Origin of the sequence: Spirosoma sp. 48-14, assembly GCF_001898575.1 — a bacterium.
Classification (GTDB): domain Bacteria; phylum Bacteroidota; class Bacteroidia; order Cytophagales; family Spirosomataceae; genus Spirosoma.
In genome coordinates this window covers 60,636-113,900 of record NZ_MKUD01000042.1, presented here as the reverse complement: position 1 = coordinate 113,900, position 53,265 = coordinate 60,636, and the positions used below count along the sequence as shown (strand labels likewise).

The window sequence follows — 53,265 nt, the reverse complement described above, 5'->3', positions numbered from 1 at the left end:
ATATGGAGAAACTTGTCGAATCTTGAAAAAATTATACCATTTTTCTTGCATGGAAAGACAGTACCACGAAACACGACCACTACGGTATTGGCTGTCTGATCCACCCAACATTAATGATTATGTAAAACCTGTTGCTTGATATCGCGAATACGGTCGTTGAAGTTCAGATTTGGGAAGTCGATGTGCGGCACCAGAATGGTCTGGAGAAGTTCGGTGACCCGTTCGTCGTGTGGAATACGCTTCCCCGTTAGCACACTGACGTATTTCGACGTCACCCAGAGCACATTCTTGAGCTGCGTTTTCCCATCGTCGGTCATGATGTACTCCGTAACGGTAGTATCTTCATTGAAATAAATGAGCCGCGACATGATTCGAATCCATTCACTCACCAACGCTGGACGGATATACGCAATCTGGTGCTGATAAACAACCCAGCTCGTTTTCAACTCCCGAAACAACTGGCCTGGACTAAAATCATATAGTTTGGCGACCTGATCTTCCCGCGCATTAAAGTAATAGTCGAAATATTTGGCATTGTTGAGGTGTTGAAGCGGATCGCAGTCCTGAAACCGAATAATCACCCGCGATTCGGTTTCGGTTGGGTAGCTGCGATTGGGGTCACGATGAAACATAGTCTAAATAGCACCGGCCACCCGGCGTGATTGAGCAGATTGATGAATGAAAACAGATTTTGCTTTCTGCAAAAGCCCTGTTTCGTACAGGCAGGTTAAGCAAAATCCTGTAAATCTAAAAATCCGTTGAATCCCGCTTCAGAATTTTTCTGCAATATTTACGTTAGTACAGCAAAAAACACGGATTTCATCAATTCCTAAACACATATGAAGCGTATGCGTTCTCTTCTGTCACTGGCCATACTGGTATTCAGTCTCACTGCTTTTACCTCTGCCGACGATTCGGATGCGGTAGTTGGCACGTGGCTCAATGGCACAAAAAAAGGGCATGTTCAGATCTATAAACAGGGTGGTACTTATTTTGGTAAGCTTGTCTGGCTGGGGCAACCTACCGATCCAGCTACCGGCAAACCTCGCACGGACGAGAAAAACACGGATGCCTCCAAACGCTCTCGCCCGTTGATGAATATGGTCTTAATGTACAATTTCAAATACGATGGCGGTAATGTCTGGGCCGACGGCAAAATTTATAACCCCGAAGATGGCAAAGAGTACAACTGCAAAATGACCCTTCAGGACCCTAACACACTGCTGGTTCGCGGGTATGTGGGTATTTCATTATTGGGCAAAACCCAAACCTGGACACGGATAAAATAGATTGATTGTCATTTGCTTCGCGTCATTCGTAATCAGCTTGCCTGAATAGTTTACGGCGGATGTCGACCAATGACGCGAAGCAAATAACCAAGCCAGACGTAAAGCAAATGGCCACAACTACGCTTATCATTGGTGCAGGCCCGGCTGGGTTAGCCATTGCCGGTCGGCTGGCGCAAAAGGGGCTGCCGTTTACGATACTGGAAGCCAGCGACCATATCGGGTTTTCGTGGCGAAACCACTATGATCGGCTGCATCTGCATACGGTCAAGGAGTATTCAGCTCTCCCACACGTCCCATATCCTGCTAGTTATCCAACCTATGTTTCGCGGCTGGACTTTGTGGAATACCTCGAACAATATGCCGAACGGTTTTCCATAAAGCCGCTCTTTAATCAGAAAGTTGTCAGTGTCCGACGGGGCACATCGCCCGATGGGAGTTGGCATGTTCAGACCGAAACGCATACGTTTACGGCCGATCGTGTGATTGTAGCAACGGGCTACAACCGCTCCCCCAACATCCCCGATCTGCCGGGGCAACGCAATTTCCGGGGAATCATTTGGCATAGTCATGAATACCGGAACGGTGCCGCCTTTCGGAATGAGCAGGTACTGGTGGTGGGTATGGGCAATACGGGTGCCGAACTGGCGCTGGACTTACTCGAACACGACGCACATCCATCCATTTCGGTACGTAGCCCCATCAACATCATCCGACGCGATATGTTCGGTCGTCCAGCGCAGAATACGGCTATTTTACTTAGCAAACTTCCCAATTGGCTCTGCGATCTGATTGCAGGCTTTACCCAAAAACTGACTGTCGGTGATATGTCGGCCTATGGTTTAGGCAAACCCAGGCACCCACCTACTTATGATAACCGACGCGGGAAAACGCCTGTCATTGATATTGGTACCATCGACCAGATAAAAGCCGGGAGAATCAGGGTTGTACCAGGTATCGAACGGATCAATGCCAAAACAGTCACCTTCACCGATGGCCAGGAACTCCCGTTCGATGCAATTATTCTGGCAACCGGCTACCGGCCTGGCCTGGCCACGTTTCTGGATAAATCCATTACAAATCTCGTTCTCAATGAGCGGGGTTACCCCAAAAGCCTGTGGTTCAACGATTCGGCATTGAATGGCCTTTATTTTCTAGGCTTTACAACACCCCGATCAGGCGTTCTTTTCCATCTGAATGTCGACTCCGAGCGGATAGCAGAACACATTACGCAGAACAATTCCCTTCCAGTGTAGTTTATAGACTAGATACAGAGTTGGAGAACATAACGCTGATACATCCTTGATGTAGTTAACAGGTATGAATCTCTACCACTCGGTGTTTCATCCATTTTTACAACGTTATAACCACTACAATCATGAACGAGACTACATTGAAAGGTGCCTGGAACGAAATGAAAGGTAAAATTAAACAGGCTTATGGCGACCTTACCGATGATGACCTAGCCTACGAAGAAGGTCAGGAAGACGAAATGTGGGGTAAAATCCAGCAAAAAACGGGTAAGACGAAAGATGAAGTCAAAAAAGCTGTAGCCGATCTGTAATTCATACCGTTTTACTTTACTTCCCAACCGAATCGGGTTAACGAAGCTTTTTTCTATAGCAGCCAGCAGGACAGTTATCATGTGTCCTGCTGGCTGCTGGTTTTTAAGGGTAACAAATTTGGTTTTTCTTCAAAAAACAGCGCCTATGTAGTAACTTGTCACACCAAAAAGCCGCTATTGTAGTGGCCTTCTATTCCTACACATAAGCTAACATAGCCTGTTGGATACACCTGTTGTACTAATTATCTATAACCGTCCAGATAAAACTAAACGCTCATTCGAGGCTATTCGCGCTGTCAGGCCATCCTGTTTGTACGTTATTGCCGATGGCCCTAAAGACGAACAGGATGCTTCACGCGTTCGGCAGGCTCGGGAAATTACCGAACAAGTTGACTGGAGCTGTCAGGTTCGCCGAATATATGCTCCAGATAACCTTGGCTGTGGCAATCGGGTAGCGAGTGGTCTTGATCTTGTGTTCAGTGAATGCGATAAAGCCATCATTCTGGAAGATGATATTGTAGCAACGCCCGCCTTTTTCACATTTTGTGAACACATGCTAACCCGCTATGAGCACGACTCCCGCATCATGTCGATAGCCGGCTGGAATGGGCTCATCTCCTATCAGGCAGCTACTTGTGATGCTTTTCTTAGCCAGTATTCGAGTATTTGGGGATGGGCTACCTGGCGACGTGCCTGGGCATTGTATCAATTTGAACCAGGCTGGCCAATTGAGGAGTTCGACGCCCGTATACAAGCTTACTACTCTGACTCCTTTCGGCCCAAGCTCCAGCGGCATAAATACGTACATCAATTCTGGAAACAGTATAAATCCTGGGACCTGCAATGGGCCATGACAATCTCTATGTATTATGGTCTAATAATTACCTCAACGGTTAACCTGTGCCAGAACATCGGCTTCGACGGTGAAGCCACTAACTTAACCTCATTTAACATCCGGGGATTATTCCCGGCTTTTAATCCAGCAATCGAAGAAAGCTCGTTGATTGTCGATGAGAAACATGGCCCAGTACAGGACTGGTACGATTATAGCGTGCTGCTGTTAACCCTCTTTAGCCAGTATCAGGATATTCGGAAGTTGGCATTGCTGCATAAACACCCGCAGTTCTTTCCCAAACATCAGAACCGGGTAGGCTGGGAAAGTTCGTTGCAGCCTTTCAACGAACCAGGGCGATGTATGCAGATCATAAACCATTTAGAACACTTTATCACGCACCCTGAATTAACCAAATGTAAGGACGTATTTCAACGACTTATTTAGTCTACATGGTCATCTCAACCCTACTTATTTGTCGAAATGCCCGACCGTTTATAGAATCCTGCCTGGCCAGTATCAGACAGCAAACGCATGCCCCCGACGAAATCCTTGTTGTTGATGGGAACTCGCAGGACGGCACCCTGGAGTGGTTACGTCAACAACCCGATATCAGGGTTATTTCCCAAATGGGGAATGGCATAGCCAACGCACGGAACACGGGTATTTTGGCTGCCAGTGGTGATTTCATTGCTTTTCTGGATGCCGACGATAGCTGGAAGCCCGAAAAGCTAGCCCGCCAATACACGCTTTTGAGCCAAAAGCCAAACCTTCAGGCTGTGACTACCTTCTTAACTAAATCAAATGATTCCGATGGAGCCGAATGGGTCGCAATGACGCCCGGTGGCTTTCTATTCAAGCGAACCGTCTTTGACCAGTTCGGACTTTTCAACGAAGAATGGACCGTAGCTTCTGATCATGAGTGGTTTATGCGTGCTATCCGGCAAGGTTTTTTGTATGAAGTTATCCCGGCCATCCTTCTTCTGAAAGGTATTCACGACCAAAACCTGTCAATTACCAAACGGAAGCACTACCGCACCGAAATGATGGCCATTATGCGGCAGCAACAATCGTTATGAAGCTCCTTTACGTCATTCCCCGAATGACATACGGGGGAGGTATGCCGGTCATTCTTACCGAGCTAAAAACCATGCGATGGCTTGGTGTTGATGTGTCGGCCACCGTTATCGTTCTGGAAAAAGGAGTAAGTACTCAGTTTATGACCGAAGCGGTGGCCAATGGTGTGAAAGTGCTGTTGGCTCCATCGTCGGTGCTTGCTGGCAAACTCATCAGTCAGGCCGATCTAACAGTTGTTCATTACTGGAATTGCCCTTCCCTGTTTCGTTTTTTTCGATTTCTTGCCGACACGCAGGTTCCTCACAGGCTCTGCCTGAGTGTACGGGTCAATGGGCTTACCTTACCTCAGGTTGTACCGCAGTGGGTCTATGCCAATGCCGATGCCCTGGTTCGCCTTCATCCTCGCACGCCAACAACAGACCTTCGGCCGGGTATAGAATCCCTCATTCTACCCAGCCTGATCCGGCTCCCCGATCTCGATGCTCCCCCACCCGCACCCGATTTTAGCACCTTCAGGCTATTTCATGCCGGTACGCTCAATTATTTTAAGACTCATCCTCAGCTAATCGCCCTGCACGAAGGTCTGGCAATCAATTCGTACGGCTTCGATATTTGGGGCAGTGGAATGGATAGATTGTTTGAGAACGATCTGGCGGTGGCCCAACACGCTGTATACCGGGGTTTTTCGACCAATCTGTACGCCGACATGGCACCTTATCATGTACTTTGCAATCCGCAAACCGCCCTCTCCTACGGCTCATACGATAAAATCATGTGCGAAAGCCAATGGATGGGAAAGCCCGTGATTGCCCTGAAAAACAGCCACATAGCCGATCATATCCATACGAATATCAATGGTATAGTTGCCGACGACGAATACCAGTACCGGGTCATTCTTGAAATGCTATCGGCTAAACCCGAAGTTTATAAAAAGCTGTCGCAAAGTACGTTTGAGTATACACGAAACCATTATAAGCTTACCGACTATGTAGCAGCACTTGTCAGGCTTTATCAGCGAATGATTCAATTGCTGCCTAAAGCAGCTAATACAGCCTGTATTCCTCACCAACCGCTCGAAGCAGCATTAGATGGTCTGGGAAACTGGAAACAGCGACTGACTGATACTCCAGGACTCCTTTCTCAGGAAGAGATTATGTATGCACTGCGCTGTGAAGGGGGCCTGATTCATTACTATAAAGACTATCCTGACGATTCGGCACTACGTACGCAGATTGCTCAACTGCTGGCGCTTGAAAACTCCCTAGCTTCATGAACATTGCTCTCCGTTTCTGGAAACAGTACACACACCTTCAACTAGTTAATTCAGTAGCATTAGTATCGATGGGTGTTACGCAGGCGATCATTCTATACCACCTCATCAACCAAAGCGACAGTACTTATAAAGGTATATTCCTCAGAGGTATTTCGTTAATCATACTCCCTTTTGCTTCCACGTATTTTGCTAGCCGAATGGCTTCGTATAATACTGATCGGCTACAAATGACCTTACTAAATAATTTTTCCCGTACACGGACCAATGATCTGGAACAGGTTCATGCCAACGCTTTTAGCAAAGCCATGGTCAGTGACATGGATCACTTGTTTCAGTTCTGGCGCGAGCTCTTTATCAACATCGGTCTGAATGTACCGATTCTGCTTTATCTGGTATGGGCTTTACTATCAAAGAGCCGACTTACTGAGCTTATTAGCGTCTCGGCTTTTGCGATGGCCTTATTCGGATTCGCGTACCTGATAAACCGATGGGTGAAAATCCGCCAACGTCAACATAGCCAGGCTTATCTTACAGTACTGGACCGCATACAGAATTATGTTGACAATGCGTTGCAGTTTCGACTTTACCACAGCGAAGCTCAATACCTCAACGGCCTTCGAAATAGCCTCTCACAGTTCGGTCAATTAACGGCCCAATTGAGTCAATATCGTCAGATGTACACCACAACTGTTGCCTCTATATTACTTGCGACTATTTGGGGAGGGCTTTGGCTACTCCAAACCAAAGCTGACTTATCGGCGGCCGATCTGGCTATTGCCACACTGATACTACTGGAAATCAAGCGGATCAGTGCGGAAGTGCTCAATATTCTTTACACCTATCAGAAAGCGAACGAAGGTGCCGAACGAATCAGTAACTGGTTGAATACGCCACTACCGGAAGACGCCACCACCGCACAACCGATGCTATTCAAACCCGTTCGCATCGAAAATCTGACATTTACCTACCAGGGTCAGGCACATGCCATTCGGTACCCGGACCTTGCTATTGACATCGGCGACAAAGTATGGCTACAAGGCTATAACGGCCAGGGAAAATCGACGCTATGGAAAATCCTGACAGGTCTGTACACCAACGCAACGACAACGGTATGGATCGATGCGATACCCCAACATAGCCATGGACGCGTACCGTTCTGGCGTCAGGTAGCAGCCGTTACAGAACCTCCCCGTTGTTATAGTGGCTCACTCTGGGAAATCATCGGCAACTTTTCGGCCAACCGGGAAGAGGTTGTTAGCTGGCTTTCCGGTCGCCAGCTTTTAGATCATTTCAATACATATCCGCACCAATTGGATACACAGTATGATTCGGTCACGCGAAATTTATCGGCTGGTCAGTTAAAATGGCTCCTGATCGTTCAGGCTTTTTTTCTTAATCCTGACCTGTTGATTCTGGATGAACCGTTTTCTTCACTAGATGCCGACCGTCAGCAAACCACCCTTTCGCTAATTCATCAATTAGCTACTAACACGACACTGATTGTGATCAGCCACCATCAACTCCCCATTGCTTTTACGAAAACGATCCAGCTATAACGATGCATTGTCTGCCCAATTCAACCGAGCAACTGCTGGTAAAGGCCATCCTCGACCCCAATACCGAATCCGGGTATAAAAACTTCCTGACCTGGCAAACTGCGACCGACTTTCGGGGGGTGGTACCCAAATCGGTGATTCGGCTGTTACCCATGATCTGGCATAAATACAAAGCTCAGTTAATTACGAATCCGCAAAAGGATCGGCTGGGGGGGCTTTACAAAAAAAGCTTCTACAATAACTCCCGGCTCTTTCAGCAACTGAAATCAATTGTAAACGTTCTTGAGCAGGGTCACTTTACGTATGCATTTACTAAAGGTATTGCCTTGCATACGTATGTGTACCAGGACCTTGGCTCTCGCCCGATGAATGATATCGACATCCTGATTGCGCCCGGTGATTTTAAACCGGCACTTGATGCGCTGCAACAACTGGGCTACACCCTCAAATACCCCAGGCTTTCCGTCGATACGTATATACGGGGCTACATGCATGCCTGCACCTTGACGCATGAAACCCTGAAAGACATCGACTTGCATTATTATCCGGCCCCTTATCACACCCAACACCTTACCAACGACATTTTTCTGAATGACACCCAAACCCATGCCTTCAGAGGCCTTTCGCTCCGGTTATTATCGCCCCCGAAATTAGCCCTTTTTCTGATGCTTAACTATCAGTTTATCAATGAGTGGCACTGGATTGTAGACGTTGCCTTTCTGACCCGGAAATATCCGGTCCCTTTGGCTGATTTACGGTTGATAACCCAGCAGACTGGCCTTTATCAGGTTACTCTTCAACAACTTTTGTTTCTGTCAATGGTCTGTAATTTAAACGCTTCGGAAGAAATCAGCTTTTACCAAAGCCAACCCACATCGCTCACCAATCGTTGGCTGATCAGATCGAAAAGGTTTTGTGATGCAAGATGGCGGTTAGGTGTTCTGACCAATGCCAGTGGCTTATCTACCGAGCACACGCTCACAATGCCAATTGTATACGCCATTCTTCGCTGGTATTATCGCTCCCTCCGACGAACACAACCCAACGAGCTCGTTGGCAAAGCAAATCGGTTTATCCGCGACATTCTGAGTCTCTCCTAATAGGCGCTTTGGTCAGAAGACTTTATTGAAAACCTGCGAATCAGCACATCGCTATAAGTTCCTTGAGATACGCGTAATTTTCAGTCATATCAGGAGACAGATTTATCTGAATAACAGGCAACTCCCGAACCATTCTTCGGATAGCCTGTATACATAACTGGCCTGAAGCCCGATGCTGTACAGCAAAGGCTAAGGACGAAGCCAGGTAGGAAAACCCAACCTGTGGGCTCACATAGGTGTGCGACAGGGTACTCCCCTGACGTGTCAGGCAAAAAATGGCTTTAATCGGTGCCTGCGAAACAAACCGATCAGTACAATGCGTCAATGTGCTAAAAAAAAACTTTGAATCTCCTTTTTGTAGAAACTTATCGCTCGTGATATAGGGGTTAAGGAATGGGAGTGCCTCCTTGCGGATGCGGAACGTCGGATAAAACCCATACACGGTCGTTGGCTCATCAGCCTGAACAAAACAAAAATCATCCGTCACAAATTGCCCTCCATGTACTACCCAGGTGGCAGCCGTAGTCGATTTACCCGTATTTTGTTTACCCGGAATGAGTACAAATCGATCGTTGGACCCAATAACGGCAGCATGCAACGGGGTATAGCCTTGCCGATTCAGGATCTGAACGAGCAAATTAAGAAATGGGTAGCTGAATGTGAATACATCGTCCAGCCATTCGGGAAGCGCAAAGAACCGGGCAGAATCCGTTCGCTGGGTATAGGACAGAAAAAATCCGGCTCCCAGAAACAACCAATCCTCCCCGTGTTGCGCCCAGACAACATCCTCACGCGTAAAATGAGGCTGCCAGTAAGCAACCCGATGTATTAGGTAATCGCCCTCAACCCAGTCGACCCAGACAGTACGCGTAGTCCATTCAGAACTTTTTTGTTGCAATACAATCCCTGTTGACAAACGCCGTAACACCGATTGGGGTGCTCGTATACCCAGTTGAATCTGCTCAGGAAGCAGCCAGAAGCCCTCAGTCATTTATTTCTTATGCGGCCAGCCTAAATCAGAAACATCATGAATCGGGTCGAGCTTGATCAAATCGCTAACATCATCAAACTTTTCGAGCACTGGTGTCTCCTGCACACTCAACGAAGTCAGGTCAGGTTGACTGGAAGAAAGCTCCTCTGCCTGAACAAGAATACCTTCAGTAAGAAGTTGCTCAATATATACCTCCACGTCCCGTAGCCATTCGCCGTCAGCACTCTTCGCCAGATAGTCCGATACATCTTCAGTAGCGCAACCGTCCTGAAACAACCGTAAAATTGCCGGACCCGAGCCTTTCAGCGTATAATAAACACCGCTCTGCATATGAATGAGCACTATCTCTTCGTCGAAGTCCTCAAAATCGAAACTGGTTTTATCAAAAATGGCTACCATAGAGTGAGGTACAGATTATATTGCTTTTGGTCAAATGCCCCGAAACTAGCCATAAAACAGGATTTCCCAAAATGTACCTTCCTGGCAGCGAGGAACTAAACCTCAACTAGTTACTCGTTAACCAGAGGGGTCACCACTCGTTCAGGAAAGTTCATTCCGATTAATCGGTCTCACAGCCTCCTCGTTTTCTCCACAATCACGCAATTATTGTCGCGTTGCTTTTCCAGAACATAATCGCGTATTTATACGGTCAACTCTATTCAGATCAAGAACCTGAATGAGTGACTGCCTACAATAGCAAGCCAGCGATACCTTGGCTAAAAACGATGAAAATAATCCATTTAATACCCTGTCAATGTGTAAGTTTTGTATATTTCGGCTTGGTTTAGGCGCCAACTCAACTAATCACTATTGCGAGCTAAACAATTCGTTAGCTAGTTGGTACATCTTAGCGAAAACTGGTTATTTATACCTGATCTTTTCATATGAAGTGCAGTCATTTGATTAGTCTTCTTTCGATAATTTTATTCATCGCTGTTGTGCTCGATGCCTGTACCAAAGAAGATACCAGTTCGAGCATTTCTCCGCTGTTGAATACCCCAACTGTCACTGCATCCGTCAGCAATCCAATAACCAACGACACGGCTTTACTCGGCCAGGCTTTGTTCTGGGACCCCATCCTGTCGGGCAATAAAGATATTGCCTGTGCGACCTGCCATCATCCCAACAATGCCTATACGGATGGCCTTGACCTCTCCCTCGGCACCAATGCAGTTGGCCTCGGGCAAAACAGGCAGTTCCGGTCTCCCAACGATATACCCGTTAGCATGCGAAATGCCCCGACTCTTCTCAACGTCGCCCTGAATGGCATGGATAGTAACGGAAAGTATGACCCGTCGACGGCACCCATGTTCTGGGACTCACGAACGCAAAGCCTCGAAAATCAGTCAATAGGCCCCTTATCGACATTTGAGGAGATGCGTGGACACGCGTACAGTGAAACCCTTACCCTCGATAGCCTGGTAGCCCGACTATCAAAAATCACAGAATATCAGCAACTGTTCCAGAAAGCGTTTGGTAGTGGACAAACGATCACAGCCTCAACCATACGTAAGGCGATTGCCACGTTTGAACGTACGCTTGTCGCCATGAATTCACCCTATGATCGGTATCTGAAAGGCGAGAAAACGGCCCTGAACGATCAGCAACTACAGGGGATGTTTATTTTTAAGGATGAAGGCTGTGCTATTTGCCACGCAGGGCCGATGTTTTCCGATTATAAACTCCATGTTTTATCGGTGCCGGACAACCCGAAACGAACCAGTACCGATGCCGGTGCGGCAGGCACGTATGCCTTTCGGACACCTTCGCTACGAAACGTTGGGATGACAGCTCCCTATATGCACAATGGGACGTTCAAAACGCTGAAGCAGGTGCTTAAATTTTACGACGATATTGGCGAGCCCATTTCCCAGAATCCGAATGTAACGGTGCAACAGTTAGATCCTAAAATACAGCGAATCGCCCTGCGCGATGCGGAGCAGGACCAACTTATTGCCTTCCTGAACGCACTGACCGATCCATCTTTCAACCAGTTTATTCCAGACCGTGTCCCGAGCGGTCTCCATCCGGGTGGCAATATTCGATAAGACGCCTTCAGCCTGACCAAATCAATCCTTTCTCTCCCATCGCCCTAACTATTCATAGCTCAAAATAGTCGATTAGTTTATTATTTCTTCTGTTTCGCTCAAACAGATTGATTCAGCTCAGAAAAACTCATTTCCTTTGGGCATTCATTCGCTACGCCCATGAAACGGCTCATTTTCATCTATTTACTTTCCCATTCAATTGCCAGTCAGGGGCAAACCGTTGTCGCTTCGGTGCAGGAAGCACTCGCAATGGCCCGTCGGAATAATCCCGACCTGCTGAATGCTCGTCAAAACCGACTGGTACAGGGCCAACAGCAATCGGCCACTCGGGCAGCGCTGCTTCCTCAGGCACGCTTTTTTACCAATTTCGATTACAATTTTTCGCTGCCCGTTCAACTGATTCCACTCGTTTTGCTGGGTGGCCCTGCTGGTGAATACCGCAGTGTACAGTTTGGCTTACCCTACGTACTCGCAGCAGGGGCCGAAGTAACGGTTCCAGTCGTCAATCGACCCGCCCGTGCCGACATCGGTATTATAGAACAGAACCTGCGCATTACCGATACTCAGAATCTGGTTCTACAGGACGAAGTATCGACCCAAACGGCCCGCGTTTACCATGCTACGTTACTTACGGCGGCCGCCATCCGACTGACTCAGCGCAATCTCTCTGCAGCCGACACACTCACCCAGATTGCCCGCGACCGGCTGGATAAAGGCCTGATCGAACCGCTGGAATACAATCGAATCCGGTCGGTACAACTTACTACGGCCGATGTACTCTACCAGAATCAACTGGCCTACATCCGCAACCGAAACCAGCTCAAACTGATTCTCGGCCTGGCTCCTACCGATAGCCTGGTTCTCTCGGAAGATTTGGCCAGTCGACCAGCCAGCATTCCGATTCCTGCAACAGCGCTTTCGCTGATCGAGCGACCGCAACTAACGTTACAACAGGCGCGGGTCGAGTTATCGAGACTACAACTAAATCGGGAAAAGCTCCAGCGATGGCCTACCCTTTCGGCATACGGTCGGTACACGGAACAGGCGCAACGAAGTGAAATCAACTTCCTGAACTTTAGCCAGCCGTGGTATGAAATCGGCGTTGCCGGACTTCAGTTCAACTGGCCGATCTACTCAGGTGGGTTACGTACCAGTAACATCACCCGCGCCAGGCTGCAACTCAAAGCCGCCGAAATGGCTCTTAATTATGAGCGCAATAAACAACAAACGGATAACGAAGACATTCGCAATACCTACAATCAGGCGGTTCGATCGCTGGATCTGAACCAGCAGAATTACGAGCTCAGTGCCCAGAATGTACAGATCGCCCTGATCAAATACCGATCTGGCCTGTTCGCCTACGACCAGTACCTAAACGTATTCAACGAAGCGCTGACCGCCCAGAACCGGTATTTGAACAACCTTTCGAACGTATTTATTAACCAAACGATCCTTCAAATTCGAAGTGGCCAATAAAATCGGTATAGGGTTAACCCTATACCGATTCACCAACTCCCATGAAAGCTACACGTTTCCTTTTGGTATCTTTAGTCATGCTTACCGCCTGCAAAAACGGTACAGATGGCCTCTCTCCCACCTATCGGGATTTGACCGAAGCGGTGTATGCATCGGGCAATATTTACCCCCGCAACGAATACACTGTTACGGCCGATGCGGCTGGAATTTTACAGAAACGGCTCGTCAATGAAGGCGATTCCATTCAGCAGAACCAACTCCTGTTTGTGCTGGAAAGCGCTACGGAAGATGCGCGTCAGCAGGCAGCCGCCAACGCGTACCGACAGGCACGGGCTAATCTGGGGCCTGGTTCGCCCGTACTGGCTGAACTGGAAGCTCAGGTACGAAATGCCCGCACCCGACTGGCCAATGATTCGATTAACTACAACCGGTTTCGGGAATTGTACGGCCAGAATGCCACCTCGAAAGCAGAACTCGAACGGGCTGAGCTAAACTATACCCTCTCGAAGAATAATCTTCGCGCCCAGCTCAACACACTACAGCGCAGCCGCGATCAAATTCAACTCGATGTGGCCAACAACCGCAGTCAGTTGGTTTCGTCGGAAGAAGCCGGGCGGAACACCCGTATTCGCAGTCTGCTGAATGGTAAAGTGTATGAAGTGTACAAAGATCCGGGTGAGGTTGTTCGGGTGGGCGACCAGTTGGCGCTGGTTGGTAGCGGCAATCACCTGTATGCGCAATTGGCTGTCGATGAAAGTGATTTTGGGCGGATGCGTATCGGCCAGGAGGTTGTTCTGAAGGCAGATGTGTACCCCGATAAAGTATTTAAAGCGCATGTCAGCAAGATTTATCCCAAGCTGAACCGCAGCGACCAGTCATTCCGAGTCGATGCAGAGTTCGTGGGTGAACGTCCTGATGCCTACTATGGCCTCACCCTCGAAGCGAACATCATCATCAGCCAGAACAAGCATGTACTGACTATTCCTAAGTCATATGTGTTCGGCACCGATAGCGTCTGGGTCAATCAGGATGGGAAAAAGCAAAAAATCAAGTTCCAGAAAGGAGCCGAAAACTTCGATCTGGTCGAGGTGAAAGGTGGCCTGACAGAGACTTCTAAACTAATTGCGAATGAGTAATTGAGTGATTGAGCGAATAGCTTATCCGCTTTAATTCACTCAATCATTCAATCACTCAATCACTCAATCTAATGGACATTCGAATCGCTTCTCAAATTGCACAAACACACTTACTGGCCAAGAAGCGGCAAACGCTTGTTGCGATGCTGGGGGTAACGTTTGGTATTGCCATGTTCATCACGATGATTTCGTTTATGCAGGGGGTGAATCAGTTTCTGGAAGATTCGGCCCTGGATGCCAGTCCGCATATCCGGCTGTATAATGAAGTCAACACCCAACGGCCCAGCCTGATCGATCAGCTTAATCCAGGCAATTTCAATGTCGTATACCACCAGAAGCCCAAAGATGAACTGGCTCGAATCAAAAACGGAATCGCCATTGCTGAGCGCATTGAAAAGGAACCAGGTGTACTGGGCGTGTCGCCCCAGGTAGCTACCCAGGCCTTTTATAACAACGGTCCAATTCAACTATCGGGAACGATTTCGGGGGTAGACATTGAGCGCGAAAACCGATTGTACAAACTAAACACCCGGCTCAAATCGGGCAGTCTGCGCGGTCTGCAAAGTAATCCGGACGGTTTACTCATGGGCGCGGTGTTAGCCCGAAAACTTAATGTTCGGGTTGGCGACAAAGTAACAGTCACTACCCCCATTGGCAGTACGCGGGTTTTGCGCGTGGTCGGCACCTTTGGCTTTGGTGTTGGAACCGTCGATAATACCAAAAGCTACGCTAACCTGTCGACGGTTCAGGAGATGCTACAGAAAGACCCCAGTTACATCACCGATGTCCATATCAAGATGGTCGATCCGCTACAGGCTATTCCCTTTGGGCAACGGCTACGGGCTATGTATGGGTACTACACCGAAGACTGGGCAACCGCGAATACGGCCATTCTGGCCGGTGAAAAAATTCGGAACGTGATGACGTTTGTGGTATCGATGACTTTACTGGTGGTTGCAGGCTTCGGTATTTATAACATTATGAACATGACCGTCATTAACAAAATCAAGGATATCGCTATCCTGAAAGCAACGGGGTTCGACGGGCGTGACATCATTGCCATCTTTCTGCTCCAGGCTATTTTCATCGGATTTTCGGGTGGTTTACTCGGGTTACTAATCGGATTTGGCCTGAGTTACATGTTGTCGATTACCCCATTCGATGCTGGTGATTTCCTGAGTCTGAAAACGTTTCCGGTCATTTTCGACCCGAAATATTACGTTATGGGGATTCTGTTCGGCGTGATCACAACGGTACTGGCGGGCTTTTTCCCCTCGCGAAAAGCCGCCCAGGTCGATCCTGTGGCCATTCTGCGGGGATAATTATAAAAAGCGAAAGAGTGAATGAGTGAAAGAGCGACAAGCCAATCTACAACTCATTCACTCTTTCGCTCATTCACTATTTCGCTCTTTACTACATGAATACGGTTCTTTCGGCCCAGCATGTTAACAAATACTTCTACGACCCAGAGAAATTTCAGGTTCTGAAAGAGGTTACGTTCACGGTGCAACAGGGCGAGTTTCTATCGATAGTGGGCAAGTCGGGTTGTGGTAAATCGACCTTGTTGTACCTGCTATCAACGATGGATACGGATTACGAAGGCGAGATCGAAATGGCGGGTACGAAGTTAAAAGGTCGTAGTCAGGACTTTTTGTCCCACTTCCGCAACGAACACCTCGGCTTTGTGTTTCAGTTTCACTTTCTGCTTCCCGAATTTTCGGCTTTGCAGAACGTGATGCTTCCGGGCTTGAAACTGGGTAAATACCCTGAAAAAGAGGTTGAAGAACGAGCCATGGAAAAACTCCGCCTGATTGGTATGGCCGATTATGCCCGTAAACCCGCCAGCAAATTGTCGGGTGGGCAGCAGCAGCGGGTAGCCATTGCCCGAGCGCTTATCAATGACCCAACCATCGTTATGGGCGACGAACCGACCGGCAACCTCGACCGGGCCAATACTGAAAACGTGTTTGAGATTTTTCGCGGACTGGCCCAGAAAGGCCAGACCATTATTGCTGTCACGCACGACCCCGATTTTGCCGCCCGTACCGACCGCGTTATTGAAATGTCGGATGGAATGATCATTGCCAGCCATGAAAATAAAGTTCAATAAATACGTCGAGGTTGTCCTGCTTTGGATGGCCCTGGCAGGCGTTGTGGCTCGTCAATGGATTATTCCAGACATCACCTGGCAGTTACAGGTCGGTCTTTTTCTGTTGTCGTTCCTTGTGTTCAACCTGATCTGGGCATTTCATTATCTATTCAACGAATGGCTCAACCAGCGACTCCCGTTTGAAAAAAACATTCGCTGGCGCATTGCGGTGCAGCTGATCGGAGGCTGGGGCATTGTTAAAACGATCCTGTTTGCCACGGGATACTTCATTGTCAGGTACATAGTTGCCGACTCCCTACCTCAGTTGAGCCCTTTCAACCGATTTTCGGCGATCATTATCGTCGTAACCATTTTTCTGGTCAACACGGTTATCACGCTGGGATTCATTGCCAGTCATTTGCTGAAACGATGGCAGGAAAACCTGATTAAAACAGCGCAGTTGGAAAAAGAAAAAGTCCAGGTCCAGCTCGACAGTCTGAAAAATCAGATTAGCCCGCACTTTCTGTTCAACAGCCTATCCTCGCTCGACAGCCTGATCGATGACAACCCAACGCTGGCCCGGCAGTTTTTGCAACAGTTGTCGAAAGTATTCCGGTACGTTCTTCAGCACAAAGACAAGTCGCTGGTGCCCATCGAAACCGAACTGGCATTTATCAAAAACTACGTTTCGCTGCTCAAAACCCGATTCGATGGTGCTTTTAGGCTGCATTGCCAGCTTTCCGACGAAGCCCTGGAGTATCAGATTGTGCCCGTCACGCTGCAAATTCTGATCGAGAATGCCATTAAGCACAACGCCATCAGCGAAGCCAGCCCGTTGACGGTCACGATCAGTAACACTGACAATTACCTCCTCATTTCCAACCCCATCCAACAAAAGCGACAGGTCGAAACATCCAATAAACAGGGCCTAGAAAATCTGAAGTTACTCTATAGCTATCTGAGCCCTCGCCCGATTGAAATTGAGGACAATGGCGAGGAGTTTCAGGTTCGTGTACCCTTGCTAACCAACGACTAATCGTTATCCGTTGGCTTTCCTTCCCGTTATTTGTGGCAGCGACTATCTCCTATTGAATGACGCGAAGAAAATGACTAGCTCATGACTATCCTACTGATCGAAGACGAACCCCTGATTGCCCGACAACTTCAAAAGCTGGTGCAGCAGTTAGAACCCACGGCCACCCTAGAAGGGCCTTTGGCCAGCGTTCAGGCCATTTGTGAGTATTTTCAGTTGCGCCGGACATCTGGGCAACCTTCCCCTGATCTGGTCATTTCTGATATACAGCTTTCCGACGGAGTTAGCTTTGAAGCGTTCCGGCAGGTCCGGCTCGACACCCCGGTTATTTTCACAACTGCGTATGACGAATATGCCATACGAGCGTTTAAGTTGAACAGCCTTGACTATCTGCTTAAACCCATCGACCCCGAAGAGCTTAGAGCCGCTTTATCAAAATTCCACCGCTGGACTCAAAATGGAACATCGGGCTTCGAAGACCATTTTCGTCACTTCCTGAACCACCTGGCCGACAACGCATCGGCCCCAACCTACAAACGTCGCTTTTCTGGACATCACATCCGGCAAATCATATCGGTCCCTCAACAGGATGTAGCCTGTTTTTGCCGAAATGAACTGATCTACCTCTACACAACGGACGGCAAAAAGCTAGTTACCGACTACAAAACTCTTGATGAGCTGGAAGAACTGGTCGATCCAGCCCAGTTTTTTCGCGCCAATCGTCAGTACTTAATCGCGCTGGACGCTATTGCCGGATACAGACCTCTGGAGAGCCAAAAGTTGCTGGTGCTACTTAAAAGCCCCAACGATAAACTGGAATTGCTGGTCAGTAAAGAAAAATCGACCCTATTTCGGCATTGGCTGGAAGAGTAACAGCACTTTGTCACCCTTTTACTGTTAAAATTTCACAAATCAACCCATCCTACTTGATTTATTCGTAACTATACGTTTAGTTTATCAACTAGTTTTTCAACTATATACGAACTTTTAACTAGCTAACGAAAACACCGCTCAGCGGTGCAACTCCTTACGTCTAGTTTCGTCTTTCAGAAAAAAATAACTAGTCATTTTACAACCACTCATCCCTACTTTTGGCAGGTACATACCAAGCCCATTGACATTTTTCTCATTTATCAGTAACTAACGAATCTTTAATTTGAGTACCCAACATAACCGTATGTTTATGCGAAACAACATTACCAAGCCAGTTCTGGGTCAGACTGGATGGTCCCGGTCGGGATGGTCCCGTGCGGGTATACTGGCCGCTGCGCTACTGGTCGGTAGCCTCACCTCATCAACAGCACAGGATAAGCTTCCAGAGGGCGTTACCAAAGGAGCGTCGGTCGAAGGCATCACCGAATACAATCTGAAGAACGGCCTGAAGGTGCTGCTCTTTCCCGACCCGTCGAAACCCACCATTACGGTCAACATCACCTACCTGGTGGGTTCGAGGCACGAAGGGCTAGGCGAGACAGGGATGGCTCACCTGCTGGAGCACATGGTTTTTAAAGGCTCAACCAAACACACCAACATCCCACAGGAATTGACGTCACATGGTGCGCGGCCAAACGGAACAACCTGGCTCGACCGTACCAACTACTTCGAAACCTTTGCGGCCTCGGACGAAAACCTGAAATGGGCGCTCGATCTGGAATCGGACCGGATGATCAACTCATTCATTAAAAAAGAAGATCTGGCCTCCGAGTTTTCTGTGGTGCGAAACGAGTTTGAAATGCGGGAAAACTCACCACAGAACGTGCTGAATGAACGGGTTGTTTCGTCGGCTTATCTGTGGCACAACTACGGCAAATCGACCATCGGTAACCGCTCCGATCTGGAGAAAGTGCCCATCGAGAACCTCCAGGCTTTCTACAAGAAATACTACCAGCCTGACAACGCGGTACTGGTTGTAGCCGGTAAAATTGACGAAGCCAAAACGCTGGCGCTGGTCAATGAGTATTTCAGTCCGATTCCTAAACCTGCCCGGGTGCTTCAGCCAACTTATAGCATTGAACCCGTTCAGGATGGCGAACGCGATGTAGTTCTCCGGCGGGTGGGCGATACCAAAGTTGTTTCGGCACTGTATCACATTATGCCAAGCTCACATCCCGACTACCCCGTCATGGATGTATTGATCGACCTCTTGACCGACGAACCCAGCGGCCGATTGTATAAATCGCTGATTGAAACGAAAAAAGCCTCGCAGGAATACGGCTATTCGTTCATGACGAAAGATCCCGGATACGCCTATTTTGCGGCTGAAATGCTGAAAGACAAGTCTATTGACGATGCCAAGGCAGCGTTACTGGGCACGCTCGACTCAGTAGCCATCAAAACCCCAACCAAAGATGAAGTTGAACGTTCGAAGGCGAAACTGCTGAAAGATGTTGAACTTAGCTTCAAAGACGTAGAACGGTTGGGTCGCACCCTTAGCGAATACATTGCCACCGGCGATTGGCGTCTGGGCTTCCTGTATCGGGATGCGCTCGAAAAAGTAACCCCTGCCGATGTACAACGGGTAGCTAAATACTACTTCAAACCTTCGAACCGAACCGTCGGCATGTTCATTCCTGAACAAAATCCTGATCGGGTCGACGTGCCTGAGGCACCGAACGTAGAGGCTATGGTGAAAAACTATAAAGGCCGGGCTGCTATTGCCAGTGGTGAAGCATTCGACCCCTCTCCTGCCAACATCGATGGCCGTACTCGTCGAATTGAACAGCCCAATACCATTGAATTAGCCCTCCTGCCCAAAACAACCCGTGGGAATGAGGTGAACGCTCGGTTGACCCTGCGGTATGGCGATGTAAACAGCCTGAAAAATAAGAGTGCGATCTCGGTCTTTACAGCGTCGATGCTCGACAAAGGCACAACGACCCGCTCCCGTCAGCAGATCAAAGATGAGTTCGACAAGTTGAAAGCGCAGGTGAATATATTTGGAGGTGGTAACCAGGTCAACGCCATTATCAAAACCAACAAAGAGAACCTGCCTGCCGTGATCCGCATTGTAAGCGACATGCTGAAGCATCCTGCATTCGATGCCAACGAATTTGAGAAGCTAAAGCAGGAGCAACTGGCCCAGATTGAAGCCCAACGTTCAGAACCACAGGCGCTTGCCTTTACAGCCTTCCAGCGCCAGATGAACCCTTACCCAAAGGATGATGTGCGGTATACATCAACTCCTGATGAAGATGTGGCCGATGTAAAAGCGCTGAAACTGGACGAACTGAAGCAGTTCCACAAGGATTTCTACGGTGCCCAGAATGCGACACTAGCTGTAGTAGGCGATTTTGATGAGGCCAACGTTCGGAAAGCGGTTATGGATGAACTGGGCACCTGGAAGGCGAAAAAACCATTCAGCCGACTGGTAAGCCCCTACAACGACATCAAGCCTACGCCACAAAGCATCGAAGCCCCCGACAAAGCGAATGCCTTTATGGTAGCCGGTGTCAACCTGCCCCTGCGCGACGACGATCCTGATTATCCGGCACTTGTCTTAGGCAACTACATGCTGGGCGGTGGCTTTCTGAACTCACGATTAGCCGTACGCATTCGCCAGAAAGAGGGCATCAGCTATGGCGTTGGCTCACAGCTACAAGCCAATCCGTTCGACAAAACGGGTATGTTCATGACCTACGCCATTTACAACCCCGAAAATGCAGAACGGCTCGAAAAAGCCTTCCGGGAGGAAATGGACAAGGTAGTAAAAGAAGGCTTTACAGCCGACGAGATTAAAGCGGCCCGGTCGGGTCTGTTGCAATCGCGGATGGTAGGCCGGGCACAGGACCCAAGCCTGTCGGCTACGCTCAACAACTACCTCTACCTGAACCGGACGATGAGCTGGGATGCTGATTTTGAGAAGAAGTTGGAATCACTGACTCCTGAACAGGTTAATGCCGCCATGAAAAAGCACATCGACCCGTCGAAAATCTCGATCATCAAAGCTGGCGACTTCGCCAAAGCGGCTAAGAAAGCCGCCGAAAAGCAACCGGCTTCGTCGGTGAGTGGCGGTAAAAACTAGACCGGGATTTAGCAGATTTATGGATTAAACAGATTTTGTAACAGGCTTTATGAAAGCGCAACAAAATCTGTTTAATCCATAAATCCATTAAATCCCGGTTTTTTTTGGTTATTATAACTATATTTTTCGTTATTTACCTAAAAAATCCGTTACACCATGAAAAAGGGCCTACTCTTTGTCTATTTAATGCTGGCCGGACTGGTTGGTTATGCCCAGTCGCCGGTTGTCTTTTTACGGGATACCACCCGGCTAGGCGTTTCCCTGTCGAGTTTAGAGCGTTCTTTCCCACCACCTTACGATAAGCTTATTGTTCAGGCAGGCAAGTCGAGCCAGTTGAAAGGGGCCTTTTCAGGACGAACGAAACTCTACTTCGACAGTTTAAATGCTCAGCATCAACAGTTTTTTACGTTTATTGAGCGTAATAAAAAGCGGCTCCCCGCTCTTGGGCTTCTATTCCAGACTCAGGAGTTTATTCGCGCTGATGGTTCGTATGAGTGGGTGTTTTGCCAGGTTGATGGACAGTCATTATCGAGTGAGCAGGAAACCAAACTACTGGCACTATTGACGGAATGGTACACGCAGCATCCATTTCCCATAAAGACTGAAAAAGGGTTTCGCCGTTCTACCATGACTACGCTTGGACAACCCCCTCAGAAACGCACGGTTCGGCGGGGTCCTGGCATCATCAGTACGGTCGAAGCGGCCGAAAAGACCCTGCGCCCGGATACGGTAACCATGCTGGCATTTAATCACCTGGAATTAAGTACCGTTCCCGAAGTGGTGTATCGTTTCCCCAAACTGGAAGAGCTGGATTTGTCCCGTAACAACCTCCACGAACTCCCAGCCCGACTAACAGCCGATATTCCAACGCTCAAACGATTAAGTGTGCTGTTCAACGCCATTCCCAACGATAGCGTATTCATTACCCGTAACAAACACATCCGGTCGTTGAATATTCAGGGTAATAAGCTCACCAAAATCCCGGAATCCATCCGGCAGAACCGACGGCTTGAAAGTTTATGGCTGGGTTACAACAAATTGACTACCCTGACTGATACCGATGTCAAAACGTTACGGCGCTTGCGCAAACTGTCGGACCTTAACCTGTACAGTGTTGGTTTGTCACGACTACCTACTTCCATCGGACGTCTCAAGCGCGTAAAAGTGCTGGATTTATACTACAACAAATTCATTGAATTACCTCCGCAGATTGGCAAAATGAAGCGACTGGAACAACTGGCTGTAGCGCATAACGAACTACGAAACCTGCCCGTAACACTCACCAAACTACGCCATTTGCAGGTACTATACGCCCACCATAACCACCTGAGCCAACTGCCCGACGAATTCAGCCGCCTTCAATCGTTGCGCATTCTGGACTTGAGCTATAACTGGTATGTATCGGTGCCAGCCGTTATAGGCACGTTGTCGTCGTTGCAGGAGTTATCGTTCAACAACAATAATCTCCACGAATTTCCAACCATACTTCTCTCCCTCAAAGGGTTAAAAAAGGTTTTTCTGGGAAGTAATCCACTTTTCGGACAGGAAGCGATGAAAAGCCCCTATGCCCCTCAGATCAAACAGCTAGAAGCCAATAATACCGATGTGTCGTATTGATTAAAGAAGAGGGCTTTATCCGTATACAAACAAATGGGCCTCGCCTTTTCAGAAACTTTGACAAAGTCCGCCAAATAAAATTCTGCTTAGAATTTTCATAATGTATCTCAGAAATGCTGAAAATAGACCGATTTGACGGAGAAAATTTACCGTTTCGCTTGTTACAAGCCTACCAGTAAGCCATTGTATGCAAGCCGTTACATCCCCTCTTTCAAATTCGTCAGACCGTTTTACGCTCTGGGCTAACCTGATCTCCGTTTACATCTTGTGGGGTTCTACTTATCTGTTCATTCATTTTATGACCGAACGGATGCCCCCCCTTTACATGGTTGCTGTCCGGTATCTGATTGCAGGCGGGATTTTGTATGGCTATGCACGGCTAACGGGAACACCGCGCCCAACCCGAAAAGAATGGCAGTCTGCCGGGCTGATTGGCATTTTGCTGCTCACCATTTCAAATGGCTGTCTGGCTATTGGCTTGCAGTACATTCCAAGTGGTATGGCGGCTCTGTTGGGAGGCTTATTGCCCGTTTACCTCCTGACACTCAACTGGGTTTCGTTCGGCAAAAAACGACCCAGCAATCTGGCACTGGCGGGTCTGGTTGTCGGTCTTATCGGCATTTTCCTGCTGGTGAAACCGGATAAACTGCAAAGCTCAGCTGGCCTTGATGCAAAATTGATCGGTACGGGATTTGTTGCTTTCGGCAATTTAATATGGGCCATTGGCACGCTGCTTACACCGCGTCTGGCGTTGCCTACTGGCACCATATCGAGTGGTATTCAAATGATTGTAGGTGGCGTTGCCAGCCTTCTAGTGAGTCTGGTACTGGAGCCGGTTACGCCATTAAGCATTCTGGACGCCCCTACCAAAGCCATTGGGTCAATGATTTACCTGATCATTTTTGGGAGTATCATCGGTTTTTCATCCTATTCATGGCTGGCCCGGAACGCTCCTCCGCAACTTCTGGCCACCTATGCCTTTGTTAATCCGGTTGTCGCGATGTTCTTAGGCACCTTATTCGCAGGGGAAATTTTTTCCAGCCAATCTCTGATCGGTGCCCTGGTAGCCATCGTTGGCGTAGTATTGATCACGCTGGGGAGGAAATAATTTTGAATGATTGAATGATCGAATGATTGAGTTATTGAGTGATTGAATTAGCTAGCGAATACTCTATTCTATCATTCACTCATTCTATCATTCAAAATTAAACCGGCGGCACGCCAACGCTTGTCCAGCCACCATCTACGACCAGGCTTTGGCCGGTAATATGGCGGGATGCAGGTGCCACCAGGAATAGGGCAGCATTGGTTATATCATCGACCGTGGCCGGGCGCCCCATTGGTGTAATCCGCGACCAGATCGGAATGTAGGTAGGGTCATCCAGGGTTCGTTCCGTAAGCGTGGCCCCTGGGGCAATCGAATTGATGGTAATGCCGAGTGGTGAAAAGTCGATGACTAACTGACGGGCCAGCATTTCCAGCCCTGACTTGGTCATACTGTATACAGGTAGTCCTGGATGGGCGAGATGCCCTACGACCGACGACATGAATAGGATACTCCCTCCTTTCCCCTGCAACCGCATCTGCTGAGCGGCCATCTGTGCCAGAAAAAAGCTACCGCGCAGGTTCAAATCCACAATTTTCTGAAACGCTTCGGGCGTGGTCGTGAAAATGTCACCGAAAATGGTGATACCAGCATTGGCAATGGCAATATCCAGCGATCCAAAGCGAGTAACAGCAGTATCCACCATATGGCGAATAAACGATACATCCGACGCATCGCCTGGGCAGGCCTCACAAGTCCCGGCTTCGGGAGTTTGGCATTCATTCTGAATACGATGAGCTGCGGTTTGGGCTAAATTCTGATCATAATCATTGAGTACGACATTGGCTCCCTGCTGGACGAGCGCTTTCGCAATGGCAAAACCAATTCCAGTGCCAGCCCCCGTAATGAGTACAGTCTGTCGGGCAAAATTTGTCATGCAATCGATAAGTAGGGTAAAGGATAATTTCGTGGCGAAAATAGGACAAATTTTCCTCGCAAGCGCATACGCTCCTTCAGGGATCAAACTTGACCTTGCCTGCAGACGAATAAGCCAGTTTCCCTTTCAAATCGAGTGAACGAACCTGTACCAGTTGATTCAGGTCTACGGAATGGTTGGCAGAAATAACCACATCGTCGCCGGCAATGGGTACACAGTTGCAATTCCAGGTATCCGGGCTAGTCCAGTTTCCTGTTTTAACACTCGCTATAGTCCGTTCGATGACGCGATACAGTTTTCCCTCTGAAAAGGAAAGCACATACAATTCACCGTTCGGGTCCTGCCCAAATGATACAGGCATTACGGTGGGCAGGCTGAGTTGTGTAATTTGCTGAAACGTCCCGTCATTGGCTCGCTTCAACGTCCAATACGTTCCACGTTGGTAGTCGCCATACACGTACCACCCATACAGTTTGGGGTAAGCTGTGCCACGATATACGTAACCACCAGTGATGGATGCGCCACCCCCATAATTGTAGCCTGAATAGTCGAGCAGAGGCATATGATACGAACCCGACCCGGAGCAATTTGCATCATACGCATGCGTTCCTTCGTAACAGGGCCATCCGTAGTTCTGTGGTGCTATCGCATTCGCAGGGGTAAAATTCAGTTCTTCCCAACCATCCTGCCCCACATCACCGATCCACATATCGCCTGTCAGCCGGTCAAAGCTCCAGCGCCAGGGGTTCCGTAAACCCAGGGCATAGATTTCATCCGCTACCCCATCGCTGGGGCTACTGTAAGGATTTGTGGCTGGAATAGCATATGGAGTACCATGATCGACATCGATCCGAAAAATCTTCCCGTAAGGCGTTTGCAAACTCTGCGCGAATCGATCGGGATCACCAATAGATCCACGAAGCCCCGGCCACGAATCGCCTGTCGTAATATAGAGATACCCATCAGGGCCAAAACCCAGGCAGCCCGATCGGTGCGCCCCCTGCGGATTCGGATACGGCACGACCAGCAACGTAAACTCAGATGAACTATCAGCCTGATCTGGATTGGTGGCACTACGGGTAAAGCGGGCATACACCGCCGACCGATCACCCTTCCGACAATAGTTAACATATATGTACCCGTTACTGGCGTAGTTTGGGTGGAGCGTAATCCCGAAAATTCCCTCCCAGGTAGTATCATGAATTTTTGCCCCAAGGTCCAGATAAGGCGTTACAAGCTTAACGCCGTTTCGAACGACACGAATCTGTCCATCCGTTTGTGAGATCAGAAATTCGCTAGAACTAATAGCAACAATATCCGTTGGCCGATTCAACCCTGTTGCCAACTCGGTCAAACGAATTCGGGGTGCTTGTGCAGGTAATTTGATCGAGATAAAGCTAAGAACAGCTAACAAAAACAAGTAACGCAAAAGCATTCGGGTACGGCAATGTTTACTAAAAAGTAACAATTACTATACCGTCGACTCAGTCTTACACTACCATCATTTTTTTTGTTAACTACTTACTCCCTTTTTTGTTGATTTATCGGCCTAAACGGCTGAACTGAACCTATTCGTATAATGGATTTGGCATAAATGGAACAAATAGCCTTATTTTCATTTATTGAATCGGCGTAGAATTTGTGGGGAAGCCTGATACAAAATACGGTGGGCCGCCTTAGCATTTTTGCGCCAGCCCACCGTAAACAGAAAAACCAGCAATCGAATACTGTCAATGCGAATCCCGCTTGACTACACTACCGGAACCCCCTCGTAAAAAGTCAAAATCGGCTCCTTCGTGTGCCTGCGTTACGTGGCGAATGTATAGGTTTACGTATCCCCGGTCATATCCCAGATTGAGTGGTTTGAAATGAACCATACGGGCGGCAAGTTCTTCGTCGGATACATGCAGGTGTAAACTGCGGTTGTGCACATCGAGCGTGATCAGGTCGCCGTTTTGCACCAGGGCCAGGTTTCCACCAACCGCCGATTCGGGCGAAACGTGCAGCACCACCGTACCAAAGCCCGTTCCGCTCATACGCCCATCCGAAATACGTACCATATCGTGTACACCCTGAGCCAGCACTTTAGCTGGAAGTTGCATATTACCCACCTCGGGCATACCCGGATACCCTTTAGGGCCGACATTTTTCAGTACCAGCACACACGACGGGTCTACATCCAGATCAGGATCATCAATACGGGCTTTGTAGTCGTCGATATCCTCAAAAACAACCGCCCGCCCTGTATGCTGCATCAGTTCGGGCGATGCGGCCGATGGCTTCAGCACAGCCCCGTTCGGGCATAGATTTCCGCGCAATACGGCAATCCCCGACTCCGGCTTAAACGGCTGATCAACAGTCGCAATTACCGCTGGATCATAGCACTGAGCTTCGGCGCAGTTTTCGCCAATGGTTCGTCCATTAACCGTTATAGCGTCGTTGTTGAGGTAGTTTCGTAACTCCCGAATCACGGCCGGCAGACCACCCGCATAGAACAAATCTTCAACGAAATGCTCACCCGAAGGCTGTAGATTAGTCAGCAAGGGAATTTTGGCAGACAACGTATCGAAATCATCCAGCGACAGGTCTACCCCAACCCGGCCTGCAATGGCCGTCAAGTGCAGAATGAAATTGGTAGAACCACCAAGAGCTGCATTCACCATAATCGCATTTTCAAACGCCTGACGGGTCAGAATCTGCGATGGAGTAATATTCTGACGAGCCAGCTCTACCGCCCGAACGCCCGTCATGTGCGCCAGCACTTTCCGACGTGAGTCGGCAGCCGGAATGGTGGCATTGTCGGGCAGGGCCAGGCCCAGCGATTCAACCATAGCAGCCATGGTACTGGCGGTTCCCATTACGGCACAGTGTCCGGGCGAACGGGCCATACTGGCTTCGGAAGCTATAAAATCAGCCTGACTCATCTCCCCCATTTTGTAGGCTTCAGCAAACCGCCAGACATCACTGGTTCCGATTTTCTTGCCCCGGAAACGTCCGGCCAGCATAGGACCACCCGATACGACCAGCGTAGGAATATCGACACTACAGGCACCCATGACCAGCGAAGGCGTCGTTTTGTCACACCCACACATTAGAATTACAGCATCCAGCGAGTTTCCCCGAATGCTTTCTTCCACATCCATGCTGGCCAGGTTACGAAACAGCATGGCCGTTGGTTTGATCTGGCATTCGCCCAGCGACATCACCGGAAATTCCAGCGGAAAGCCACCCGCTTCCCAAACTCCCCGTTTGATGGCTTCGGCCAGTTCACGAAAATGAGCGTTACAGGGGGTTAGTTCCGACCAGGTATTACAAATGCCGATTACGGGCTTTCCTTCAAATTCATGATGGGGGAATCCCTGGTTTTTCATCCAGGCACGGTAAATAAAGCCGTCTTTGCCGGTGCGGCCAAACCAATCTTGCGAACGTAAAGGCATTTTTCAGTAAATCAGTTAAGTGTAGGTTTACGGAGTACATAAACCTAAAGCGACGTATCAGTAAAGACAACAAAGGTCGAACTTTTACTTTTGATTTGTCCACTTTCCGGCTTTTGGATTAAATCCTACCTACTTGTATGCTTTCGTTCTTCGGTTTTGCCACCATCGGTATTTTTCTCGCGCTGATTATTACCAAACGTCTATCTGTCATAACAGCCCTCGTATTAGTGCCCGTAGCGATTGGCTTTATGGCCGGTTTTTCCCCTAAAGAATTGGGCGAGATGATTCTGGCGGGTATTAAGCAGGTAGCGCCAACAGGCATTCTGCTTATGTTTGCCGTACTTTATTTTGCGACCATGCTCGATGCGGGCCTGTTCGACCCCATTATTGCGGGTATTATCCGATACGTTCAGGGCGACCCACTCAAGGTGATTATCGGCACTGCTATCCTGACAATGATTGTTCACCTGGATGGCGACGGAACGGCTACGTTTATGATCGTGCTGTCAGCGTTTTTACCGATCTACCGCCAATTAAAGATTAACAAACTGATCTTGCCAGGCATTGTGGCACTCAGCGTTGGGCCCTTGCATCTGGTGCCCTGGTCGGGTACATCGGCTCGGGCTATGTCTACCCTTAAAACAGATGCCACCCAGCTTTTTAACCCCAACATTCCGGCTATACTAGCGGGGATCGCCTGGGTGCTGGCCGTTGCATACTGGCTTGGCCTTCAGGAACGTAAGCGATTGGGTATTAGCCAGCTCGATTATGTACATCATGAAAATCTGACGAATGAACAACAGGCACTTCGTCGACCAAAATTATTCTGGCTCAATGCATTTCTGACCGTGGCGCTCATCACGACACTTATGAAAGGCTGGGTCCCTACCCCTGCCCTGTTTGTGGTAGCAGCCGCACTGGCCTTACTGATTAATTATCCGAAACTCCCCGACCAGCAAAAAGTGCTGCGAATTCACGGAAATAACATTTTTATGGTGTCGAGTATGATTTTTGCGGCTGGTGTTTTTTCCGGTATTCTGACGGGCTCCAAGATGATCGACGCCATGGCTACTTCGCTGGTGTCACTCATTCCTCAGCAACATGCCGCCTGGCTACCCACGCTAACCGCCATCACGAGTATGCCCGCTAGCCTACTCTTTACACCCGATGCGTACTATTTTGGTGTCGTGCCTATTTTGAGCCAGTCAGCCACGCAATTTGGCATTGATCCGCTGGAGATTGGGCGGGCGGCTTTACTGGGTCAGATGACGGTAGGGTTTCCGGTTAGCCCACTTACCGCGTCTACGTTTTTGCTGGTGGGCCTTGCCGAAGTCGATTTGGGTGAACATCAGAAATTTACGATCAAATGGGCGCTGGGTACTACGCTGGTCATGACCATTGTGGCTTTGCTGACGGGTTCCATACACGTTTAGTTGTCATAGAACACAGATTTTTGTGATGATTAGGATTTTCGCTGATCCTGTTACATCATACTCGTCATAAAAATCTGTGTTCTAATAGGATAGAAACTGACACCTACAAATTCTTTATGAAAGAACGAATACGAATTGGCTGTGGGGCAGGTTTTTCGGGTGATCGGCTCGAACCGGGGCTTATACTCGCTCAGCATGGTAAGCTGGATTATCTGGTGCTGGAATGTCTGGCCGAACGGACTATCGCGCTGGCTCAGAAACGGAAACGGCAAAACCCTGACACGGGTTACGATCCACTCCTGGAGCGTCGGATCGAGATGCTGCTGCCGGTACTGCTCAACAACCATGTTCGGTTGATCACCAATATGGGCGCAGCAAACCCGCTGGCTGCGGTCCAGAAAGTTGTCGAAATTGCCCAACGACTCAATCTGTCGTTGACCGTAGCGGCCATTACGGGAGACGATGTTTTTCATCAATTAACAGGTAACGAGACGGCTCTCGAAACTGGTAAACCTCTACACACATCAGGAGCCATTTTATCGGCTAATGCCTATATGGGAGCCGATGCCATACTACCTGCCTTGGCAACGGATGCACAGGTCATCATTACCGGACGCGTAGCCGACCCCTCGCTGTTTGTCGCACCGCTGGTACATGAATTAGGTTGGTCGCTGGACAATTGGGAGCAACTTGGGCAGGGTACGGTTATTGGGCACCTAATGGAATGTGCAGGCCAACTGACGGGTGGCTATTTCGCCGATCCGGGTCGAAAAGAAGTTGCAGATATGGCGCATTTGGGCCATCCGTTTGTCGATGTACTGGCCAATGGAACGGCCGTTTTTGGGAAAGTGGAGGGAACAGGAGGTATGCTAAGCGTAGCCACAGCGAAAGAACAATTACTTTACGAGGTCATGGACCCCAGCCGCTATTTCACCCCTGATGTGGTTGCCGATTTCACACAGGTACGACTCCAGGAAACGGGACCAAATCAGGTACAGGCAACTGGAGGACGAGGGCAAGCCCGACCGGACACTCTGAAAGTCAGCGTTGGGTACGAAGCCGATTTTATTGGCGAAGGTGAAATTTCCTACGCAGGGGCCAACGCACTGGGTCGCGCTAAACTGGCCGGAGCCATCATACAGGGACGGCTTCAGGATCGGTTCGCTGATCTGCGTATCGATTACATTGGTAGCACATCCGTTCACCGAACCTCGTTTGGTCATTATCCTGAACCCTACGAAATCCGATTACGGGTAGCTGGTCGGGCTTCTACGGCGCAACAGGCCGCACTGGTTGGCGAAGAGGTTGAAGCGTTGTATACCAATGGCCCGGCTGCCGGTGGTGGAGCCCGTAAGTACATTCATGAGGTGGTCGGTATTGTCTCAACATTGATCGACCGCAATCAGGTAGTTCCTAATGTCACCCTTCTAAGCGCATGAAAACCAAACTATACGACATCGCCCACAGCCGCGCGGGCGATAAAGGCAACACCCTTACACTTTCTCTTATCCCGTTCAAGCCGGAACATTTTGAGCTTCTACGTAATCAGGTAACTGCCAATGCGGTGAAAGAACATCTGAAAGACATTGTAGCCGGTGACGTTACCCGCTACGAGTTACCCAATCTGCCCGCTCTTCAATTTGTATGTCAGCAAGCCCTGACGGGTGGGGTTACTACCTCACTCACCATGGATACGCATGGCAAAAGCTTAAGCTATGCGCTGCTGGAAATGGAGGTCGACGTTCAATAGAAACCTAGATGCACTTTGCCTAAATGTCATCTGAGAGGATCTTTTTCCGGTGCAGCTCCCCCCAGTTACGCAGCGATTCAATGACCCCTCCCAATGTCTGACTGTGGGGAGTTAACGTATACGTTACCTTAACCGGATAGGTATCATACACAGTTCGCTTCACCAATCCGTTCATCTCCATATCCCGTAATTCTTTGGAGAGCATCCGATCGGTAATTCCGTGGACTTCTTTGGCAATTTCGCCAAATCGCTTCTCTCCGAATGTAAGGGCCACGATGATCGGCAACTTCCATTTACCATTCAATACATCCAGGGCATCCCGAATCGGGCGTAAAAGGCTGACACATTCCTCGTGTTTGAGCGCTGTAGTTTCCATTATATAACCTCGGCAGAAAAGAGACGTTTTGCAAGTACTATACTCAAGTATAGGGCTATACCAGAGTATAGTACTTACAAATGTATAGTAAACGAAGTAATTTTGCATCATCGATCAGGGCAAACATGTCAGCCCTATTGTCAACGATGCCATGAATCTTCGTAGAAAAGTAATCAACATATATACGCCACCTGCCCAACCGGGCTTTTTAGGAGCCGGTCACTTGGCCAGTCCGGTTATTCAGGTCGACTTTGCCGAGAGTGATCCGTTCATCATGCTGATGGATGATCGACTCAACAAACAGGATGGGCAGCCCGTTGGTGGGCCACACCCACATGCAGGTTTTGAAACGGTCTCTTTACTGCTGGAAGGCGAAATGGGCGACGAGGCTCATCGGCTGAAAGGCGGTGATTTACAGCTCATGACCGCCGGTAGTGGGATCGTTCACTCAGAAATCATCGATCGGAAGGCGTCGATGCGGCTGCTACAGCTCTGGCTAAACTTACCCAAAAAAGATCGGTGGGCAGAACCAAGGGTACAGGACCTCCCTTTAGAGAAAGTCCCCTCACTTATCCAGAATGGGGTGACAATCAGGGTGTATAGCGGTTCGCTGGCGGGTCTCAAATCGCCAATCCAGAATTATGCCCCAATGATTATCGCCGATATTCAGCTAGCGTCCGGCGCTACGACGATCCAGCAACTTCCAGCCTCCTACACGGCTTTTTTATACGTGATTGACGGAAGCATACGGGTGGGCGACGAAGCTAACAAGGTCCAGCAGGACCAGGTGGGCTGGCTGAACAGGTCTTCCGATGAGGTACTCAGTGACCTGAAGCTTGCCGGGGGTGAAGCCGGAGGTAGGGTTATTCTGTATGCCGGAGAGCCACAGGGCGAAGCCATCGTGTCGCATGGACCCTTCATTGCTGATACACAGGAGGATATTCGACGGCTTTATCAGGCATACCGGCAAGGAACCATGAAGCACATAGCCACCGTACCGGCCTCCCAACGGATTCTTTTTTAAACAGTATCAATTTTTGCCAGTCGGTCCCTGGCCCGACGCAATTGGTAATTCCATTCAGAATGCTAATTTTTTCAACTCTATGACAACGACGAAATGGGTCCTCGACCCCACACACAGCGAATTAGGTTTTAAGATCAAACACCTGATGATCAGCAATATTTCCGGTTCTTTCCAACAATTTCAGGTGGAAGTAGAAACTGAGGGTGACGATTTCAGCACAGCACAGATACGGGCCACCGCCGAAATTGCGTCTATCCATACCAATAATGAACAACGTGATCATCACCTTCGCAACTCCGATTTCTTTGAAGCCGAAACTTATCCCCAGTTAAGTTTTCAATCCACAGCCATTGAGAAACTGGATGAGGATACCTTTTTTGTATATGGCGACTTAACGATGAAAGGGGTTCGGAAACCTGTCAAACTACAGGTTGAATACAGTGGCATTACAAAAGATCCCTGGGGTGGTGTGCGAGCGGGTTACACCATCATAGGCAAATTAAATCGGAGTGATTGGGGGATTAGCTTCAATGGCGTTCTGGAGACGGGCGGTCTGGCCCTGAGCGAAGAGGTCAAACTGTTCAGTGAAATCCAACTGGTCAAACAGCTCGAAGCGGTATTGGCTTAAACTAGCGCTTATCCTAAGCCGCCTGCCCAGACTTCTGATAAGTTCGGTCGTTTGGGCAGGCGGTTTACGTTACCGGTATATAGCTGAACAGGGCGTTATTTTCGGTCCGAATGACCGAGGTCTTTTTCCGGATTGACCACATCCCGCACTAATTGCTTCAATTCTTTAATCTCAGGGAAACGTCCCTCTACTTTCCGGTCGAAAATGACCTGTTCATTTACCCGGACCGAAAACCGACCACTGAACTCGGAAGGTTGCAGCAGAACCCCATGCACATCGTCGGTAAAGGTCGTTAGCAATTCCTGCGCCATCCAGGCAGACCTCAGTAACCAGCCACATTTTGGGCAATATTCAAGCGTGATCGTCGGTTTCATTGACTGTGTTTAAATGCAAACTTTTTACTCCGCCAGACTTCCATACTTCCGATTGATCAACTCAGCCACCAATCCTGTCCAGCCCGTCTGGTGACTGGCTCCTACTCCGCGCCCGTTATCCCCGTCGAAGTATTCGTAGAACAGCACATAATCGCGGAAGTTTGGGTCCTGATATTTTGGATGCTGCCCAAACGTCGCTCGTTTACCGGTTGCATCGGTTGTAAACAGGCTAATGAGCCGGTTGGTGAGTTCGCGGGCGACAGCTTTAAGCGTTATCTGCTGACCCGACCCAATCGGATATTCGACCGTAAAGCTATCACCAAAATAATCATAGAACCGATTCAGACTTTCGATCAGCAGGTAATTGGTTGGCATCCAGACCGGACCGCGCCAGTTGCTGTTCCCCCCAAACATGTTGCTATCGCTTTCGGCTGGTGTATAGGTCAGCCGAAAGGTGGTATGATCCAGTGTAAACTCATACGGATGATCACGATAGACTTTCGATACGGCCCGAATACCATGCGGGCTCAGGAATTCGGTTTCATCCAGCATTTTCGCCAGCAAGGCTTTCAGCCGGAATCCACGCAGTAAACTGAGCAACCGTTTTTCATCTTTCCCCTTTTCATCGTAGCGGGAAACCTGATGATATAAATTGGGGCGGTGGCTCTGGAACCAGACCATACGTTTCAGAAAAGCCGGATTGGCTTTCATCAGGGTATCGTCCAGCACTTCTACGGCAAACATCGGAATCAGGCCCACCAACGTTCGAACCCGCATTCGCTGAACGCTACCATCACTCATTCGAAGCTGATCATAAAAAAAGGCATCTTCTTCGTCCCATAACCCCTCGTTATTCTGTCCGATGCTGGTTATAGCTCCGGCGATGTAGAGAAAATGGTCGAAAAACTTCGTCGCCAGTTCATCGTAGACCGCATCCTTACGAGCGAGTTCAAGAGCAATCCGCATCATGTTGAGGGCATACATGGCCATCCAGCTAGTACCATCGGCCTGTTCCAGATGGCTTCCATCCGGAAAAACCGTATTTCGGTCGAAAACGCCGATGTTATCCAGCCCCAGGAATCCGCCTTCAAAAATATTGTTCCCCACCTCATCCTTCCGGTTCACCCACCAGGTAAAGTTGAGCATCAGCTTATGAAAAATAGCCCGCAGAAACGTCAGGTCTTCTTCGCCGGGTGGTTTTCGTTCTAGTTCAAGGTGATATATCCGCCAGGCGGCCCAGGCCTGAACAGGCGGGTTTACATCCGAGAAATTCCACTCATAAGCCGGTAGCTGGCCATTCGGATGCATAAACCACTCGTTGGTGAGCATCATGAGCTGCTGCTTGGCAAAACCAGGATCAATAACGGATAAAGTAACGCAATGAAAGGCCCAGTCCCAGGCGGCATACCATGGATACTCCCAGGTATCGGGCATCGAAATGACCCCGGCATTAATCAGTTGGAGCCAGGTGTGATTCCGACCCTTCAACCGTTCGGGCGGTGGTGGCGGATGGTTTTCGTCGCCAGCCAGCCAACGGGTTACGTCGTAGTAATAATATTGCTTGCTCCAGAGCATTCCTGCAAACGCCTGGCGCTGAACCAATCGCTCATCGGTGGTAGCTTTGGGTGGATGGATGTGTTCGTAGAAAGCATCCGCTTCCTGTTTACGGGTTGCTACAATCGCATCAAATCCGTCGAAAGGAGCTTTCATTTCAGTACCCAAAGGCCCCGGTGCTTCCAGCCGAAGCCGGATTACGGCTGAGTCGTTGGGGGCAATGGTCAGTTGGTAATGAGCAGCCGCTTTGGTACCTGTATAAGCCGGATTTACCGTTGGCGTTCCATGAATCAGGTAATCGTTGATGCCATCTTTCGGGTAAGGGGCACCATTATGATTGGAATAAAGCCGAACCTGATTGGTTTCATTATCGCAAAACAGCCACTCCGGTTGCCCTTCGGCATGCAGCACGTAACGCCCCAAATCTGAATCTTCGACCGACACACAGTTATCCGGTTGTAAAATCAGCGACGGTCGATAATTAGGCACCCCATCGGAATCATCACCGAATATCCAGGTATTGCGAAACCAGAGCGTTGGCAGCACATGCAAATCGGCCGGTTCAGGCCCCCGGTTATATACGGTGACAGTCATCAATAGATCCGTCGGACCCGCCTTGGCATACTCCACAAACACATCGAAATACCGATCATCATCGAAAATGCCGGTATCGAGCAATTCAAATTCCGGGTCCAGACGAGTTCGACGTCGGTTTTCGTCCACCAGCTGCTGATATGGAAATGCGGCCTGTGGATATTTATAGAGCATTCGCTGGTACGAATGCGTAGGGGTATTATCGAGGTAATAGTAAAGTTCCTTTACGTCTTCTCCATGATTGCCTTCGCTGTTGGTCAGGCCAAAATACCGTTCCTTCAGAATCGGGTCTTTGCCATTCCAGAGCGCGAGGGCCAGGCAAAGCTGTTGTTTATCATCGGAGATACCGGCAATTCCTTCTTCGCCCCAGCGATAGGTATAGCTGCGGGCCATATCGTGGGTGGTGTAATTCCAGGCATCACCATTGGCACTGTAATCTTCCCGGACAGTTCCCCACTGGCGGTCCGATACATACGGTCCCCACTGCCGCCATGCAGGAGCCTCTAAACGATGTTCTTCAGTCGTCATTGAACAATGTGAATGAGCGAAAGGATGAATGAGTGAAAAAGCGATCTATCCAGTAAGTTTTCGCTCTTTCACTCATTCACCCTTTCGCTCTTTAATTATTAGCCTCCTGTGGCAAATCCTTCAAATACCGTCATGCCCCCGTCGATGAAGATACTAGCCCCGGTGATGTAGTCGGAGAGGTCGGAAGCCAGAAAAACAGCAAGATTACCGATGTCCTGTGGTTGCCCAATACGGTTATACGGAATCAAGGTCATCAGGCTATTTAGTGCCTGTGGCGTTTCCCAGGCTGCCCGGTTGATCGGTGTCTGAATAGCCCCCGGACAGATGCTGTTGACCCGAATTCTACGATCACCATACTCTTGTGCCAGCGACTGCATAAGCATTTTAATGCCACCTTTAGAGGTGGCGTAATTGACATGGCCAGCCCAGGGAATTAACTCATGCACCGAACTCATGCAGATAATTTTACCCGTAGCGGCCGATACGTCAGGTCGTGGCCCCCGGCGCAAAAATTCCCGAATGGCTTCACGCGCACATAGGAACTGACCAGTCAGGTTTACGTTGATCACCGTATTCCATTGGTCGAGAGTCATCTCGTCGAACTTGGCATCACGCTGTAGTCCGGCATTATTAATCAGAATATCGACGGTACCATACGCAGCCACAACATCGGCAAACATCTGGATAACCTGTGCTTCCTGGCTGACATCACACTGGGCCACCATGCCTTCGCCCCCGGCATCCGTGATTTCTTTCAAGACCGCATCGGCTGCCGGTTTTGTCGCTTCGACCGGGTAATTAACGACTACTTTGGCTCCAGCAGCAGCCAATGATTTAGCGACCCCAGCCCCAATACCACTACTGGCACCAGTAATAATTGCAACCTGTCCTTTTAGTACTTGATCCATAAATTTATAAACAGTAATGGTTCAGCAAATAGCCATGTCGATTACAGTGATTAGACGACATCGCAAATACGGTAACCTACGCACCCTAATCTGGAAGGCTGCGCGGCCAAACTACTAACTATCGCGGTCCGTAACCAGTTTGAGCAATCAGATTAAATGAATTTAATGTAACGGCTTCTTGGAGGAGTTAGCCCGATAACCACAGGCTTCGGCCCGATTGACAAAGCTGGCCACCGACTCACGCGAACGACTCCAGTACAGTTGAAACCAACGCAGAGTATTCCCCATAACAGCCGAACAATCTTCCATCGACACCGAGGCCTGATTCGAGAAAATAGCCGGGATCTGTATGTGAGCAGCGGCTTTAGCTACCGCCAGATCAGCATCGGGGTGAGCCATTTCCAGCACGCCTATCGGAGTGTTACCAGCGAAGCCATTCAGGTAGATTTTTCCCTGCCAGTCGAGTGCTCGCCTGGTCCTTACAGATAAGTTGAACATAAATACGGCCTTTTCCGGAAACGGTCAACTTACAGGCCTACAATCAAGCATGGTTATTTAGTTAAAAACTTATACTTTTTTAATAGCTATTTCATATGGCTAAGAACTAATTGATACGTATTCAGAATATTGAAAAAATACCAAAAATCACCAAATTGTACTATACACATAAAAACTAGGTTTTCAAACGTCGAAAGTCCTATTCTTTAGGAATATTAGAAAAATACAATTAATTAGTAATTAAGAGGGACTTTTTGTACTTTTTCAATAATCACCCTATTTAACGAATAGCAATTTGTACAAAAAAAAGAATATTCACCCCAAATTCATCATATAGCCACCTACCTATTGCATTAAACCTAGTTTACCCCACAATTTTGTAACGGTTAAAACAAAATTTCAAACCAATGAAAAAGTTCCGTTTATCAATTGCTGTACTCTTGTCAGTATGGAGTCTGGCAGGCATGGGAGATGTCAAAGCCGACAATGGTTCAGGAATGGGTGGTGTGAAAGTTGAGAAGTCCGAACAAAAGAAAGTACGTGTATATACAAAGCCTGGTGCTTCTGTTGACGTGGCAATCATCGATGCTGACGGCAACGTGTTGTACCAGGGTTTCATCGCTAAAAACGCTAAAGGTGCTACTTCGTTCAATCTGAACAACCTTCCCGATGGTCAGTACTATCTGACAGCCGGTAACAACGCCTGGTGGATGTCGCAGGGGATTACGATCAAATCAAACGCTGTATCGGTTGATGAGCGTAGCCTGAAACAGGTGGCTGAGCCTATCCTGACAGCATACGAAAAGAACAAGTTCGAAGTAGTTCTGCCAGCCAAAAATGTAGAGACAGCTTCGGTAGCTATTTACGATACGCAAAACGTTCTGGTTCAGACGGATTCGTTCAAAGGCGAAAGCCGTCGGTTCGACTTGTCGAGCCTACCTGATGGTGCTTATACTTTTGTTGTTGGCCCAAGCCAAAAGCAGTTCATTACGCGTGTTGATGTTCGGCACTAAGCCAGTCGCACCAATCAATTGACCCACCACGGTCAGTTCACTACAATCTCAACTTAGCGGCTAGTCTTTTCGGACAAGTCTGACCGCCCAACCAGTTCCGCCCGCTACCTTCCCGGTAGCGGGCTTTTTTTGTAGACACAACCTACTACCGGGAAAGCGACATCACCTACATCCCTAAACGTAACGTCGATTAATCGTGTCGATTGGCAATGCCCAAAACCCAGTGATCGATCAGCAACTAAAACCTCGAAATTTTCGGCCGAATACGAAGTGGATCGACCGAACACTAAGGTTGGGAAACTCAATACTACCGTAACGAATACCTTGCAATGCGCAATCCCTTTGGTGATTGTGTTTTGTAGCGTAGAAATTAAACGAATCCAGTTATGGCAGCTTTCAATACAGCCTACAACCTCACCTTAAAGACTGAAGCCGGATACGTCAACGACCCGGATGATAATGGAGGGGAAACGTTTGGGGGTATTTCCCGTGTCACTAACAGTGATTGGTCAGGCTGGGTGCTTATCGACCAGATTAAGAAGATTGCCAAACCTGCCGACTATGATAACGTGATGTTCGCCAATGCTGAACTCATGCGTTTGGTTCGATCGGCCTATAAAGCCCGGTATTGGGATGTCAACCGACTGGACTTTATTGTCAATCAGGCTATTGCCAATGAACTATTTGATACTAGCGTCAATATGGGTATTAAGGTGGGGGCTCAGTTTCTGCAACGGGCGCTAAACGTGCTGAATCAGAATCAGCAGCTATATGCTGATATTGATATTGATGGGGTTGTGGGACCGCAAACGGTTATGCTCACGAATTCGCATCCCTATCCAGCACTGATCATCAAGGTGCTTAACATCTTACAGGGGTATCGATACATTGACATTGCGGAGAAAGCTCCTGTTCAGGAAAAATACATGCGGGGCTGGCTATCCAGAGTAGTACTATAGCGCAGAGAACGACGTTCTTACCGGGGAAGAAGTATGGTTTCGATAGCAAAAATGCCCGATTCTAGGTTGAATCGGGCATTTTTGCTATTCAGCGATCAGTCCACAGTCAGTAATGATGACGCTTTGTAGAGGTTTGCCAAAAGAACTACCAAATGGCTCAATGTAGTTGAGATTACTAATATAATTGTCAAGCACTTTGCCAAATACAACATGCTTGCCATCCAGGTGGGGTGCTCTACCGAAGGTGATAAAAAATTGTGAGCTATTTGTATTTGTACCCGCGTTAGCCATACTGACAATACCTGGCCCGCTATGTTTTAGTTGAAAATTTTCATCTTCAAATTTAGCGCCGTAAATGGAGCGGCCCCCAGTTCCATTCCCTTTTGTAATGTCTCCCCCCTGCATCATGAATGCAGGAATGATTCGGTGGAAAGGGCTGCCTTTGTAACCAAAGCCATTTTGGCCAGTGCATAGTGCCCGAAAGTTAGCTGCCGTACGGGGTACGACATCATCATAAAGTTCAATTACGAAACGGATGGTATTTTGGGCATTCCCTACCTTAATGTCAAAAAAGACGTTTGAATTCATTAGATTTAGAGTGAAAGGTGAGCTAGAAATTGGCTATTGACTAGAAAGGAAGTGTGTACTATTCATTACTATTTCCTTCACCGTTCAGTAGTATTCCAATTACATCTAAAACTAGCTGTTTTTCAACTTAATAAGCGCCAACTCCTTCATTTTACACTCATACACAATATCCACTTCTTTTCCGTAGGTATTCGGAACTGTATAAAGCCAATCAGCATGAGCTTCCCGTCGGGCTTTGGGATCTTCGTACTGTTGCCGGGAGTCGGAGTAATGAAAAACGGGTCGTACATCCCATGTATTGAAAGCGGTCAGAAAGGCCTCTTCTTCCGTCTGATGGCCGGGATTGAGCGAATGATGAAAATAATCGAAGACAATTGGGATACCCGTTCGCTCATAAACCGACACCAGATCAGCGACGGTATACAGACTCTGGCGATCGTCGTTTTCAACCGTCAGGCGGGCGCGTAGATTTTCGGACAGTAACTGGAAGTTCTGAGCAAATCGGGTCAAGGTGGCTACTTTATCGCCGTAGGTGCCCCCCACGTGAATGTTGATCTTGTTCCAGTGCGAGGGTGCTAAACCCATCAGATCAAAAATTTCGGACTGATATTCCAGATCAACCAGTGTATTAGCGAGTACACTTCCCTCACCGGCCAGTTTATTAAAGGGCCCCGGATGCATCGTCAGTCGGATCGGGCGCGTACCGATCTCTTCGAGTGTAGCCCGAATAGCCGAAAAGTCAGGAAGGCTGGTAATACGGTATTCCGAAGCCCAGGGAAACAGGTCGGATGAAATACGAAAGAGCCGAATTCCATTTTTCAGATTCCAGTCTACGATTGTTAATAGATCCTGAACGTTTTTCAACGCTAGTTCGGAGGCATAGGCAATGCCCCGCTGGGTAAAGGTTTTCCGAACCATTCCCCGGTTGGTAGTGATCTTATCGGCCTGTAAACTCAGATTGATACAGGCATATCCAACGGCATGCGACATTCCATTCATACCTCATTAACGGAATGCCTAGCGTCCAGGTTTATCTAAAAGTTCTGGAATCAGAATCTCTTTTTATTTTGACCGTTCGTTCAAAAGTTAAGCCTTGGTGCCGGGGAGTGCTTTATCTTAACCTGGCAAGTCAGTCTGATTTGCGTAGTAATGAGCCGATTCTTGCTGAATCTGTTTATGGAAGACTTTACACCAACTCAACTTCTTGCCATCACCCGTGGGTACTGCGACATGGCCCGTGCGCTGAACGAATATCAGGTACATCACTGGCCGGAACTATCTCATGAGCAGCAACTTGACCTCAATGCCTATCAGAACAGTCTGTTGAATCGATCGCAGGATTTACAGTCGCATACTGTCCGCCCTGCCTTTACCAATGCCATTGATGTAGCCACCCAGATTCTGGAAGCAACAACAGAAGCACAGACAAGTCTGACCCGAATTGGGGACCCTGTCGTTGCCCTGAATGTAGGGGCTATTACGGTAGCGTTGGCTGCTTACGTAGCCCGCGCTAACTTACGAGGTATCCAAACTGCCCTTCGGGAATTGGAGGACCTGGTTAAATAGTATCAAACGAAGCGTGCAACGCGAAGAATAGGGCTTCCTATTCTTCGCGTTGCACGCTTCGTTTGATACTATTTATAAAATCAAGCCTGAGGGCGATTTGACACCGACGAGTTCGATTTCGAAAGTCAGATCATGACCAGCCAGCGGATGATTGGCATCCAGCGTTACACTGGTATCGCTGAGTTTACGGACAATAACCGGAATAGGTCGAGGATTTCCATCTTCATGCATATTCAGGGTCATCCCTTCTTCGAGGGGAATATCATCGGGAATATCCGAACGGTTCAGCGTAAAAATCATCTCTTCATTCGCTGCTCCATACGCATCTTCGACCGGTATATTGATCGTTTTCTTTTCGCCCTGGTTCATGCCGGCAACGCCTTCATCGAAGCCTTTAATCACCTGGCCACTGCCCACCGTAAATTCAAGTGGAGTTCGTCCTGCCGACGAATCGAAAATCGTTCCATCGGCTAACGTGCCAGTATAATGAACCTGAACGGTGTCGCCAGATTTTGCTTGTGCCATGATACAAATGGTTTGTTGTAATAATGCTACAAAAATACCGGAACTTCCGGCATGCGTTTACTCTATCACTAATTTTTAGCAACTCGCCAGAAGATTGGAAAGTTTAAAAACAAGCTGAGGGCCATTACCCAAAAGACATAGTTAGCTAAAAATCAGACAACTAAATCGTTTAGGTAATAACCCTCAACTTATTTTTCACCAGCCTACTGGCTTACTGAGTCCATAAATTTTATACTCGACAGCGACATCAGTGGCTGAATTGACTTGGCTTTGTCGTTCTTGAAGACAAAATAAACGTCGTGAATGCCTTCGGTATCTTTCAACGCCATCTTAACAGACGGAATCGGGCGTCGGAATGGATTGGCAGGTGGCGGGGTAGCCGCAGCAGCCGCTGACGTACTTTTTGGCGCTCCGGCTGCGGTCTGATTGGCAGCCCCCGATTCCATTTGTGCCATCAGTTTCGCCATATCCACTTCAGGGGCCACTTCCAGCATAGCTTCACCAATCATGGGCCCTGTAGGCGAATCGATGTGTACTTCAATTGTACCGCCTGCACTCCCTTCCCGCCGTTGTGCGGATGCATTTAGATCAAGTTTTTTGATGCCGGTCAGGTCAATTTTCTGGAAACCGATGTATGAATTTGCGTACGGAATCACGTTCATGCCAGCACCCATACCGCGTGCTTTCAATTCGGCCCCTTTTACAACGGCAGCACTCGACGCATACACCTGCGCACTACGAAGCACAATAAGATTTTCGGAAGTCTGGGCCGGAACGCCCTTTCCTCCTTTGTCGGTATAAGCAGCTCGTACCAATACGGAACCTTGTCCATTGTCGCCTTCAGGCAATTTGACTACATAGGTTCCTTTTGTGGGCAACGTACTGTATGTTTTCTCGTTGACATTCAGGATATACTTCACAATGGTCTCAGCATCAGCAACCGACATGGCCGGGTGGCCAGGCATCGCGACATCACCCCAGACACCTACTCCACCATTGCGAATTTTCTTAACCAGCTTTTCAGTCGCATCGGCACTGCCTTTGTATTTGGTAGCAATGGCCGTAAACATCGGCCCTACTGATTTTGTCGCAACCTGATGGCAGACCTTACAATCGCTCTGGCTGATAAGCGTCTGCGCAACAGCGTACTGCGTCGACGCATCGACACTTCGCTGCCCCTGCACCACCTCCGCATAATCGAACCCTTCGGAGGTATAATCGATACTCATGGCTACCCGTGCCGGTGTAATTTTACCATCCGTCAGGCTACCATCTTCCTTATCATCGACACTAACTGCGTATTGAATCGGCTGATTCGGGAAGAAAAACGTTTTGTTACTACTCAGATTAACCGCTACCGCAGGGGGCTCATTGCCCGCAATAATTTTCACCGACTGGCTGTTCGAAGCTCCTTTAGGGTCCGTCACCGTTAGCTGGGCGGTATATACACCTGGCTTGTCGAACGTAACGGCTGGACTGGCCTCATTAAATACTTTCGGAGCTACACCAGGTGCCGATACCTTCCACTGGTACTTCAACTTATCACCATCGTAGTCTTTTGTGCCATCTGCAAGTAACGTTAACTTCAGTGGAACAGTGCCGCCTTGCTTACTAGCTGAGGCAAACACAACAGGCTTTCGGTTACCTCCATTGTATTCGATGCGAACCAGCCGGGAGTTATTGCTTTTTCGGAACCAGTTGCTACCATATTCCAGAATGTACATATCGCCATCAGGGCCAAATTTCATATCGATTGGCTCAACGGGATGATAGCTGGGCAGAAACCGTTCCATCGATTTATAGTTGCCTTCGGCATCCATCGTAATGGCCATAATCCAACCCCGCGAAAAATCCGTAGCGATCCATTTGCCTTCGTAGTAGGCTGGCCAGGGCCGCTTGGCTCCTTTGAAATCGGCCTGGCGATAGATGGGGCCACCCGTTGCCGAACGAGATCCTGTACCGACCAGCGGGAATTCTTCCGACACACCATAGGGGTAGTAAATGAACGAGGGAGCCACCGGCGGCAAGTCACGCAACCCTGTGTTGTTAGGCGAGGTATTGACCAGATGATCAGGATCTTTTTTCTCCAGAGGCTTCTTTTCACCGTAGTCATAGACTGGGAACGCCTGCCGATTGCCGACAAACCACGGCCAACCGAAATTTCCTGGTTTCCGGGCCTGGTTCAACTCATCGTACCCTCGCGGACCAATCTCTGAATCGGAGGTCGCATCAGGACCGACCTCACCCCAATACACATAGCCGGTTTTACTATCAATAGAAATGCGCCAGGCGTTCCGGTGCCCCATCGAATAAATTTCAGGCCGGGTTTTCGCACGGTCCGACGGGTCGGTTCCTTTCGGGAAAAGGTTTCCATCGGGAATGGTATAGGTTCCATCGGGTTGCGGGTGAATACGCAGAATTTTACCACGCAGGTCATTCGTATTACCGGCATGTCCCTGATCGTCCCAACTGCTACGGCCAGGGCGCTCATCCGTTTGAGCCGCCTGCTGATTACCCGTGTTGTTGCCAACCGTTAGATACAGGTTTCCAGAACGATCCCACGTCATGCCTCCACCCGTATGGCAGCACACTTCGCGCTGGGTTGCCACTTCAAGCATGACTTTCTCCGACTTATCGACTAGTTTACCATCGCGCAGTTCCCAGCGTGTCAGGATATGTTTTTTCTCTGTCGGGTGGGCGTAGTACAGATACACCCAGTGGTTTTGCTCGAAATTGGGATCGAGGCTCAGCCCCATCAGCCCTTCTTCGGCTTCGGTCACCCGTCCTTCGGCAGAAGTGTATTTGGTGTTGACCGGAATGGTACCAATCAGATCGACGGTTTTGGTAACCGGATCATATTTTTTGAAAGCTCCCTTCCGTTCAATGATGTAAGCCGTTCCATCTTTGGCCACGTCAACCACCATCGGCTCATCGAGATCTTCGGCCAGCACTACGGGGGTAAATCGGCTTTCGTCGGGTTTCATGGCCCCTTCATCGACCACAAACGAGGCCAAACCCAACACCAGCAGACTATTTAAAGCTACCGTATACGGGCGTTTCCAGCGGGCCAGCCAGGATTTTCGGGTAAAATTTAACTGATTCATAGCAAGGGTTATTAAGCCTGTAGATTCTTTAAATACGTGAAGCTGGTTGTAATGCTCTCAAAGGGTTGGGCCGCCATATCCTGCTCTACGAAGAAATAGTTTAAACCTGCTGTTTTCGCAGCCGCAAATGCACTCTTAAAATTCACGACGCCATTGCCTACCTCGGTGATCGTTTTCAGATCGGACTTAATGTCTTTGATATGCCAAAGCGGGAAACGGCCTGGATGTTCGGCAAATAACTTGACGGGATCTTTACCGGCTTTAACAGCCCAGGCCAGATCCAATTCCATCTTCACCAGATCTTTATCCGTTTGAGACAGAATCAGTTCATAGGGTGTTTTACCCCCTTCTACCGGATCAAATTCAGTTGCGTGGTTATGATAGGCAAATCCGATTCCTGCCTTTTTACAGGCCTCCCCCGTTTTTTGAAACACTTCGATCGACTTCTGAATTTCATCAAGAGTAGCCACGGGCGTACTGGCACATACGAGATACGACAAGCCCCCGTCTGCAGCCTGATCGACCAACTCCTGATAATTGTCTCGTAGGTTAAGCATAGGTGGCATTTTAGAAAAATCCATTGCGGGTCGTTGCCCACCAGCCGCAGGGCCGCCACCGGGTGTTCCGGTCGTACTGGCCGGAGGTGTAGGCCGTGGCCGGAAAGGAGCTCCACCGGCATGGTGTCCCCGCCATTTCATACCCAGATCCTCAACTACTTTTCTGAATTCTTTTGCCGTATAGCCATAATAACCTCCTTTCAGGCTAAAGGCCGATTCAACTTCTTTGTAGCCAATGGCCGCAACTTTTTCGAGCGTCCCTTTCGGATCGTCGCTCATGGGCCGGAACAGGGTAAATAACTGTAAGCCAACGGGCCGTGAGGCCATCGGGCCAAAAAGTGACGTAGCCTGAGACAATTGTGGTAAAACGAAGCTTCCCAAGGTCAACGCTCCCGCATCGCGTAGGAACGAACGTCTGGTTTTCATAGGCTGGTTTGTTAGGTTTTCGATACGGATTACCCTATCGGATCATGTAGAATTACAAATTATCAATCAAATCAACAGCAGTTTACGCACTCTCGGAAATGCAATAGACCGGAAGCGCATAAACATCGGCAGACCGCTCATTTCAACCGACGAATCTGCCATTCAAAATGTCATCTTACATGATGGCTCCGTTATTCGAAGCGTATCTATAGGGAAAGCATTGATCGACCTGATACTACCTCAGAGAGGTCCTGGATTTCGGCAAAAAAATCGGGGCCAGTTACGTAACTGGCCCCGATCAAGATCTGCATAGAGAACAGACTGTATTTCAATCAATAGGCTCTGGCAAATACTACGCGCCCTTTCGACGGTTTGCCGGAATAAACACAAACTCCTTCCTCAGGCTGCTGATCGAATGGAATACACCGTATTGTCGCTTTGGTGGCTTCTTTGATCGCTTCTTCCGTTTCAGATGTCCCGTCCCAATGGGCCAGCAGAAATCCGTTTTCGATCTGCGTCTGAAACTCCTCAAACGTATCGACAGTAAAGGTGTGTTCCTCACGAAACGCTTTCGCTTTGTTGTAAATCGTTTGTTGAATATCCTCCAGCAAGGCTTTAATCCGTTCGGTCAGCCCCTCGAATGGTACCGTTTCTTTCGATTTCAGATCACGGCGGGCAATTTCGACAGTGCCATTTTCCAGATCACGGCCACCCATTGCCAGACGAACGGGCACCCCACGAAGTTCATATTCAGCGAATTTCCAGCCAGGTTTGTTCGCATCCGAATCATCGTATTTTACCGAAACACCTGCTTTCCGAAGTTCCTGAACTAATGGTTTGATTTTAGCCGAAATCTGTTCGAGCTGTTCTTCCGTTCGGTAAATCGGCACGATGACCACCTGAATCGGTGCCAGCTTAGGCGGTAAAACCAGCCCATCGTCGTCGGAATGCGCCATAATTAACGCTCCCATCAGCCGGGTAGAAACGCCCCAGGATGTACCCCAAACGTAATCCAGCTGATTCTGTTTGTTCAGAAACTGTACATCGAACGCTTTGGCAAAATTCTGCCCCAGGAAGTGCGACGTTCCCGCCTGAAGGGCTTTACCATCCTGCATCATCGCTTCAATGCAAAGGGTATCTTCCGCTCCGGCAAAACGTTCATTAGGTGTTTTAGCCCCTTTAATGACCGGAACGGCCATCCACTCTTCGGCGAACCGAGCATATACGTCGAGCATTTGCCGGGTTTCGCCCTGAGCCTCGTCGGCGGTGGCATGGGCCGTGTGTCCTTCCTGCCAGAGGAATTCGGCCGTTCGCAAAAATATCCGCGTCCGCATTTCCCAGCGAACCACATTGGCCCATTGGTTTATCAGCAATGGTAAATCACGATACGACTGAATCCAGTTTTTGTAGGTACTCCAGATGACCGTTTCGGAGGTGGGCCGTACAATAAGTTCTTCTTCCAGTTTGGCTTCCGGATCAACAATCACCCCCGACCCATCTTCAGCATTTTTTAACCGATAGTGCGTTACTACGGCACATTCTTTAGCAAATCCTTCTACGTGTGAAGCTTCTTTGCTGAGGTACGATTTAGGAATAAATAGCGGGAAATAGGCATTGGTATGGCCCGTTTCCTTGAACATATCGTCCAGCGCACGCTGCATTTTTTCCCAGATTGAATACCCGTATGGTTTAATAACCATACAGCCGCGAACCGCCGAATTCTCGGCCAGATCGGCTTTTTTAATTAACTCATTGTACCACTCGGAGTAGTTTTCACTACGGGACGGAATTGCTTTAGCCATACAATTGACGTTTGACGGTCGGCACCCGATGGTCGAAATAGACTAACTTTCACAGCAAACAAAACGTTAACTGTTTGCGCATCAGCCAAACGCACCAGTCAGGGTATAAACTTCAAACTAATTTTAGAAACGAATTAAACCTTAATTAACTATTTGGAGTCTAATAGGTAAGAAGTTGCAAAGATAAGTTTTTGCTCTATTTTTGTAATTAAACCAGTCAATCCTGTGTTATAGTATTGACGAGGCAGTAAGCATGAGCTTTTTTACTTTTAATTCCCTTGCCAAATGAAAACGCAACGACTATATTCTTATCTGACGTTGGCTGCGCTGCTGAGCATCTGGAGTTGTACCTCCAGCCGGCAAACGGCACAGAACGCCAGTGACGTAGATGACCTATATGGTAGCGCTGGTAGTAGCTCACCTGTCTACGCCAGCAACCGGCAATCTGATGAGTACAGTTCGCAGCCTTACAGCCGCTCACAACGTCAGCAGCGGTTGAACCGGAATGCGAATCCAGATTATAACGACGAACAGCAGGGCTACAATTCCAACACCGACGATTATTACACCGAGCTGAGTGCCCGCAAACTGAATCGTGGTCTATCGCCCGATCCGGGCTGGAACGACGACGGCACTAATGCTTACAACTCAGGCTTCGTGAATGGGTACAATGCGGCAACGACGTCGGCGTATAGCTGGAATCGCTGGGGCTTCAACAACACCGGCTTCTATTCGGGTATGGGCTTAGGCTTAGGGATGGGTGCCTTTGGGTACGGCTATCCCGGCTTCAGCTTTGGATTCGGTAGCCCATTTTACAGCCCCTATGCGTACAATTCGTTTTATTCGCCATTCGGCTACGGCAGTTTCTATGATCCGTTCTACAGTTCGTATGCATACGGCATGGGTGGCTTCTACAGCCCGTTCTATTCACCCTATTACGGATACGGCGGCTTCTATAACCCTGTCTACGTAAACAACGTCTACGTGACGGGTGCAGATCCTTATCGGAACCGGACATACAATCGGACTTTTGACCGGTCATCGGGGCGTTACACGTCTGCTTTCGACAATTCAGCTCGTTCGTACAATCCAAACGGTGGCCGTGCCGCAGCAACCAATACGACTACGACTCGTGGCGATGGGTACTACGCCCGTCCAAGCAATGGCAGCAGCCGGGGCAATTACTACTACGATAACAGTAGCAGCAACGGGCGAGTAAGTGCCAACTCTGCCGCTCCTTCGTACAACAGTAATTCAGGTAGTTCGGAATATTACTCTCGTCCGCGCGAAAGCAGCCGGGGCAGCTATACGCCATCTGGTGGTAACTTTACAGGTGGAAACAACCGAAGCAGTTACCAAAGCCAAAGCCAACCTAGCTTTAATCAACCTAGCCGAGGCAGCTACCAGCAATCGCAGCCCAGCTTCAGTCAGCCAAGCCATAGCCAGCCAAGCTTTAATAGTGCGCCAAGCCGCAGTTATAGCTCACCAAGCTTCAGCGCTCCTAGTGGTGGCGGAGGTGGTGGCTTCTCGGGTGGCGGTGGTCACTCAGGCGGCCGTGGCCCACGCTAATAATCTTACTTAAATTTCGATAAAAAATCCCCGCTAGTTAGGACAATTAGCGGGGATTTTCGTTTTAACCATGGTGTGAGGCATTCGCTCTACCGATTACGTAAGTCTATCACGAAAGCAATTGTGTACCAGCCCTGCGTAAATGGCAAACTGAATACCTTATAAAAACTAATTTCACACCCGTTAAACGTTTATACGTTATGGTGCTCTAATGCGTATAGATTAAGATACGCCACCAACGCTTTTATAAAGCTTTACGAACATGACTAAACCGTTTTATTTTACAGTAGCCCTGGGGTTGCTTTCGCATCTGGCTTTTAGCCAGGGAGCGTCTTATGAATATGCTGATGATGCGTTTCGGTATTCCGATTTCAGTCAGAATGGGACCGCCCGGTTTAGGGGCATTGGTGGTAATCATGCTGCCCTGGGTGGCGATGCCAGTAATTTATCGGGCAACCCCGCTGGACTTGCCTTTTATAATCGTTCTGAGCTAAGTATTAGTCCGATGTTTACATCGGCCAATAACCAGAATACGTTTTTAGGCTCGCAAACCAATAGCAGCGCGGGAAAAGTAAGCATTGGTCAATTTGGTTTGATACTGCCAGGAAGTAGCAACGGCAGCCGTCGCTGGCGTCGTAGTGCGTTTGGCATAAGTTATTCGCAGAATGTCAATTTTTTCGATTACGTCGATGCACGTGGCTTGAATAACAATCCGAACTCATCCATTGCCCAAACGTATATCAATGCAGCTAACTCGGCCAAGTACAGCGAGAAAGAACTAAGCGATTCTTTCTACCCAAATAGCAAACAGGCTGATTTTCGGGAAGCAGCGGCCTACGGACTTTATCTGATTAACCCGACCAATTTGGGCACAAACGGTTCCGGTCCACCATACACTCGCTATGATGCTACGGTGCAAAAAGATCAGCGATCGACGATTAACCGTTCGGGTACACATTCGCAATGGACATTTTCATATGCCGGTAATTTAGACGATAAGTTCTACATTGGTGGCTCCCTGGCGTTGACGCACCTACGTTACTCGTCGGAAGTGGTTTTTCTGGAAACGCCTGTCAACGGTGTCGTATTCAATAATTATGGCCAGACCAATCGACTGGATGTAAAAGGCAGTGGTATCAATGCCTCGCTGGGGTTCATTTATAAACTCGTTCCTCAGTTCCAGGTCGGTGGTACAATTATCTCGCCAACATTTAGCAGTGCCAACGAAACATTTGGTCAGACGCTCAACGCGGTGGCAAAAGATCCCAAGCTAGTGTTAACAACAAACTACGTAGATGTCGTTGACCCATCAAATGATTTCAACTACACCCTGCAAACGCCCTTACGAGCGTCTGGCGGTGCAACGTATTTTCTGGGTAATGGCAAAATCGGTTTCCTGACGGCTACGGCTGAATACGTCAATTATCAGGGAATGCGGGTACGTACATCGGCATTTACGAATCAGCAGGACAATACCGATTTCAAGAATGATGTCAAGCGATTCGTACAGGACACCTACCAGAATGTGATCAACGTGCGGGCCGGTGCCGAAATCCGGGCAGGTATTTTACGTCTGCGGGCCGGTGCGAGCTATTTACCCAGCGCCTACAAAATAGACCTGGACCGGGTAGCCAAAGCCGACCGTTCAAAGCTTTTACTCTCGGCAGGACTTGGCGTTCGTAATGATCGTTTCTTTGCGGACTTATCAGGTTCCTTCCTAACCTATAAATCAGGGTATGCTCCTTTCGAATTACCCAATAGTTCGGATACGCCAACCGTTGCTACCAACAATCGGTATACAAATCTGATGCTGTCGATGGGCGTGTTTTTTTAAAGTATCTAGTAACGAGGAGTTAGAAGCGAGAATGGCTGGCGCATTAAATCTGATATGCGCCAGCCATTCTCGCTTCTAACTCCTCGTTACTAGATACTCATTTATAATCCATTTATAATGCGAGCGTAGATGTTGTTGAGTCGATTCACATCGTAGGTCCCTCCCTCATCATCAGCCACATTGACAGTGATATTCGATCTACTCCCCGCATTAGCCGTAGTGCGTGTGATCGTAAAGCCTAAATTCAGGGTACTGTTGGCCCCCACCGATTCTCCTCCATTGATAGCCAAACTTAGTTGCTGACCCGCCACTGTATTGCTCACATGCCACTTGCTGTTCTGCACTGCAACCGGATTTGTCTCCCCACCTGGTACCGTAAGGCTCGTTAGCGTATTGTCAAAGCTGATGCTGTAGCCGGTCGGAACAGTGATGGTGATGACAATATTGCCCGATGATACAGAACCATTAACTTCCTGTACTTGAACCAAAAGCCCTTTACTTTCCTTTGCGGTGAAGTTGCCATCAGGCAGACTCAGAATAGCCGACAGGTCAGGACCTGCCAAAGCCGTTACACTCACTAACGCTGACTGACTACAAACCCCGGCCGTAGCTACCACCGTGAAGGTCTGCACACCAGCCGTAGTTAAACTGGCTGAAACAGCCGAACCAGTGGCGGGTGTAGTTAAGGAAGCGGTTGCGGGAGACGTCCATTGGTAGGTAGTGGCCCCTGAAGCCGTCAGACTCACCACCACTCCTAGATTGGCCATTGGTAAAGAGGCTCCCGTGGCAATATTCAGAACTGTATTGCTACTGATGGTTGTTATGGCTGTGGCTGAGCAGCCCGCACTATTGGTGACCGTAACCGAATAGACTCCCGATGTATTGACAACGGCCGTTCCCTCCGAAGCATTCAGGCTAACAATACCGGGCCCAGCAAAGGCATAACTGGAGCCACCACTGGCCGTCAGCGTCAAGCTGGTTTGGGCGCAGGTTAACGTTGCGCTGGGAGTTGGTGTAATACTAGCTGTCAAGGTTGGGCAGTTAACCGTCAGACTAAAGGCGGGCGCTACCTGCGCACAACCCAGATTATCGGTGACAGTCAGGCTAATGGGGAAAGTACCCGCCTGAGTGGGCGTA

At 48.8% G+C, this 53,265-nt stretch carries 45 protein-coding genes and 1 pseudogene; 28 read left to right on the top strand and 18 right to left on the bottom strand.

Annotated elements, in window-relative coordinates:
* Positions 1 to 110: 110 nt before the first annotated feature.
* Positions 111 to 632, bottom strand: coding sequence for a thioesterase family protein (locus BGO59_RS21420; RefSeq protein ID WP_293686575.1), 522 nt, complete (start codon positions 630 to 632; stop codon positions 111 to 113).
* Positions 633 to 839: 207 nt separating this feature from the next.
* Between BGO59_RS21420 and BGO59_RS21415 the strand changes: the two genes are divergently transcribed.
* From BGO59_RS21415 to BGO59_RS21380, 8 genes are all read left to right on the top strand, one after another.
* Positions 840 to 1,289 (top strand): DUF2147 domain-containing protein, encoded by a 450-nt coding sequence (locus BGO59_RS21415; RefSeq protein WP_293686574.1) that lies wholly within the window; start codon positions 840 to 842, stop codon positions 1,287 to 1,289.
* 59 nt (positions 1,290 to 1,348) lie between these two features.
* Positions 1,349 to 2,542 (top strand): NAD(P)/FAD-dependent oxidoreductase, encoded by a 1,194-nt coding sequence (locus tag BGO59_RS21410; RefSeq protein WP_293686573.1) that lies wholly within the window; start codon positions 1,349 to 1,351, stop codon positions 2,540 to 2,542.
* 122 nt (positions 2,543 to 2,664) lie between these two features.
* Positions 2,665 to 2,850: a CsbD family protein gene (locus BGO59_RS21405; RefSeq protein ID WP_080056491.1), complete on the top strand. Its 186-nt coding sequence runs from the start codon at positions 2,665 to 2,667 to the stop codon at positions 2,848 to 2,850.
* A gap of 220 nt (positions 2,851 to 3,070) precedes the next feature.
* On the top strand, positions 3,071 to 4,129 hold the full coding sequence (locus BGO59_RS21400) for a hypothetical protein (protein ID WP_293686572.1): 1,059 nt from the start codon (positions 3,071 to 3,073) through the stop codon (positions 4,127 to 4,129).
* A 5-nt stretch (positions 4,130 to 4,134) separates the two neighbouring features.
* Complete coding sequence (locus BGO59_RS21395; RefSeq protein ID WP_293686571.1) at positions 4,135 to 4,761, top strand: glycosyltransferase; 627 nt, start codon at positions 4,135 to 4,137, stop codon at positions 4,759 to 4,761.
* The gene (locus tag BGO59_RS21390; RefSeq protein ID WP_293686570.1) at positions 4,758 to 6,032 is read left to right on the top strand and encodes a hypothetical protein; all 1,275 of its coding nucleotides are present in this window, start codon (positions 4,758 to 4,760) and stop codon (positions 6,030 to 6,032) included. The genes BGO59_RS21395 and BGO59_RS21390 overlap by 4 nt, the downstream gene beginning before the upstream one ends.
* Positions 6,029 to 7,588 (top strand): ABC transporter ATP-binding protein, encoded by a 1,560-nt coding sequence (locus BGO59_RS21385; protein WP_293686569.1) that lies wholly within the window; start codon positions 6,029 to 6,031, stop codon positions 7,586 to 7,588. Before BGO59_RS21390 ends, BGO59_RS21385 begins: the two co-directional genes overlap by 4 nt.
* A 2-nt stretch (positions 7,589 to 7,590) precedes the next feature.
* Positions 7,591 to 8,688, top strand: a complete 1,098-nt coding sequence (locus BGO59_RS21380; RefSeq protein ID WP_293686568.1) for a nucleotidyltransferase family protein — start codon at positions 7,591 to 7,593, stop codon at positions 8,686 to 8,688.
* Between the two features lie 40 nt (positions 8,689 to 8,728).
* On the opposite strand, the gene BGO59_RS21375 is transcribed toward BGO59_RS21380, so the two are convergent.
* On the bottom strand, positions 8,729 to 9,679 hold the full coding sequence (locus tag BGO59_RS21375; RefSeq protein ID WP_293686567.1) for a hypothetical protein: 951 nt from the start codon (positions 9,677 to 9,679) through the stop codon (positions 8,729 to 8,731).
* Complete coding sequence (locus BGO59_RS21370) at positions 9,680 to 10,078, bottom strand: PqqD family protein (RefSeq protein WP_293686566.1); 399 nt, start codon at positions 10,076 to 10,078, stop codon at positions 9,680 to 9,682. It abuts the gene before it with no gap.
* Positions 10,079 to 10,563: 485 nt separating this feature from the next.
* Between BGO59_RS21370 and BGO59_RS21365 the strand changes: the two genes are divergently transcribed.
* The 10 genes from BGO59_RS21365 to BGO59_RS21320 all read left to right on the top strand — a co-directional run bounded on the left by BGO59_RS21365 (position 10,564) and on the right by BGO59_RS21320 (position 24,207).
* On the top strand, positions 10,564 to 11,727 hold the full coding sequence (locus BGO59_RS21365) for a cytochrome c peroxidase (RefSeq protein ID WP_293686564.1): 1,164 nt from the start codon (positions 10,564 to 10,566) through the stop codon (positions 11,725 to 11,727).
* Between the two features lie 159 nt (positions 11,728 to 11,886).
* Positions 11,887 to 13,203 (top strand): TolC family protein, encoded by a 1,317-nt coding sequence (locus tag BGO59_RS21360; RefSeq protein ID WP_293686562.1) that lies wholly within the window; start codon positions 11,887 to 11,889, stop codon positions 13,201 to 13,203.
* 41 nt (positions 13,204 to 13,244) lie between these two features.
* Complete coding sequence (locus BGO59_RS21355; protein WP_293686560.1) at positions 13,245 to 14,339, top strand: HlyD family efflux transporter periplasmic adaptor subunit; 1,095 nt, start codon at positions 13,245 to 13,247, stop codon at positions 14,337 to 14,339.
* A gap of 71 nt (positions 14,340 to 14,410) precedes the next feature.
* On the top strand, positions 14,411 to 15,661 hold the full coding sequence (locus BGO59_RS21350; RefSeq protein WP_293686558.1) for an FtsX-like permease family protein: 1,251 nt from the start codon (positions 14,411 to 14,413) through the stop codon (positions 15,659 to 15,661).
* A 95-nt stretch (positions 15,662 to 15,756) separates the two neighbouring features.
* The gene (locus BGO59_RS21345; protein ID WP_080056479.1) at positions 15,757 to 16,449 is read left to right on the top strand and encodes an ABC transporter ATP-binding protein; all 693 of its coding nucleotides are present in this window, start codon (positions 15,757 to 15,759) and stop codon (positions 16,447 to 16,449) included.
* Positions 16,430 to 17,464 carry a sensor histidine kinase gene (locus BGO59_RS21340; protein WP_293686554.1) on the top strand — a complete coding sequence of 345 codons (1,035 nt, stop codon included), beginning with the start codon at positions 16,430 to 16,432 and terminating at the stop codon, positions 17,462 to 17,464. Before BGO59_RS21345 ends, BGO59_RS21340 begins: the two co-directional genes overlap by 20 nt.
* Positions 17,465 to 17,545: 81 nt before the next feature.
* Complete coding sequence (locus BGO59_RS21335) at positions 17,546 to 18,334, top strand: LytTR family DNA-binding domain-containing protein (protein ID WP_293686553.1); 789 nt, start codon at positions 17,546 to 17,548, stop codon at positions 18,332 to 18,334.
* A 304-nt stretch (positions 18,335 to 18,638) separates the two neighbouring features.
* A complete protein-coding gene (locus BGO59_RS21330; protein ID WP_293686578.1) occupies positions 18,639 to 21,482 on the top strand; it encodes a pitrilysin family protein in 2,844 nt (947 codons plus the stop codon).
* A 156-nt stretch (positions 21,483 to 21,638) separates the two neighbouring features.
* A complete protein-coding gene (locus BGO59_RS21325; RefSeq protein WP_293686551.1) occupies positions 21,639 to 23,099 on the top strand; it encodes a leucine-rich repeat domain-containing protein in 1,461 nt (486 codons plus the stop codon).
* A 187-nt stretch (positions 23,100 to 23,286) separates the two neighbouring features.
* A complete protein-coding gene (locus BGO59_RS21320) occupies positions 23,287 to 24,207 on the top strand; it encodes an EamA family transporter (RefSeq protein ID WP_293686549.1) in 921 nt (306 codons plus the stop codon).
* 97 nt (positions 24,208 to 24,304) lie between these two features.
* On the opposite strand, the gene BGO59_RS21315 is transcribed toward BGO59_RS21320, so the two are convergent.
* From BGO59_RS21315 to BGO59_RS21305, 3 genes are all read right to left on the bottom strand, one after another.
* Entirely contained in the window at positions 24,305 to 25,081 is a 777-nt protein-coding gene (locus tag BGO59_RS21315; RefSeq protein ID WP_293686547.1) for an SDR family NAD(P)-dependent oxidoreductase, read from the bottom strand.
* 76 nt (positions 25,082 to 25,157) lie between these two features.
* A complete protein-coding gene (locus BGO59_RS21310; protein ID WP_293686545.1) occupies positions 25,158 to 26,516 on the bottom strand; it encodes a PQQ-dependent sugar dehydrogenase in 1,359 nt (452 codons plus the stop codon).
* 295 nt (positions 26,517 to 26,811) lie between these two features.
* Positions 26,812 to 28,518 (bottom strand): IlvD/Edd family dehydratase, encoded by a 1,707-nt coding sequence (locus BGO59_RS21305; protein ID WP_293686543.1) that lies wholly within the window; start codon positions 28,516 to 28,518, stop codon positions 26,812 to 26,814.
* Between the two features lie 137 nt (positions 28,519 to 28,655).
* Between BGO59_RS21305 and BGO59_RS21300 the strand changes: the two genes are divergently transcribed.
* From BGO59_RS21300 to BGO59_RS21290, 3 genes are all read left to right on the top strand, one after another.
* A complete protein-coding gene (locus tag BGO59_RS21300) occupies positions 28,656 to 29,951 on the top strand; it encodes a citrate:proton symporter (RefSeq protein ID WP_293686541.1) in 1,296 nt (431 codons plus the stop codon).
* Positions 29,952 to 30,067: 116 nt separating this feature from the next.
* Entirely contained in the window at positions 30,068 to 31,390 is a 1,323-nt protein-coding gene (locus tag BGO59_RS21295; protein ID WP_293686539.1) for an acyclic terpene utilization AtuA family protein, read from the top strand.
* A complete protein-coding gene (locus tag BGO59_RS21290; protein WP_293686537.1) occupies positions 31,387 to 31,701 on the top strand; it encodes a hypothetical protein in 315 nt (104 codons plus the stop codon). Before BGO59_RS21295 ends, BGO59_RS21290 begins: the two co-directional genes overlap by 4 nt.
* Positions 31,702 to 31,720: 19 nt before the next feature.
* Here the strand turns inward: BGO59_RS21290 and BGO59_RS21285 are convergent, their stop codons facing one another.
* Positions 31,721 to 32,077, bottom strand: a complete 357-nt coding sequence (locus tag BGO59_RS21285; RefSeq protein ID WP_293686535.1) for a helix-turn-helix domain-containing protein — start codon at positions 32,075 to 32,077, stop codon at positions 31,721 to 31,723.
* A 151-nt stretch (positions 32,078 to 32,228) separates the two neighbouring features.
* Here BGO59_RS21285 and BGO59_RS21280 point away from each other — a divergent pair, with 151 nt between their 5' ends.
* Both BGO59_RS21280 and BGO59_RS21275 read left to right on the top strand, forming a co-directional pair.
* On the top strand, positions 32,229 to 33,101 hold the full coding sequence (locus tag BGO59_RS21280) for a pirin-like C-terminal cupin domain-containing protein (RefSeq protein ID WP_293686533.1): 873 nt from the start codon (positions 32,229 to 32,231) through the stop codon (positions 33,099 to 33,101).
* A gap of 79 nt (positions 33,102 to 33,180) precedes the next feature.
* Positions 33,181 to 33,729 carry a YceI family protein gene (locus tag BGO59_RS21275; RefSeq protein ID WP_293686531.1) on the top strand — a complete coding sequence of 183 codons (549 nt, stop codon included), beginning with the start codon at positions 33,181 to 33,183 and terminating at the stop codon, positions 33,727 to 33,729.
* 95 nt (positions 33,730 to 33,824) lie between these two features.
* On the opposite strand, the gene BGO59_RS21270 is transcribed toward BGO59_RS21275, so the two are convergent.
* The 4 genes from BGO59_RS21270 to BGO59_RS21255 all read right to left on the bottom strand — a co-directional run bounded on the left by BGO59_RS21270 (position 33,825) and on the right by BGO59_RS21255 (position 38,185).
* The gene (locus tag BGO59_RS21270) at positions 33,825 to 34,103 is read right to left on the bottom strand and encodes a SelT/SelW/SelH family protein (protein WP_293686529.1); all 279 of its coding nucleotides are present in this window, start codon (positions 34,101 to 34,103) and stop codon (positions 33,825 to 33,827) included.
* Positions 34,104 to 34,127: 24 nt separating this feature from the next.
* The gene (locus tag BGO59_RS21265; RefSeq protein ID WP_293686527.1) at positions 34,128 to 36,779 is read right to left on the bottom strand and encodes a glucosidase; all 2,652 of its coding nucleotides are present in this window, start codon (positions 36,777 to 36,779) and stop codon (positions 34,128 to 34,130) included.
* A gap of 98 nt (positions 36,780 to 36,877) precedes the next feature.
* Complete coding sequence (locus BGO59_RS21260; RefSeq protein WP_293686525.1) at positions 36,878 to 37,687, bottom strand: glucose 1-dehydrogenase; 810 nt, start codon at positions 37,685 to 37,687, stop codon at positions 36,878 to 36,880.
* A gap of 162 nt (positions 37,688 to 37,849) precedes the next feature.
* The gene (locus BGO59_RS21255) at positions 37,850 to 38,185 is read right to left on the bottom strand and encodes an alpha-hydroxy-acid oxidizing protein (RefSeq protein WP_293686523.1); all 336 of its coding nucleotides are present in this window, start codon (positions 38,183 to 38,185) and stop codon (positions 37,850 to 37,852) included.
* Positions 38,186 to 38,592: 407 nt separating this feature from the next.
* Between BGO59_RS21255 and BGO59_RS21250 the strand changes: the two genes are divergently transcribed.
* Both BGO59_RS21250 and BGO59_RS21245 read left to right on the top strand, forming a co-directional pair.
* Positions 38,593 to 39,198, top strand: coding sequence for a T9SS C-terminal target domain-containing protein (locus BGO59_RS21250; RefSeq protein ID WP_293686521.1), 606 nt, complete (start codon positions 38,593 to 38,595; stop codon positions 39,196 to 39,198).
* 386 nt (positions 39,199 to 39,584) lie between these two features.
* Positions 39,585 to 40,157 (top strand): glycosyl hydrolase 108 family protein, encoded by a 573-nt coding sequence (locus BGO59_RS21245; RefSeq protein WP_293686519.1) that lies wholly within the window; start codon positions 39,585 to 39,587, stop codon positions 40,155 to 40,157.
* An 84-nt stretch (positions 40,158 to 40,241) separates the two neighbouring features.
* Here the strand turns inward: BGO59_RS21245 and BGO59_RS21240 are convergent, their stop codons facing one another.
* Together BGO59_RS21240 and uvsE are read right to left on the bottom strand one after the other, a co-directional pair.
* Entirely contained in the window at positions 40,242 to 40,745 is a 504-nt protein-coding gene (locus tag BGO59_RS21240; protein ID WP_293686517.1) for a peptidylprolyl isomerase, read from the bottom strand.
* Between the two features lie 111 nt (positions 40,746 to 40,856).
* Entirely contained in the window at positions 40,857 to 41,744 is an 888-nt protein-coding gene (uvsE, locus tag BGO59_RS21235) for a UV DNA damage repair endonuclease UvsE (protein ID WP_293686515.1), read from the bottom strand.
* A 150-nt stretch (positions 41,745 to 41,894) separates the two neighbouring features.
* Here uvsE and BGO59_RS21230 point away from each other — a divergent pair, with 150 nt between their 5' ends.
* The gene (locus tag BGO59_RS21230) at positions 41,895 to 42,311 is read left to right on the top strand and encodes a hypothetical protein (RefSeq protein WP_293686513.1); all 417 of its coding nucleotides are present in this window, start codon (positions 41,895 to 41,897) and stop codon (positions 42,309 to 42,311) included.
* Between the two features lie 72 nt (positions 42,312 to 42,383).
* On the opposite strand, the gene BGO59_RS21225 is transcribed toward BGO59_RS21230, so the two are convergent.
* The 4 genes from BGO59_RS21225 to proS all read right to left on the bottom strand — a co-directional run bounded on the left by BGO59_RS21225 (position 42,384) and on the right by proS (position 48,725).
* Positions 42,384 to 42,836 carry a peptidylprolyl isomerase gene (locus tag BGO59_RS21225; protein WP_293686511.1) on the bottom strand — a complete coding sequence of 151 codons (453 nt, stop codon included), beginning with the start codon at positions 42,834 to 42,836 and terminating at the stop codon, positions 42,384 to 42,386.
* Positions 42,837 to 43,039: 203 nt separating this feature from the next.
* Entirely contained in the window at positions 43,040 to 45,940 is a 2,901-nt protein-coding gene (locus BGO59_RS21220; RefSeq protein ID WP_293686509.1) for a PQQ-dependent sugar dehydrogenase, read from the bottom strand.
* An 11-nt stretch (positions 45,941 to 45,951) separates the two neighbouring features.
* Positions 45,952 to 46,923 carry a sugar phosphate isomerase/epimerase gene (locus tag BGO59_RS21215; RefSeq protein ID WP_293686507.1) on the bottom strand — a complete coding sequence of 324 codons (972 nt, stop codon included), beginning with the start codon at positions 46,921 to 46,923 and terminating at the stop codon, positions 45,952 to 45,954.
* Between the two features lie 332 nt (positions 46,924 to 47,255).
* Positions 47,256 to 48,725 (bottom strand): proline--tRNA ligase, encoded by a 1,470-nt coding sequence (gene proS / locus BGO59_RS21210; protein WP_293686505.1) that lies wholly within the window; start codon positions 48,723 to 48,725, stop codon positions 47,256 to 47,258.
* A gap of 285 nt (positions 48,726 to 49,010) precedes the next feature.
* On the opposite strand from proS, the gene BGO59_RS21205 reads away from it, so the two are divergent.
* A complete protein-coding gene (locus BGO59_RS21205; RefSeq protein ID WP_293686503.1) occupies positions 49,011 to 50,294 on the top strand; it encodes a hypothetical protein in 1,284 nt (427 codons plus the stop codon).
* A 262-nt stretch (positions 50,295 to 50,556) separates the two neighbouring features.
* On the top strand, positions 50,557 to 52,128 hold the full coding sequence (locus tag BGO59_RS21200; protein ID WP_293686501.1) for a hypothetical protein: 1,572 nt from the start codon (positions 50,557 to 50,559) through the stop codon (positions 52,126 to 52,128).
* Positions 52,129 to 52,229: 101 nt separating this feature from the next.
* Here the strand turns inward: BGO59_RS21200 and BGO59_RS21195 are convergent.
* A pseudogene (locus BGO59_RS21195) lies at positions 52,230 to 53,265 on the bottom strand (hypothetical protein); the annotation flags it as partial.

Excerpts from the sequence above, each read along its gene's own strand:
- BGO59_RS21215 (WP_293686507.1), bottom strand. The coding sequence starts at position 46,923 with ATGAAAACCAGACGTTCGTTCCTACGCGATGCGGGAGCGTTGACCTTG.
- BGO59_RS21320 (WP_293686549.1), top strand. The coding sequence starts at position 23,287 with ATGCAAGCCGTTACATCCCCTCTTTCAAATTCGTCAGACCGTTTTACG.
- BGO59_RS21280 (WP_293686533.1), top strand. The coding sequence starts at position 32,229 with ATGAATCTTCGTAGAAAAGTAATCAACATATATACGCCACCTGCCCAA.
- BGO59_RS21270 (WP_293686529.1), bottom strand. The coding sequence starts at position 34,103 with ATGAAACCGACGATCACGCTTGAATATTGCCCAAAATGTGGCTGGTTA.
- BGO59_RS21310 (WP_293686545.1), bottom strand. The coding sequence starts at position 26,516 with ATGCTTTTGCGTTACTTGTTTTTGTTAGCTGTTCTTAGCTTTATCTCG.
- BGO59_RS21275 (WP_293686531.1), top strand. The coding sequence starts at position 33,181 with ATGACAACGACGAAATGGGTCCTCGACCCCACACACAGCGAATTAGGT.
- BGO59_RS21380 (WP_293686568.1), top strand. The coding sequence starts at position 7,591 with ATGCATTGTCTGCCCAATTCAACCGAGCAACTGCTGGTAAAGGCCATC.
- BGO59_RS21315 (WP_293686547.1), bottom strand. The coding sequence starts at position 25,081 with ATGACAAATTTTGCCCGACAGACTGTACTCATTACGGGGGCTGGCACT.
- BGO59_RS21390 (WP_293686570.1), top strand. The coding sequence starts at position 4,758 with ATGAAGCTCCTTTACGTCATTCCCCGAATGACATACGGGGGAGGTATG.
- BGO59_RS21285 (WP_293686535.1), bottom strand. The coding sequence starts at position 32,077 with ATGGAAACTACAGCGCTCAAACACGAGGAATGTGTCAGCCTTTTACGC.
- BGO59_RS21365 (WP_293686564.1), top strand. The coding sequence starts at position 10,564 with ATGAAGTGCAGTCATTTGATTAGTCTTCTTTCGATAATTTTATTCATC.
- BGO59_RS21350 (WP_293686558.1), top strand. The coding sequence starts at position 14,411 with ATGGACATTCGAATCGCTTCTCAAATTGCACAAACACACTTACTGGCC.
- BGO59_RS21220 (WP_293686509.1), bottom strand. The coding sequence starts at position 45,940 with ATGAATCAGTTAAATTTTACCCGAAAATCCTGGCTGGCCCGCTGGAAA.
- BGO59_RS21370 (WP_293686566.1), bottom strand. The coding sequence starts at position 10,078 with ATGGTAGCCATTTTTGATAAAACCAGTTTCGATTTTGAGGACTTCGAC.
- BGO59_RS21415 (WP_293686574.1), top strand. The coding sequence starts at position 840 with ATGAAGCGTATGCGTTCTCTTCTGTCACTGGCCATACTGGTATTCAGT.
- BGO59_RS21420 (WP_293686575.1), bottom strand. The coding sequence starts at position 632 with ATGTTTCATCGTGACCCCAATCGCAGCTACCCAACCGAAACCGAATCG.
- BGO59_RS21325 (WP_293686551.1), top strand. The coding sequence starts at position 21,639 with ATGAAAAAGGGCCTACTCTTTGTCTATTTAATGCTGGCCGGACTGGTT.
- BGO59_RS21205 (WP_293686503.1), top strand. The coding sequence starts at position 49,011 with ATGAAAACGCAACGACTATATTCTTATCTGACGTTGGCTGCGCTGCTG.
- BGO59_RS21375 (WP_293686567.1), bottom strand. The coding sequence starts at position 9,679 with ATGACTGAGGGCTTCTGGCTGCTTCCTGAGCAGATTCAACTGGGTATA.
- BGO59_RS21200 (WP_293686501.1), top strand. The coding sequence starts at position 50,557 with ATGACTAAACCGTTTTATTTTACAGTAGCCCTGGGGTTGCTTTCGCAT.
- BGO59_RS21360 (WP_293686562.1), top strand. The coding sequence starts at position 11,887 with ATGAAACGGCTCATTTTCATCTATTTACTTTCCCATTCAATTGCCAGT.
- BGO59_RS21295 (WP_293686539.1), top strand. The coding sequence starts at position 30,068 with ATGAAAGAACGAATACGAATTGGCTGTGGGGCAGGTTTTTCGGGTGAT.
- BGO59_RS21405 (WP_080056491.1), top strand. The coding sequence starts at position 2,665 with ATGAACGAGACTACATTGAAAGGTGCCTGGAACGAAATGAAAGGTAAA.
- uvsE (WP_293686515.1), bottom strand. The coding sequence starts at position 41,744 with ATGAATGGAATGTCGCATGCCGTTGGATATGCCTGTATCAATCTGAGT.
- BGO59_RS21385 (WP_293686569.1), top strand. The coding sequence starts at position 6,029 with ATGAACATTGCTCTCCGTTTCTGGAAACAGTACACACACCTTCAACTA.
- BGO59_RS21300 (WP_293686541.1), top strand. The coding sequence starts at position 28,656 with ATGCTTTCGTTCTTCGGTTTTGCCACCATCGGTATTTTTCTCGCGCTG.
- BGO59_RS21260 (WP_293686525.1), bottom strand. The coding sequence starts at position 37,687 with ATGGATCAAGTACTAAAAGGACAGGTTGCAATTATTACTGGTGCCAGT.
- BGO59_RS21340 (WP_293686554.1), top strand. The coding sequence starts at position 16,430 with ATGAAAATAAAGTTCAATAAATACGTCGAGGTTGTCCTGCTTTGGATG.
- BGO59_RS21345 (WP_080056479.1), top strand. The coding sequence starts at position 15,757 with ATGAATACGGTTCTTTCGGCCCAGCATGTTAACAAATACTTCTACGAC.
- BGO59_RS21330 (WP_293686578.1), top strand. The coding sequence starts at position 18,639 with ATGTTTATGCGAAACAACATTACCAAGCCAGTTCTGGGTCAGACTGGA.
- BGO59_RS21395 (WP_293686571.1), top strand. The coding sequence starts at position 4,135 with ATGGTCATCTCAACCCTACTTATTTGTCGAAATGCCCGACCGTTTATA.
- BGO59_RS21240 (WP_293686517.1), bottom strand. The coding sequence starts at position 40,745 with ATGAATTCAAACGTCTTTTTTGACATTAAGGTAGGGAATGCCCAAAAT.
- BGO59_RS21290 (WP_293686537.1), top strand. The coding sequence starts at position 31,387 with ATGAAAACCAAACTATACGACATCGCCCACAGCCGCGCGGGCGATAAA.
- BGO59_RS21410 (WP_293686573.1), top strand. The coding sequence starts at position 1,349 with ATGTCGACCAATGACGCGAAGCAAATAACCAAGCCAGACGTAAAGCAA.
- BGO59_RS21250 (WP_293686521.1), top strand. The coding sequence starts at position 38,593 with ATGAAAAAGTTCCGTTTATCAATTGCTGTACTCTTGTCAGTATGGAGT.
- BGO59_RS21335 (WP_293686553.1), top strand. The coding sequence starts at position 17,546 with ATGACTATCCTACTGATCGAAGACGAACCCCTGATTGCCCGACAACTT.
- BGO59_RS21265 (WP_293686527.1), bottom strand. The coding sequence starts at position 36,779 with ATGACGACTGAAGAACATCGTTTAGAGGCTCCTGCATGGCGGCAGTGG.
- BGO59_RS21225 (WP_293686511.1), bottom strand. The coding sequence starts at position 42,836 with ATGGCACAAGCAAAATCTGGCGACACCGTTCAGGTTCATTATACTGGC.
- BGO59_RS21230 (WP_293686513.1), top strand. The coding sequence starts at position 41,895 with ATGAGCCGATTCTTGCTGAATCTGTTTATGGAAGACTTTACACCAACT.
- BGO59_RS21255 (WP_293686523.1), bottom strand. The coding sequence starts at position 38,185 with ATGTTCAACTTATCTGTAAGGACCAGGCGAGCACTCGACTGGCAGGGA.
- BGO59_RS21355 (WP_293686560.1), top strand. The coding sequence starts at position 13,245 with ATGAAAGCTACACGTTTCCTTTTGGTATCTTTAGTCATGCTTACCGCC.
- BGO59_RS21305 (WP_293686543.1), bottom strand. The coding sequence starts at position 28,518 with ATGCCTTTACGTTCGCAAGATTGGTTTGGCCGCACCGGCAAAGACGGC.
- proS (WP_293686505.1), bottom strand. The coding sequence starts at position 48,725 with ATGGCTAAAGCAATTCCGTCCCGTAGTGAAAACTACTCCGAGTGGTAC.
- BGO59_RS21245 (WP_293686519.1), top strand. The coding sequence starts at position 39,585 with ATGGCAGCTTTCAATACAGCCTACAACCTCACCTTAAAGACTGAAGCC.